The sequence below is a fragment of the Camelimonas fluminis genome (assembly GCF_014656355.1).
GTDB classification, from domain to species: domain Bacteria; phylum Pseudomonadota; class Alphaproteobacteria; order Rhizobiales; family Beijerinckiaceae; genus Camelimonas; species Camelimonas fluminis.
Window position 1 is genome coordinate 55,142 of sequence record NZ_BNCG01000001.1, and the last position, 57,099, is coordinate 112,240.

Annotated in this window: 47 protein-coding genes (2 of these 47 only partly in view); 23 read left to right on the forward strand and 24 right to left on the reverse strand. The window is 66.6% G+C overall.

Translation table 11 applies throughout. From position 1 onward, the window contains the following. The 6 genes from ubiE to cysK form a co-directional block, all read left to right on the forward strand. Positions 1-359: the end of a bifunctional demethylmenaquinone methyltransferase/2-methoxy-6-polyprenyl-1,4-benzoquinol methylase UbiE gene (ubiE, locus tag IE243_RS00300; RefSeq protein ID WP_191317364.1), read on the forward strand. It extends 424 nt beyond the left edge of the window; the window shows 359 of its 783 coding nt (coding positions 425-783); the start codon falls outside the window, past its left edge; it ends in the stop codon at positions 357-359. A 4-nt stretch (positions 360-363) separates the two neighbouring features. Next, on the forward strand, positions 364-1,989 hold the full coding sequence (ubiB, locus tag IE243_RS00305; RefSeq protein ID WP_191317365.1) for a 2-polyprenylphenol 6-hydroxylase: 1,626 nt from the start codon (positions 364-366) through the stop codon (positions 1,987-1,989). Between the two features lie 174 nt (positions 1,990-2,163). Then, entirely contained in the window at positions 2,164-3,528 is a 1,365-nt protein-coding gene (locus IE243_RS00310) for a phosphopantothenoylcysteine decarboxylase domain-containing protein (RefSeq protein ID WP_191317366.1), read from the forward strand. Beyond that, complete coding sequence (gene dut / locus IE243_RS00315; RefSeq protein WP_191317367.1) at positions 3,525-3,980, forward strand: dUTP diphosphatase; 456 nt, start codon at positions 3,525-3,527, stop codon at positions 3,978-3,980. Before IE243_RS00310 ends, dut begins: the two co-directional genes overlap by 4 nt. A 150-nt stretch (positions 3,981-4,130) precedes the next feature. Then, positions 4,131-4,583: an RrF2 family transcriptional regulator gene (locus IE243_RS00320; RefSeq protein WP_191317368.1), complete on the forward strand. Its 453-nt coding sequence runs from the start codon at positions 4,131-4,133 to the stop codon at positions 4,581-4,583. A 201-nt stretch (positions 4,584-4,784) separates the two neighbouring features. Continuing rightward, complete coding sequence (gene cysK, locus IE243_RS00325) at positions 4,785-5,765, forward strand: cysteine synthase A (RefSeq protein WP_191317369.1); 981 nt, start codon at positions 4,785-4,787, stop codon at positions 5,763-5,765. A 136-nt stretch (positions 5,766-5,901) separates the two neighbouring features. Here the strand turns inward: cysK and IE243_RS00330 are convergent, their stop codons facing one another. From IE243_RS00330 to IE243_RS00340, 3 genes are all read right to left on the reverse strand, one after another. Continuing rightward, positions 5,902-7,143 carry an ABC transporter substrate-binding protein gene (locus tag IE243_RS00330; RefSeq protein ID WP_244642547.1) on the reverse strand — a complete coding sequence of 414 codons (1,242 nt, stop codon included), beginning with the start codon at positions 7,141-7,143 and terminating at the stop codon, positions 5,902-5,904. A gap of 294 nt (positions 7,144-7,437) precedes the next feature. Beyond that, positions 7,438-9,255 carry a translational GTPase TypA gene (gene typA, locus IE243_RS00335; protein WP_191317370.1) on the reverse strand — a complete coding sequence of 606 codons (1,818 nt, stop codon included), beginning with the start codon at positions 9,253-9,255 and terminating at the stop codon, positions 7,438-7,440. A gap of 412 nt (positions 9,256-9,667) precedes the next feature. Beyond that, positions 9,668-10,900: an argininosuccinate synthase gene (locus IE243_RS00340; protein WP_191317371.1), complete on the reverse strand. Its 1,233-nt coding sequence runs from the start codon at positions 10,898-10,900 to the stop codon at positions 9,668-9,670. Between the two features lie 366 nt (positions 10,901-11,266). On the opposite strand from IE243_RS00340, the gene pncB reads away from it, so the two are divergent. The 5 genes from pncB (at position 11,267) to IE243_RS00365 (ending at position 17,625) form a co-directional block, all read left to right on the forward strand. Then, entirely contained in the window at positions 11,267-12,583 is a 1,317-nt protein-coding gene (gene pncB, locus IE243_RS00345) for a nicotinate phosphoribosyltransferase (RefSeq protein WP_191317372.1), read from the forward strand. A gap of 12 nt (positions 12,584-12,595) precedes the next feature. Next, entirely contained in the window at positions 12,596-13,291 is a 696-nt protein-coding gene (locus tag IE243_RS00350; protein WP_191317373.1) for a class I SAM-dependent methyltransferase, read from the forward strand. Between the two features lie 166 nt (positions 13,292-13,457). Continuing rightward, the gene (locus IE243_RS00355; protein ID WP_191317374.1) at positions 13,458-15,056 is read left to right on the forward strand and encodes a peptide chain release factor 3; all 1,599 of its coding nucleotides are present in this window, start codon (positions 13,458-13,460) and stop codon (positions 15,054-15,056) included. Positions 15,057-15,081: 25 nt separating this feature from the next. Continuing rightward, positions 15,082-16,914: an ABC-F family ATP-binding cassette domain-containing protein gene (locus IE243_RS00360; RefSeq protein WP_191317375.1), complete on the forward strand. Its 1,833-nt coding sequence runs from the start codon at positions 15,082-15,084 to the stop codon at positions 16,912-16,914. Between the two features lie 99 nt (positions 16,915-17,013). Beyond that, entirely contained in the window at positions 17,014-17,625 is a 612-nt protein-coding gene (locus IE243_RS00365; RefSeq protein ID WP_191317376.1) for a hypothetical protein, read from the forward strand. A 16-nt stretch (positions 17,626-17,641) separates the two neighbouring features. On the opposite strand, the gene IE243_RS00370 is transcribed toward IE243_RS00365, so the two are convergent. Both IE243_RS00370 and IE243_RS00375 read right to left on the reverse strand, forming a co-directional pair. Next, entirely contained in the window at positions 17,642-18,637 is a 996-nt protein-coding gene (locus IE243_RS00370) for a metal ABC transporter substrate-binding protein (protein WP_244642549.1), read from the reverse strand. Positions 18,638-18,975: 338 nt separating this feature from the next. Further along, entirely contained in the window at positions 18,976-19,440 is a 465-nt protein-coding gene (locus IE243_RS00375) for a MarR family winged helix-turn-helix transcriptional regulator (protein WP_191317377.1), read from the reverse strand. A 245-nt stretch (positions 19,441-19,685) separates the two neighbouring features. Here IE243_RS00375 and IE243_RS00380 point away from each other — a divergent pair, with 245 nt between their 5' ends. Then, positions 19,686-20,549: a universal stress protein gene (locus IE243_RS00380; protein WP_191317378.1), complete on the forward strand. Its 864-nt coding sequence runs from the start codon at positions 19,686-19,688 to the stop codon at positions 20,547-20,549. A gap of 154 nt (positions 20,550-20,703) precedes the next feature. On the opposite strand, the gene IE243_RS00385 is transcribed toward IE243_RS00380, so the two are convergent. The 6 genes from IE243_RS00385 to IE243_RS00410 form a co-directional block, all read right to left on the reverse strand. Continuing rightward, the gene (locus IE243_RS00385) at positions 20,704-21,681 is read right to left on the reverse strand and encodes an NADPH:quinone oxidoreductase family protein (RefSeq protein ID WP_191317379.1); all 978 of its coding nucleotides are present in this window, start codon (positions 21,679-21,681) and stop codon (positions 20,704-20,706) included. Positions 21,682-21,771: 90 nt separating this feature from the next. Next, complete coding sequence (locus IE243_RS00390) at positions 21,772-22,383, reverse strand: 2-hydroxychromene-2-carboxylate isomerase (RefSeq protein ID WP_191317380.1); 612 nt, start codon at positions 22,381-22,383, stop codon at positions 21,772-21,774. Between the two features lie 24 nt (positions 22,384-22,407). Continuing rightward, complete coding sequence (locus tag IE243_RS00395; RefSeq protein ID WP_191317381.1) at positions 22,408-23,112, reverse strand: glutathione S-transferase N-terminal domain-containing protein; 705 nt, start codon at positions 23,110-23,112, stop codon at positions 22,408-22,410. A 243-nt stretch (positions 23,113-23,355) separates the two neighbouring features. Next, complete coding sequence (locus IE243_RS00400) at positions 23,356-24,180, reverse strand: crotonase/enoyl-CoA hydratase family protein (RefSeq protein WP_191317382.1); 825 nt, start codon at positions 24,178-24,180, stop codon at positions 23,356-23,358. 154 nt (positions 24,181-24,334) lie between these two features. Beyond that, positions 24,335-25,309, reverse strand: coding sequence for an ROK family protein (locus IE243_RS00405; RefSeq protein ID WP_244642551.1), 975 nt, complete (start codon positions 25,307-25,309; stop codon positions 24,335-24,337). Between the two features lie 110 nt (positions 25,310-25,419). Continuing rightward, complete coding sequence (locus IE243_RS00410) at positions 25,420-25,968, reverse strand: NADPH-dependent FMN reductase (protein ID WP_191317383.1); 549 nt, start codon at positions 25,966-25,968, stop codon at positions 25,420-25,422. A gap of 150 nt (positions 25,969-26,118) precedes the next feature. Here IE243_RS00410 and IE243_RS00415 point away from each other — a divergent pair, with 150 nt between their 5' ends. Both IE243_RS00415 and IE243_RS00420 read left to right on the forward strand, forming a co-directional pair. Next, positions 26,119-27,702 carry an AMP-binding protein gene (locus IE243_RS00415; protein WP_191317384.1) on the forward strand — a complete coding sequence of 528 codons (1,584 nt, stop codon included), beginning with the start codon at positions 26,119-26,121 and terminating at the stop codon, positions 27,700-27,702. A gap of 351 nt (positions 27,703-28,053) precedes the next feature. Next, the gene (locus IE243_RS00420; protein WP_444542212.1) at positions 28,054-28,674 is read left to right on the forward strand and encodes a penicillin-binding transpeptidase domain-containing protein; all 621 of its coding nucleotides are present in this window, start codon (positions 28,054-28,056) and stop codon (positions 28,672-28,674) included. Between the two features lie 93 nt (positions 28,675-28,767). Here IE243_RS00420 and IE243_RS00425 read toward each other — a convergent pair whose 3' ends face one another. Then, a complete protein-coding gene (locus IE243_RS00425; protein ID WP_191317386.1) occupies positions 28,768-29,394 on the reverse strand; it encodes a TetR/AcrR family transcriptional regulator in 627 nt (208 codons plus the stop codon). Positions 29,395-29,735: 341 nt separating this feature from the next. On the opposite strand from IE243_RS00425, the gene IE243_RS00430 reads away from it, so the two are divergent. From IE243_RS00430 to IE243_RS00440, 3 genes are all read left to right on the forward strand, one after another. After that, the gene (locus tag IE243_RS00430) at positions 29,736-30,494 is read left to right on the forward strand and encodes an SDR family NAD(P)-dependent oxidoreductase (protein ID WP_191317387.1); all 759 of its coding nucleotides are present in this window, start codon (positions 29,736-29,738) and stop codon (positions 30,492-30,494) included. 206 nt (positions 30,495-30,700) lie between these two features. Then, entirely contained in the window at positions 30,701-31,495 is a 795-nt protein-coding gene (locus IE243_RS00435; protein WP_191317388.1) for an enoyl-CoA hydratase/isomerase, read from the forward strand. 245 nt (positions 31,496-31,740) lie between these two features. After that, positions 31,741-32,526: an enoyl-CoA hydratase/isomerase gene (locus IE243_RS00440; RefSeq protein ID WP_191317389.1), complete on the forward strand. Its 786-nt coding sequence runs from the start codon at positions 31,741-31,743 to the stop codon at positions 32,524-32,526. A gap of 91 nt (positions 32,527-32,617) precedes the next feature. Here IE243_RS00440 and IE243_RS00445 read toward each other — a convergent pair whose 3' ends face one another. The 6 genes from IE243_RS00445 to IE243_RS00470 form a co-directional block, all read right to left on the reverse strand. Then, positions 32,618-34,513, reverse strand: coding sequence for an AMP-binding protein (locus tag IE243_RS00445; protein WP_191317390.1), 1,896 nt, complete (start codon positions 34,511-34,513; stop codon positions 32,618-32,620). Between the two features lie 247 nt (positions 34,514-34,760). Further along, a complete protein-coding gene (locus IE243_RS00450; protein ID WP_191317391.1) occupies positions 34,761-36,317 on the reverse strand; it encodes an acyl-CoA synthetase in 1,557 nt (518 codons plus the stop codon). Positions 36,318-36,509: 192 nt separating this feature from the next. Further along, positions 36,510-37,724, reverse strand: coding sequence for an ABC transporter substrate-binding protein (locus IE243_RS00455; protein ID WP_191317392.1), 1,215 nt, complete (start codon positions 37,722-37,724; stop codon positions 36,510-36,512). Positions 37,725-38,072: 348 nt separating this feature from the next. Next, a complete protein-coding gene (locus tag IE243_RS00460) occupies positions 38,073-39,179 on the reverse strand; it encodes an acyl-CoA dehydrogenase family protein (RefSeq protein ID WP_191317871.1) in 1,107 nt (368 codons plus the stop codon). Between the two features lie 250 nt (positions 39,180-39,429). Continuing rightward, positions 39,430-40,200 carry a VOC family protein gene (locus IE243_RS00465; RefSeq protein ID WP_191317393.1) on the reverse strand — a complete coding sequence of 257 codons (771 nt, stop codon included), beginning with the start codon at positions 40,198-40,200 and terminating at the stop codon, positions 39,430-39,432. Beyond that, the gene (locus tag IE243_RS00470) at positions 40,197-40,376 is read right to left on the reverse strand and encodes a hypothetical protein (RefSeq protein ID WP_191317394.1); all 180 of its coding nucleotides are present in this window, start codon (positions 40,374-40,376) and stop codon (positions 40,197-40,199) included. The genes IE243_RS00465 and IE243_RS00470 overlap by 4 nt, the downstream gene beginning before the upstream one ends. On the opposite strand from IE243_RS00470, the gene IE243_RS00475 reads away from it, so the two are divergent. Both IE243_RS00475 and IE243_RS00480 read left to right on the forward strand, forming a co-directional pair. Then, on the forward strand, positions 40,375-41,934 hold the full coding sequence (locus IE243_RS00475) for an AMP-binding protein (protein ID WP_191317395.1): 1,560 nt from the start codon (positions 40,375-40,377) through the stop codon (positions 41,932-41,934). The two genes, IE243_RS00470 and IE243_RS00475, sit on opposite strands and share 2 nt — an antisense overlap. A gap of 4 nt (positions 41,935-41,938) precedes the next feature. Then, positions 41,939-42,901, forward strand: coding sequence for an NAD(P)H-dependent flavin oxidoreductase (locus IE243_RS00480; RefSeq protein ID WP_210319773.1), 963 nt, complete (start codon positions 41,939-41,941; stop codon positions 42,899-42,901). Positions 42,902-43,105: 204 nt separating this feature from the next. Here IE243_RS00480 and IE243_RS00485 read toward each other — a convergent pair whose 3' ends face one another. The 6 genes from IE243_RS00485 to IE243_RS00510 form a co-directional block, all read right to left on the reverse strand. Further along, entirely contained in the window at positions 43,106-43,879 is a 774-nt protein-coding gene (locus IE243_RS00485; RefSeq protein ID WP_191317396.1) for a ferredoxin--NADP reductase, read from the reverse strand. Between the two features lie 204 nt (positions 43,880-44,083). Continuing rightward, positions 44,084-46,081: an FUSC family protein gene (locus tag IE243_RS00490; protein ID WP_191317397.1), complete on the reverse strand. Its 1,998-nt coding sequence runs from the start codon at positions 46,079-46,081 to the stop codon at positions 44,084-44,086. Positions 46,082-46,460: 379 nt separating this feature from the next. After that, entirely contained in the window at positions 46,461-47,219 is a 759-nt protein-coding gene (locus IE243_RS00495; protein WP_191317398.1) for an ABC transporter ATP-binding protein, read from the reverse strand. A 99-nt stretch (positions 47,220-47,318) separates the two neighbouring features. After that, positions 47,319-48,116: an ABC transporter ATP-binding protein gene (locus tag IE243_RS00500; protein WP_191317399.1), complete on the reverse strand. Its 798-nt coding sequence runs from the start codon at positions 48,114-48,116 to the stop codon at positions 47,319-47,321. Continuing rightward, positions 48,113-49,981, reverse strand: a complete 1,869-nt coding sequence (locus tag IE243_RS00505) for an ABC transporter permease (RefSeq protein ID WP_191317400.1) — start codon at positions 49,979-49,981, stop codon at positions 48,113-48,115. The genes IE243_RS00500 and IE243_RS00505 overlap by 4 nt, the downstream gene beginning before the upstream one ends. A gap of 283 nt (positions 49,982-50,264) precedes the next feature. Continuing rightward, positions 50,265-51,482: an ABC transporter substrate-binding protein gene (locus IE243_RS00510; RefSeq protein WP_373301520.1), complete on the reverse strand. Its 1,218-nt coding sequence runs from the start codon at positions 51,480-51,482 to the stop codon at positions 50,265-50,267. A gap of 393 nt (positions 51,483-51,875) precedes the next feature. On the opposite strand from IE243_RS00510, the gene IE243_RS00515 reads away from it, so the two are divergent. The 4 genes from IE243_RS00515 to bcsA form a co-directional block, all read left to right on the forward strand. After that, the gene (locus IE243_RS00515) at positions 51,876-52,085 is read left to right on the forward strand and encodes a cold-shock protein (RefSeq protein WP_191317401.1); all 210 of its coding nucleotides are present in this window, start codon (positions 51,876-51,878) and stop codon (positions 52,083-52,085) included. A gap of 1,100 nt (positions 52,086-53,185) precedes the next feature. After that, complete coding sequence (gene infA / locus IE243_RS00520) at positions 53,186-53,464, forward strand: translation initiation factor IF-1 (RefSeq protein ID WP_132001785.1); 279 nt, start codon at positions 53,186-53,188, stop codon at positions 53,462-53,464. 532 nt (positions 53,465-53,996) lie between these two features. Then, positions 53,997-54,797 carry a cellulose biosynthesis protein BcsS gene (bcsS, locus tag IE243_RS00525; RefSeq protein ID WP_191317402.1) on the forward strand — a complete coding sequence of 267 codons (801 nt, stop codon included), beginning with the start codon at positions 53,997-53,999 and terminating at the stop codon, positions 54,795-54,797. Between the two features lie 166 nt (positions 54,798-54,963). Beyond that, positions 54,964-57,099, forward strand: partial view of a UDP-forming cellulose synthase catalytic subunit gene (gene bcsA, locus IE243_RS00530; protein ID WP_191317403.1) — the 5' portion only. Its footprint extends 132 nt past the window's final position; the window shows 2,136 of its 2,268 coding nt (coding positions 1-2,136); the start codon lies at positions 54,964-54,966; its stop codon lies beyond the right edge, outside the window.

A 57,099-nucleotide genomic window follows, 5' to 3' on the forward strand; every position in this document is an offset into this window, starting at 1 on the left:
CCTTCGACGCCTACACGATCGCCTTTGGCATCCGCAACGTGCCCCGCCTGGAGCAGGCGCTGGCGGAGGCGTATCGCGTGCTGCGGCGCGGCGGGCGCTTTCTGTGCCTGGAATTCTCCAATGTGGACATGCCGGGGCTGGACAAAATCTATGACGCCTATTCGTTCCACCTGATCCCGGCCATGGGCAAGCTGGTGACCGGCGACGGCGAACCTTACCGTTATCTGGTGGAATCCATTCGCAATTTCCCCAACGCCGCCCTGTTTTCAGCGCTGATCATGGACGCCGGTTTCGCCCGGGTGAAGGCGCGCCCCATGACCGGCGGCGTCGTGGCCCTCCATTCAGGATGGAAGCTCTGAGACCGTGTTCAGCACCCTGATTTATGGCGTCCGGCTTGCCGGGGTGGGCTTCGTGTTCGCGCGCGAGGGCGCGCTGGCGCTGGTTGACCCGACGGTTCTGCCGCCCGCCGGCCGTTTCGGCCTGCGCCTGGCGCGACTGGTTGAGCGGCGCGGCGCTGATGAAAGCCACGGCGAAGGGCGGCTGGCGGCGGCGCTGACCCGGCTCGGGCCGAACTGGGTCAAGCTTGGCCAGTTCATGGCGACGCGGCCGGACGTGGTCGGCGTGCGCATCGCCCGCGAGCTGGAGCGCCTGCAGGACCGGATGCCGCCGTTCCCGACCGCCGAGGCGCGGGCTATCGTCGCCCAGTCGCTCGGCCGGCCGTTCGGCGAGATGTTTGCGGAGTTCAGCGAGCCCGTCGGCGCGGCGTCGATCGCCCAGGTGCACATGGCGCGCCTCGCGCCCGACGCACGGCGGCAGGCCGGCGAAGCCGGGGATAATGCGCCTGGCGAAATGCCCGAGACGGCGCTGGTGGCGGTGAAGGTGCTGCGCCCGGGCGTGCGCGGCCGTTTCCAGCGCGATCTGGGCGCCATGCGTTTCGCCGCGCGCACGGCGGAAAAATTCGTGCCGGCGGCGCGGCGGTTGCGCCCGGTGGAAGTGGTGGAGACGCTGTCGCGGTCGGTCGCCATCGAGATGGATCTGCGCCTGGAGGCGGCGGCCCTGTCGGAAATGGCCGCCAACACCGTCGCAGACACGGGCTTCCGCACGCCGCGCGTGGAATGGTCGTTCACCGAGCGCGACGTGATGACCAGCGAATGGATCGATGGGGTCAAGCTCACCGATCTGGCCGCCGTAGACGCCGCGGGCTTTGACCGCAAGGCGGTGGCGGCGAACATCATCCAGTCGTTCCTGCGCCACGCGCTGCGCGACGGGTTCTTCCACGCCGACATGCACCCGGGCAATCTGTTCATCGACCCCCAGGGGCAACTGGTGGCGGTGGATTTCGGCATCATGGGCCGGCTGGGGCACAAGGAGCGCCGCTTCCTGGCGGAGATCCTCTACGGCTTCATCTCGCGGGACTATCGACGGGTCGCGGAAGTCCACTTTGAAGCCGGCTATGTTCCCGCCTCGCACAGCGTCGATGACTTCGCCCAGGCCATCCGCGCCATCGGCGAGCCGATCCATAACCGTCGCGCCGACGAGATTTCCATGGGCCGGCTGCTCACCCTGCTGTTTGAGGTGACGGGCCTGTTCGAAATGCAGACCCGGCCAGAGCTGGTCATGCTGCAAAAGACCATGGTGGTGGTGGAGGGCGTGGCCCGCAGCCTCGATCCGCATCTCGACATGTGGAAGACCGCCGACCCGGTGGTGCGGGCGTGGATCACGCGCAATCTGGGGCCGGCGGGCCGCGTCGAGGAAATCGGCCGCGGCGCCTCGGCGTTGATCTCGCGTCTTGGCAGCCTGCCGGAGACGCTGGAACGCGGTGAGCGCGTGCTGGCCCGACTGGAGAACGCCACCACCGGCACGGGCTTCGCCATCAACGCCGACAGCGCTGACCGCATCGGCCGCGCCGAAGGGCGGGGCATGCGCATGGCGACGCTGGCGCTGTGGGTGATCGCCGTGCTGCTGGCCGTGCTGGTCTGGCGCATGTGAGCCAGGCTTCGGCCGCCGGGCGCGCGCCTGGCCCCAATGCCCGCCGCAAGTGCTGCGGCAAGTCTTGAGGCGCATCTTGCCATTGGCGCGTGCTTGCGGCAGGCAATGGCGATAATGCCTGGGGCGCGCGCCCGCGCGGTCCCCGTCTGCGGAATAACTGCGAGGGAGACGTCCATGCTGTCAGGTCGCCGGGTCCTTCTGATCATTGGCGGCGGCGTCGCCGCCTACAAGGCGCTGGATCTGATCCGGCGGCTCAAGGAGCGGGGCGCCGTGGTGCGCTGCGTGATGACCGAAGGGGCGCAGCAGTTCGTGACGCCGCTGTCGGCGGCGGCGCTGTCGCAGGAGAAGGTGTTCACCAACCTGTTCTCCCTCACCGACGAGGCGGATATCGGCCACATCAGCCTGTCGCGCGAGGCGGATCTGATTGTCGTGGCGCCCGCGACCGCCGACCTGATGGCCAAGGCGGCCAACGGTCTGGCCAACGACCTGGCCACCAACATTCTGCTCGCCACCGACAAGCCGGTTCTGATGGCGCCGGCAATGAACCCGCGCATGTGGGCCCATCCGGCCACGCGCCGCAACGCGACGACGCTGGCGGAGGACGGGGTGCTGTTCGTCGGCCCCAATTCCGGAACCATGGCCGAGCGTGGCGAATCCGGCTTGGGGCGCATGGCGGAGCCGCTGGAGATCGTCGCCGCGGTGGAATCGGCCCTGGCGGGACCAGGCGCCGGACCGGCGGCGCGGGTGGGATATCAGGACGTCATCTATCAGGGGCAGGGGGGCGGCGTCGCGCCGGCGGCCGGCTTCAGCCGGTTGCAGCCGCAGGGGCCGCTCACCGGCCTGCGCCTGCTGGTTACCTCAGGCCCCACCCATGAGCCGATCGATCCGGTGCGCTACATCGCCAACCGCTCATCCGGCCGTCAGGGGCACGCCATCGCCCTGGCCGCAGCCCAGGCCGGCGCCCACGTCACTCTGGTCAGCGGCCCGGTGAACCTGCCGGATCCGCCTGGCGTGCATGTGGTGCATGTGGAGAGCGCCCGCGAGATGCTGGCGGCGGTTGAAGTCGCCCTGCCGGCTGACGCGGCGGTGTTCACCGCCGCTGTTGCCGACTGGCGCGTCGCCGGCGCGGCTGAGGAGAAGATCAAGAAGCAGGGCGGAGGCGGCGCGCCGTCGCTCAACCTGGTCGAAAACCCCGACATCCTGGCGACGGTGGCGAAGATGACCGCCGGCCGGCCGCATCTGGTGGTGGGCTTCGCCGCCGAAACCGAAAAGGTGCTGGCCCATGCCGAGGCCAAGCTGGCGCGCAAGGGCTGCGACTGGATTGTCGCCAATGACGTCTCGCCGGAAAGCGGCGTGATGGGCGGCGATCGCAACACCGTGCACCTGGTGACGTCGGAAGGCATCGAGGACTGGCCGACCATGGGCAAGGACGAGGTGGCGCGCCGCCTGGTCGCCCGCATGGCCGACGCGCTCGCCAGAAGCAACGTCAGGGACGGGGAAAAAGGCGCGGCCACGGGTCGTTCTGGCGCGGCGTCATGAGCAGCGCGCCTGAGATATTGTTGCGCCGGCTGCCGCATGCCGCCGACCTGCCGGCGCCGGCCTACGCCACGGCGGGCGCCGCCGGCTTCGACCTGCGCGCCGCCGTCGATGGCGAGATCGCGCTGGCGCCGGGGGCGCGGGTTTTGGCGCCGACCGGCTTCTGTTTCGCCGTGCCCGCTGGCTGGGAAATCCAGGTCCGGCCCCGGTCGGGACTGGCGGCCAAACATGGCGTGACGCTGCTCAATACGCCGGGCACCATCGACAGCGACTATCGTGGCGAAGTTTTTGTCTGCCTGGTCAATCTGGGGCAGGAGCCATTCATCGTCCGCCGCGGCGATCGCATCGCCCAGGCGGTGGCGGCTCCGGCGCCGCAACTTGCGCTGCGGGAGGTCGCCGCCCTGGACGACACCATGCGCGGCTCCGGTGGTTTCGGCTCGACCGGGGTGGCCTGAATCCGGGCGTTGCGGCATGCGATGGACGTGCGTAATTTACACTTTATGGAGTGAAAAGCTTTTGTTGCACGACGGAGGCTGTTAAAAACTGTCTCCATCGGAATGAAAGCGCGGCCCGCCACAAGGGCGCGCGGGTAGGGGGACCGGGCCATGATGCTGTTGTCGCGACGGAGCGTGCTTGCCATTGCAGCGGTAGTCGACGTCGCGCTTCACGCCCGCCCGTTGCCGGTGGCCGCCAAGCTGCTGGCGGCGCGGCACCGGCTGCCGCCGCGTCATCTGGAAACCGTCTTGCAGACCCTGGTGCGCGCCGGCGTCCTCAAGGGCGTGCGCGGCCCGCGCGGCGGCTACGAGCTGGCGCGGGAGCGGCGGCGCATCAGCGCCGGGCAGATCGTGCGCGCCGTCATGGCGGCGCAGGAGGACGACGGGCTGCCGCCGCTGCCGGAATCGAAACTGGTTGAGCAGGTGATCGAGCCGTCTGTGAAGGAGGCTGGCGAGGCGTTTCTCGCCCGGCTCGATTCCGTCACCATCGAGGATCTGTGCCGCGACGCTGAAATGAAGAGCGTGTTCGGCGACGTGGCGGTTCCAATGGATTTCACAATCTGATTTGTAGAAAATTTATTTGCACATTTTACTGCAGGTTATAACCTCGCTGCAGGCCATGCGCCGCGGCGCGGCGTTGCTGGCCGGTCAGGGGCCGGCAGGGACGTCCGGCGTGGCCGGCAAAACGGTGTCTTTCAACGAGTCGCATTTTCTTCATGCGAAGCGATGTCGTCTTCGCCCGGAAATGCCACAGGGGAGCAGGTCATGGCGGATAACTCGTCCAGCAACGCAGGCGGCAAGAAGCCCGGCCGCGGTCGCATTTACGATTCCATCACCGCCACCATTGGCGATACGCCGCTGGTGCGCCTGTCGCGCCTGGCGGCTGAAAAAGGCGTCAAGGCCAACCTCCTGGCCAAGCTCGAGTTCTTCAACCCGATCTCCAGCGTCAAGGACCGTATCGGCGTCAGCATGATCGACGCCCTGGAGGCGGAGGGACGCATCGCGCCCGGCGCGACGCTGATCGAGCCGACCTCGGGCAACACCGGCATTGCTCTGGCTTTCGTGGCGGCGGCGCGCGGTTATCGCCTGATCCTGGTGATGCCTGAGACCATGTCGATCGAGCGCCGCAAGATGCTGCAGCTGCTCGGCGCCCAGCTCGAACTGACGCCTGGCGCCCAGGGGATGCGCGGCGCCATCGCCCGCGCCCAGGAGTTGCATGCGCAGATCCCCGGCTCGATCATCCCGCAACAGTTCGCCAACCCCGCCAATCCGGCGATCCACCGCGCCACCACCGCGGAGGAGATCTGGAACGACACCAACGGCGAGGTGGACTATGTGGTGTCCGGCGTCGGCACCGGCGGCACCATCACCGGCGTGGGCCAGGTGCTGAAGCAGCGCCGCCCTGGCGTGAAAATGGTGGCCGTGGAGCCGGAGGACAGCCCGGTGTTGTCCGGCGGCCAGCCCGGCCCGCACAAGATCCAGGGCATCGGCGCCGGTTTCGTGCCGGAAGTGCTGGACCGCAGCCTCATTGATGAGGTGATCACGGTCGGCAACCAGACCGCTTTCGACACCGCCCGCCAGCTTGCCCGCGTCGAGGGCATTCCTGTCGGCATCTCCTCCGGCGCCGCCGTGGCGGCCGCGCTGGAGCTGGGCGCCCGCCCGGAGGCCGCCGGCAAGAACATCGTCATCATTATCCCGTCCTTCGCCGAGCGTTACCTGTCGACGCCGCTGTTCGAAGGGCTGTGAGGTCTGGCCGGCCCATTGGGGCCGGCTCGCGCATGCAGGCGGCGCCACGCCGCCGCGCGGGCAACAGGGGCCGGGACAACAAAAGGCGCGCCGTCATTGACGGCGCGCCTTGCGCGTTGCTGGCTCCGGAGCGACGTCAGTGAGCCGGCTTGTAGTCGTCGGTCACGATTGGTCCAAACAGCACCCAGCGCTTGCCGTCGAAGCGCATCATCTGGAACTGCTTGTTGATCTTGTAGTCGTCCGTGGTCTCGACGCTCATGCCCGGCAACGCAAGGTCCGGCGTGAAGTTCTTGATATTTGTGGCCTGTTTCATGAGGTTGGCGCGGGTGAGGTCATCGCCGGCCTGCTTCAGGATCTGCTCCAGGAACTGGGCGGTGGAGTAGCCATAGGTGGCGATGCCGCTGTCGCGATCCTCATTGGGGGCGTATTTGGCCATGAACTCCTTGTAGCGCTTCATGCCCGGATCGTTGGCCCACTGCGGATCCAGCGGATCCTTGCCGTAGTTGACCGAGATGATGTCCTTCGAGTTCTCCAGCCCGGCCGGCACCAGCGTCTGGCTCACCGGGGTGGCGTTGATGTCGAGGATGTGCACCGGCTTCCAGCCCATCTCGGCGGCCTTCTTGATGGCCTGGGCGCCGAAACGCGGGGTCGACATGTTGTAGAACAGGTCGGCGCCAGAGGCCTTCAGCTTGACCATCTGGGCGTCGATCGTCGGGTCGCTCAGCTCGTAGGACGCTTCGGCGACGATCATGGATTTCGCCTTGTCGCCCAAGGCGTCCTTCAGGCCCTTCACATAGTCTTTCCCAAGGTCGTCGTTCTGGTAGAGGATGCCAATCTTGGCGTTGGGGTGGTTCTTCAGGATGTACTTGGCGTAGATGTGGGCTTCCGACTGGTAGTTGGGATTGTAGGCCAGCGTCCACGGGAAGTTCTTCGGGTCGGTGAACCTCGTCGCGCCGGTCGACGCCAGCAGTTGCGGCACCTTCTTGTCGTTCAGATACTTCTGCACGGCGGCGTTCGACGGGGTGCCGATGATCTGGAAGGTGCTCAGAACGCCATCGCTCTCCACCAGCTTGCGCACCTGCTCCACCGCCTTGGGCGGGTTGTAGGCGTCATCGTACTGGATGAAGTTGATCTTGCGGCCGTTGATCCCGCCCTTCTCGTTCAGCATGCGGATGTAGGCGGCCTGGACGCGGCCAATGCCGCCATAAGCAGAGGCGGGACCGCTCAGCGGCGTGGTCTGCCCGATCTTGATTTCGGTGTCCGAGGCGCCCTGGTCGTATTTCTTCTCCGCCAGGGCGGGCGTAGCCAGAAGGGCTGGCGTGGCGAGCGTCGCGGCGAGCGCGAACGCGGCCCATGCCGGCATCCTTGATCTGCTCATGCGTCTTCCTCCAGAAGATGGCGCGTCCGTTGTCGCACCTGCGCTCACCACGTTAGTTTGACCTCACGCACAAGTGTACTCGCCTTCTGGCGAATGCCGGGAGGAAAAATTATCCAATCAAGTCAATAGGTTTACATAAAATCCGGGGCGCCCGGGCAGCATTCTGGCGAGTCCCCTGGGCAAATTCCAGGAACCCCCCCGGGGGCAAGACAGCGGCGGCGCTCATGGCGCAAAAATGAAAACGCCCGGCGCGGGGCCGGGCGTTTCCTGTTGCAGCTGCGTTGCTGGAGGGCCTCAGCCTTCCTTGGCGTTCTTCATGCGCTTGCGCTCGTTCGGGTCGAGGTAACGCTTGCGCAGGCGGATGGACTTCGGCGTCACTTCCATCAGTTCGTCGTCCTGGATCCAGGCCAGCGAACGCTCCAGCGTCATGCGGATCGGCGGCGTCAGCTTGACGGCCTCGTCCTTCGACGTGGTGCGGATGTTGGTGAGCTTCTTGCCCTTGAGAACATTGACCTCAAGATCGTTGTCGCGGTTGTGGATGCCCACGAGCATGCCCTGGTAGACCTTGACGCCGGCGTCGATGATCATCGGGCCGCGATCTTCCAGGTTCCAGAGGGCGTAAGCCACCGACTCGCCCTGCTCGTTGGCGATCAGCACGCCGTTGTTGCGGCCGGCCAGTTCGCCCTTGTAGGGCTCGTAGCCGTGGAACAGGCGGTTCATGATCGCCGTGCCGCGCGTGTCGGTCAGCAGTTCTGACTGGTAGCCGATGAGGCCGCGGGTCGGGGCGTGGAACACCAGACGCAGGCGGTTGCCGCCCGACGGCTTCATCTCGATCATGTCGGCCTTGCGCTCCGACATCTTCTGCACGACGGTGCCGGAATATTCCTCATCGACGTCGATGACGACCTCTTCCATCGGCTCCAGCGTGTTGCCGTCGTCGTCCTGCTTGAACACCACGCGCGGACGCGACACGGCCAGCTCGAAGCCCTCGCGACGCATGGTCTCGATCAGGATCGACAGCTGCAGTTCGCCGCGGCCCGAGACGAAGAAGCTGTCCTTGTCGGCGGATTCCTCGATCTTCAGCGTCACATTGCCCTCGGCCTCCTTGTACAGGCGGTCGCGGATCATGCGGCTGGTGACCTTGTCGCCTTCGGTGCCAGCCAGCGGGCTGTCGTTCACCAGGAACGACATGGTCACGGTCGGCGGATCAATCGGCTGGGCCTGGATGGCTTCCGTCACCGACGGGTCGCAGAAGGTGTCAGCCACCGAGCCCTTGACCAGGCCGGCGATGGAGACAATGTCGCCGGCCTCGCCAGCTTCAATCGGCTGGCGTTCGATGCCGCGGAAGGCCAGGATCTTCGACACGCGGCCATTCTCAACCAGATTGCCGTGACGGTCGATGACCTTGATGGTCTGGTTTGGCTTCACCGTGCCGGAGGCGATGCGTCCGGTGATGATGCGGCCGAGGAACGGGTTGGCTTCGAGCAGGGTGCCGAGCATGCGGAACGCGCCAGGCTCAACCTTCGCTTCAGGCACGTGCTTGAGCACCAGGTCGAACAGCGGCGCCAGCCCCTGGTCGCTCGGACCCTCAGGCGTCTCGGCCATCCAGCCGTCGCGGCCGGAGCCGTAAAGGATCGGGAAGTCGAGCTGCTCGTCGGTGGCGTCGAGCGCCGCGAACAGGTCGAACACTTCGTTGATGACCTCGTTGGCGCGGCCATCGGGACGGTCGATCTTGTTGATGGCGACGATGGGCTTCAGGCCGATCTTCAGGGCCTTGCCGACCACGAATTTGGTCTGCGGCATCGGGCCTTCAGCCGAGTCGACCAGCACGATCACGCCGTCGACCATCGACAGGATGCGCTCCACCTCGCCGCCGAAGTCGGCGTGGCCGGGGGTGTCGACGATGTTGATGCGGGTGTCCTTCCAGACGACCGACGTCGCCTTGGCCAGGATGGTGATGCCGCGTTCTTTCTCGATGTCGCCGGAATCCATGACGCGTTCGGCGACGCGCTGGTTCTCACGGAACGAGCCGGACTGCTGCAGCATCTTGTCGACCAGCGTGGTCTTGCCATGGTCGACGTGCGCGATAATCGCGATATTGCGAAGTGACATATATGGGCGCCTGACTGTGTTTCAGCGCAATCTCGGCTGGGAGCGAACGGACAACGCCTGTTCGACTGGCCGATTCATTCAGGCTGAACGCGACCATGCAACGGCAACCGCCGGGTCCCCGGTGGGACCTGCGCCAATTTTGCTGATGCCCCCATATGCAAGCCGGCGGCTCAGGATGCAACCCCGGAGCATGTTGTTTTTACACGCGATAGAGGCTTGGCTCCGCGTAAAAACCACGCGCTTCCGTCTTTTGGGGGCGACACGGGTCTGGCGTCCGGGCGGGATCGCTCATGTGATTCCGCCCGGCCGAAAATCGGCTCTGGCCGCCGGCAAGTCGTTGTCAGGTCGTCGCAAGGCGTCCGGATTTCGCGCCCGGACGCATCCTTGTCGACGCTGTCTGAAGCCGCCGGCCTCAGAGGCCGAGCTTCTTCCTGCGCTGGGCCAGGGTGCGCAGGCGCAGGGCGTTGAGCTTGATGAAGCCGGCGGCGTCGCGGTGGTCATAGGCCACGGCGCCTTCCTCGAAGGTCACCAGTTCCTGATCATAGAGCGTATAGGGGCTCTGGCGGCCGATGACGTGGACACCGCCCTTGTAGATCATCAGGCGGACGTCGCCGGTGACCAGCTCTTGGCTCTTGTCGATCATCGCCTGCAGCATCTCGCGCTCGGGCGAGAACCAGAAGCCGTTGTAGATCAGCTCGGCGTATTTCGGCATCAGCTCATCCTTCAGGTGAGCGGCGCCGCGGTCGAGGGTGATCGATTCGATGGCCCGGTGCGCATCGAGCAGGATCGTGCCGCCGGGGGTCTCGTACATGCCGCGGCTCTTCATGCCGACGAAGCGGTTTTCGACCAGGTCGAGGCGGCCGACGCCATTGTCGTGGCCGATCTTGTTGAGGTGGGCCAGCAGGGTGGCGGGGCTCATCTTCTGGCCGTCGACGGCGACGGCGTCGCCCTTCTCGAAGGCGATGGTGATGATCGTCGGCTGGTCAGGCGCCTGCAGCGGCGAGATGGTGCGCGAGAAGACGTAGTCCGGCACCTCGTCGTTCGGGTCTTCCAGCACCTTGCCCTCGGAAGACGAGTGCAGCAGGTTGGCGTCGACGGAGAACGGGGCCTCGCCGCGCTTGTCCTTGGCGATCGGGATCTGGTGCTTCTCGGCGAAGTCAAGCAAAGCGGTGCGGGAGGTCAGGTCCCACTCGCGCCATGGGGCGATGACGGTGACGTCGGGCTTCAGGGCGTAATAACCCAGCTCGAAGCGCACCTGGTCGTTGCCCTTGCCGGTGGCGCCGTGGCAGACGGCGTCGGCGCCGACCTTCTCGGCGATTTCGATCTGCTTCTTCGCGATCAGCGGGCGGGCGATGGAGGTGCCGAGCAGATAAACGCCTTCATACTGGGCGTTGGCGCGGAACATCGGGAAGACGTAGTCGCGCACGAATTCCTCGCGCAGGTCTTCAATGTAGATGTTCTCGGGCTTGATGCCGAGCAGCAGCGCCTTCTCGCGCGCCGGCTCCAGCTCCTCGCCCTGGCCGAGGTCAGCAGTGAAGGTGATGACCTCACAGCCATAGGTTGTCTGCAGCCACTTCAGGATGATCGAGGTGTCGAGCCCCCCCGAATAGGCCAGAACAACCTTGTTGACGCGCTTTGCCGTCATGATCTTTCCATCGCAAATGCCGGATGCGCGACGCCCTGACGGGGATAGCCCGGGCAGGGTTTGGGCTGACGCGATCCGCGGGTTAACCGGGAAACTGGGTGCGCCCGCCCGGAAGTTTTCCGGCCAGGCCATACGCGCGCGGACTATAGGGCGAAGCGCCGCGCGCGCAAGCCGCGCGCGGCCGTCGTCATCGCCAAAAACACGTCAGCGCCTTGACATTGTGGGCGCGACCCTGATGTTGCAGGGCGAAACCGGCGCGTCTTGCGCGGGCCGGTTCAGAAGGCCAGGCAGGAAGCAGGGCGTCCAGCTTTTGAACCTTTGGTCACATTGGCGCAGGGCCAGGAGCCCGGTCGCGGAGATCCCGTCATGGCGCATATCGATATCGCCCGACGTGTGTATGACCACAGCTGGAAGCTGGACCCGATCGTCCGCAGCCTGCTGGACACCGATTTCTACAAGCTGTTGATGCTCCAGATGATCTGGGGGTTGCGCCGCGAAGTGCGCGCCGATTTCACCCTGATCAACCGCTCGAAGGACATCCGCCTGGCGGATGACATCGACGAGCAGGAGCTGCGCGACCAGCTCGACCACGCCCGCACCTTGCGCTTCTCCAAAAAGGAGATGATCTGGCTCGCTGGCAACACCTTCTATGGCCGCAAGCAGATCTTCGAGCCGGACTTTCTGGCCTGGCTGGCGGATTTCCAGTTGCCTGAATATGAACTGCGCCGCGAGGACGGGCAGTTCGTGCTGAATTTCACCGGTCTTTGGACCCACACCAGCATGTGGGAAATCCCGGCCCTGGCCATCGTCAACGAACTGCGCTCCCGCGCCGCCATGCGCCGGATGGGGCGGTTCGATCTCGACGTGCTCTACGCCCGCGCCAAGGCGCGCCTGTGGGAGAAGGTGGAGCGCCTGCGGCAGTTGCCTGATCTGCGCATCTCCGATTTCGGCACCCGCCGGCGCCACGGCTTCCTGTGGCAGCGCTGGTGCGTTGAGGCGCTGAAGGAGGGGCTGGGCAAATCGCTGCTTGGCACCAGCAATGTGCTGCACGCCATGGAAACCGACCTGGAGGCCATCGGCACTAACGCCCATGAGCTGCCGATGGTGATGGCGGCGCTGGCCGAGAGCGACGAGGCGCGGCTGATGGCGCCTTATACGGTGCTGGAATCCTGGAAGAAGTATTACGGCGGCAATCTGCTGGTGGTGCTGCCGGACGCTTTTGGCACCACCAGTTTCCTGAAGCACGCCCCGGACTGGGTGGCCGACTGGACCGGTTTCCGCCCGGACTCCAAGCCGCCGATCGAGGGCGGCGAGGAGATCATCGCCTGGTGGCGCCTGAAGGGCCGCGACCCGCGCGAGAAGCTGCTGGTGTTCTCCGACGCCCTTGACGTCGATTCCATCGCGAAGACCTACCATCACTTCCATGGCCGCGTGCGCATGAGCTTCGGCTGGGGCACCAACCTCACCAATGATTTCGAGGGCTGCGCCACCCGGCCGGACCTCGATCTGCGCCCGGCTTCGCTGGTGTGCAAGGTGTCCTCGGCCAATGGCCGCCCGGCGGTGAAGCTGTCGGATAACCTGCAGAAAGCCACCGGAACGCCGGAGGCCATCGCCCACTACATGCAGGTGTTTGACTACGAGACGCCGTCGCGCCTGGAGCCGGTCGACGAGCAGGTCGCATAAGGCGGGAATCGCATGAGTGAAGGGTGGAGCGAATCGGCGCCGGCGTGGATCGCCGGGATCGACGACGATTTCTCGCGCCATGCCGTGCTGGATGCGCCGATGCTGGCCCGCGTCCGGGCGGGTGGCTACGACGATGCCCTCGACGTCGGCTGCGGCGAGGGGCGCTTCTGCCGGATGATGCGCGCCGCCGGGATCAGCGCCGTGGGCGTCGATCCGGTCCCGCTGATGGTGGAGACGGCGCGGGCGCGCGATCCGGGCGGCGACTATCGCGTCGGCCGGGCCGAACAGCTCGATTTCCCTGACGCCAGTTTCGACCTTGCGGTCAGCTACCTCAGCCTGATTGATATCGATGGCATGGAGCAGGCGGTCGCTGAAATGGCGCGGGTGCTGCGCCCCGGCGGCGCCCTGCTGATCGCCAATCTCAATTCGTTCTCGACGGCCGGCGGCTGGGAGGGCGAGGGCGCGGCCCAGCGCTATGCAATTGACGGCTACCTCGACAGCCGCGCCGAATGGGTGGCGTGGGCCGGCGTCCGCGTGCGCAACTGGCACCGGCCGCTGTCGCGCTACATGCAGACGCTGCTGGGGCAGGGGCTGACGCTCGCCTGCTTCGACGAGCCGGAGCCCGATCCCGCCTGGCCGGACGCCGCGCGCGTCGCCCGCTATCGCCGCGCTCCGTGGCTGCTGATGATGGAATGGCGCAAGCCATAGAGCGTTTTCCGGCGGCGCGCCTGTTCCGGGCGATCCGTCTTGTCCCGGCGGGCATGGGACGCGCGTTTGGCGGCGTCTCGCCCCCGGCGCGGAAACCTGCTAGAGCGCCCTCCAGATATCCAGCCGATAACCAACCGGCGGCCGCGCGCCGCCAGATCGCATTTTGATGAACGTCCAGACCTCGCCGGAAGCGCAGGCGGTCGAACGCCGCCGGACCTTCGCCATCATTTCCCACCCGGACGCGGGCAAGACCACGCTCACCGAGAAGCTGCTGCTGTTCGGCGGAGCGATTCAGCTCGCCGGGGCCGTGAAGGCCAAGCGCGGCGGCGCGGCGACGCGCTCGGACTGGATGGGCATCGAGAAGGAGCGCGGCATTTCCGTCGTCACCTCGGTGATGACCTTCGAATATGGCGATCACGTCTTCAACCTGCTCGATACGCCAGGCCACGAGGACTTCTCGGAAGACACCTACCGCACGCTGACGGCGGTGGACGCCGCGGTAATGGTGATCGACGCCGCCAAGGGCATCGAGGCGCGCACGCGCAAGCTGTTCGAGGTCTGCCGCCTGCGCGACATTCCGATCGTCACCTTCGTCAACAAGCTCGACCGCGAGGCCCGCGACCCGTTCGACCTGCTCGACGAGGTGGAGAAGACGCTGGCCCTCGACACCTCGCCGGTGACCTGGCCGATCGGCAGCGGCCGGTCCTTTGCCGGCACCTATGACCTGCGCAACCGCCGCGTGCGGCTGGTGGACAAGGACGACGCCGGCTTCACCGTCACGGGCGCCGACGATCCGAAGCTGCTTGGCCTGCTGCCGGAGCATGAGCGCGAGGCGTTCCACGAGGAGCTGTCGCTGGCCGAAGCCGCGCTGGAGCCGTTCGACCTGGACGCCTTCCGCCAGGGGCATTTGACGCCGGTGTTCTTTGGTTCGGCCCTGCGCAATTTCGGCGTGCGCGACCTGATCGACGCCATGGCCGCCTTCGCGCCGCCGCCACGCGGCCAGCAGGCGGCGACCCGCATGGTGGAGCCGACTGAAAAGCGCATGACCGGCTTCGTGTTCAAGATCCAGGCCAATATGGATCCCAACCACCGCGACCGCATCGCCTTCATGCGCGTTTGCTCCGGTCGGCTGACGCGCGGCATGAAGGCGCGGCTGGCCCGCACCGGCAAGCCGATGACCCTGTCGGCGCCGCAGTTCTTCTTCGCCCAGGACCGGTCGATCGCCGAGGAAGCCTTCGCTGGCGATGTGGTCGGCATTCCGAACCACGGCACCTTGCGCATCGGCGACACCCTGACTGAAGGCGAGGATCTGGTGTTCCGCGGCGTGCCGAGCTTCGCGCCGGAAATCATGCGCCGCATCAAGCTCACCGATCCGATGAAGGCCAAGAAGCTGAAGGAAGCCCTGCAGCAGATGGCCGAGGAAGGCGTCGTGCAGGTGTTCCAGCCGGTCGACGGCTCCGGCGCCATCGTCGGCGTGGTCGGGGCCCTGCAGCTCGACGTGCTGAAGGAGCGGCTGCAGGCGGAATATGGCCTGCCGATCGATTTTGAGCCGACGCGCTTCTCCATCTGCCGCTGGATTTCCAGCGACAAGGCGGGCGAGCTCGACAAATTCGTCAACGCCCATACCTCGTCGATCGCCCTGGATCTCGACCGTGAGCCGGTGTTCATGGCCACCACCGCCTTCTCGCTCAACTATGAGCAGGAGCGCTGGCCGGACATCCGCGTCTCCGACGTCAAGGATTATCAGGCCGGCGTCGCCGGTTGACCCGCAGATACGCAAGGTAGTTTCGATGGCCCTTCCTCCGCTGCTTTCCCTCGCCGGCGTGCGGCTGCGTCTGGGCACGCAGCAATTGCTGGACGGCGCCGGGCTGTCGGTGGCGCGCGGCGACCGGGTGGTGCTGGTGGGCCGCAACGGCTCCGGCAAGTCGACCATGCTCAAGGTGGCCGCCGGCCTGATCGAGCCCGACGCAGGCGAACGGTTCCTGCAGCCGGACGCCACCTTGCGTTATCTGCCGCAGGAGCCGGACCTCTCGGGCCATGACACGGTGATGTCGTGGGTGATGGAGGGGATGACCGAGGGCGACGACAGCTGGCGCGCCAGCATGTATCTGGAAAAGCTCGGCCTGACCGGTGAGGAGCACCCCTCCAGCCTGTCCGGCGGCGAGGCCCGCCGCGCCGCTCTGGCGCGCACCCTGGCGCCGGAGCCGGACATCCTGCTGCTCGATGAGCCGACGAACCACCTCGACCTGCCGAGCATCGAATGGCTGGAGCAGGAGCTGGCGGGCCTGCGCACGGCGCTGGTGCTGATCAGCCACGACCGGCGTTTTCTGGAAAAGCTCGGCAAGTCGATCGTCTGGCTCGATCGCGGCCAGACCCGCCGGGCCGATATCGGCTTCGACCGTTTTGAAGCCTGGCGCGACGAGGTGCTGGAGCAGGAAGAAGTCGCCGCCCAGAAGCTTGACCGCAAGATCGCCGCCGAGGAGCACTGGGTGCGCTACGGCGTCACCGCGCGCCGCAAGCGCAATGTGCGCCGCATGGGGGAACTGTCGGCGTTGCGCCAGCAACGTCGCGAGGCCCGCAGCGCCGTCAACCAGGCCTCCAGCCAGGTCAGCATGGCGGCCTCCGAGGCTGAACTGTCCGGCAAGCAGGTGATCGAGGCGAAGAACGTCAGCAAGAGCTTTGGCGAACGGATGATCGTGCGCGACCTGTCGCTGCGGCTGCTGCGCGGCGACAGGCTCGGAATCATCGGCCCCAATGGCGCCGGCAAGACCACGCTGATCAGCCTGCTCACCGGGGCGTTGGCGCCGGACGGCGGCGTGATCCGCCTCGGCGCCAATCTGGAGCTGGCGACCCTGGACCAGCGCCGGGCCCTGCTCGATCCCGACGCCACCCTGGCCGAAACGCTGACCGGCGGGCGCGGCGATAATGTCTTTGTCGGCGGCCAGCCCCGGCATGTCGTCTCTTACATGGCGGATTTCCTGTTTCCGCCGGAAATGGCGCGCACGCCCGTGAAGGTGCTCTCCGGCGGTGAGCGGGCGCGGCTGATGCTGGCCCTCGCCATGGCGCGGCCCTCGAACCTGCTGGTGCTGGACGAGCCGACCAATGATCTCGACCTGGAGACGCTGGACGTGCTGGAAGAGATGCTCGGCGCCTATTCCGGCACGGTGATCCTCATCAGCCACGACCGTGACTTCCTCGATCGCATCGTCGACGCCGTGCTGGTTCCGGAAGGCGATGGCCGCTGGCAGGAATATGCTGGCGGCTACAGCGACATGCTGCGTCAGCGCGGCGTCGATATCGCCAGCACCAAACCGGCGTCGAAGCCAGGCGTCGACAAGGCTGTCGTGAAGCCGGCGGAAAAGCCGGCTGAAAAGGCCGCTGCGAAGCGCATGAGCTTCAAGGACAAGCACGCCCTTGAGACGTTGCCCAAAACCATCGCCGAACTGGAAGCGAAACAGCAGGTGGTGCAGGGGAAGCTGGCCGACCCGGACCTCTATGCCAAGGACCGGGCGGCGTTCGAAAAGTTCACCGCCGCCGCCAGCCAGCTTCAGGAGCAGCTTGCCGCCGCCGAGGATCGCTGGCTGGAGCTGGAGATGCTGCGGGCGGAGATCGAGGGCGAATAACGCCATTCCTCTCTGGCGGACCGGTTCCGGACGCACGACCTTTGCTTTCGGTGGCGCGACCGGGCGTCGTCGCCAACACTGGCGTCGAGGGAGGCGCCAATGAGGGGCTACACAGGGAAGGCGACGTCCGGATCGGCGTCGCGTCGGCATGAATGGCGGACACTCCGGGCAGATGAAGCGGGGTTCCGGGAAGATGGCAGCGCGTACCTCATGGCCATCGATGCGCCCATGCTCGAAGGCCTGCGCAGGTGGGGCTTTCTCGACCCGGCCGACAGCGAGCGCGTTTACCAGTTTCTCGAGCCGCCGGTCCGGCCTCCCGACAGTCTGACAGCGTCTGGAAACCTGAAGACCCGACTGCCATTCGTCGTCAGTTGCGACGACTACGCCGCTTCCGGGCTGGTGCAGGCGCTACGCTTCGATTTCGATACGCGCGACGCGCCGGCGATATGGGTTGGTTTAAAACAGCCCCCGGAGGCGGTCTTTTCCGCTGGCGAAGTTCGTTTCACCCAAGCGCCGGTCCGGGGGCAGGATATCGTCAGGCTCTACATGGCGCCGGCTGACGCGCCTCATGTCGCCGGGATTCTGGAGGGTGATGAGAAGCTTCTGGACGCTGTCTGGCCCTTGCCAGGCAGTGCGCCAAAAGCTGGCCGCGCCGCCGACCGGGCAGCCCGGAAAGGCATTTCCGCCATTGTCGAGGAGGTCTTGCCTTGACAGCTCTGTCGCTCGCTCAGGGCGCCAGCGCCTTCTCCAGGGTTCCGACATTGCTGCGCATCATGTCGATATAGCTGGCGGCGGGGCCATCGGGGAGCGACAGGGAATCGGTGTAGAGCTGGCCGCCGGTTTTGACGCCGGTTTCCCGGGCGATGCGCGCCATCAGGCGCGGATCGGCGATGTTTTCCAGGAACACCGCCGGGGCTTTTTCGGCGCGGATCTGGCGGACCACGCGGGCGACGTCGGCGGCGGAGGCTTCGGTGTCGGTGGAAAGGCCCTGCGGCGCGATCAGGCCAAGACCATAAGCGCGGCCGAAATAGCCGAAGGCGTCATGGGTGGTGATGATGCGCCGGTGGTCGGCCGGGATCGCCGCCATGCGGCGACGGATGTCGGCGTCCAGCTCATCCAGGCGGGCCAGATAAGCGGCGGCGTTGTTTTCATAGGCGTCGCGGCCAGCCGGATCGGCGGCGATCAGTCCGTCGCGAATATTGCGCACGTAGATTTTGACATTGGCCACATCCTGCCAGGCGTGCGGATCGAGGCCGCCATGGTCGTGTCCATGGTTATGGTCTGGCGCGGCGTCATGGACGTGGCCGGGGGCCTTCTCGTCCAGGTGGGCGGCGTTGACGCCCTTGCTCGCGACAATGACTGGCGCCTTCGCGCCCGAGGCGCTGATGAGGCGCGGCAGCCAGCCTTCAAGGGCGAGGCCGTTGGTGATGATCAGCCGGGCGGCGGCGATGCGTTTCGCATCGGCCGGGGCCGGGGAAAAGACATGCACGTCGCCGCCAGGGCCGACCAGGGCGGTGACGTCCACCCGGTCGCCGCCAACCTGGTGGGCCAGATCGGCGAGTATGGAGAAGCTGGCGACGACGGGAACCTTGCCGGCGGCGCCAGCATCGGCGCGGGCGACCGATGCGCCGGTGACGGCGGGCGCGCCGCTGGCGAGCGCCAGCATCGCCGTCAGCACGGCTCTGCGGTTTAACCGGACAGCGCGGCCGGTATGCGTGGGCATGGACTGGCTCCCTCAATAAGCGCTCGCAAAAACGCCCGCAAAGATCCGTCAGAGTAGCGGCGATGGCTTGCGCCGCAGGCGCGGGTCAGCGCGTTTTTTAGCGGATGTCATTGTGCGTCAGGAAAACACGTCAACACAGATGGATGGGGCAACGTCTGGTTCAGGACGAACGGATTTTGCTCCGGATTGGCAGAACCCGGCGTTGCGTGGCCGGCAACGGATACGGGTCACGGTTGTTGTGTAATGAAATAACATTACGACATCAACTGCGATGTGATGACGTCAGACAGGCGCAGCGCTAATTTTCCAGGGACGGCGGCCGGGCCCGCTTCTGCGGATCAGGCGTCTGCGCGCTGGAAAATGATCTCCATGGTGCGCGTCATGGTCTCAAGGTCCTGGGGATCGATGCCGGCGACGATTTCGGCCTGGTAAGCATGAGCGAGGGGCACGATCTGCCGGTAAAGCTCCTGGCCATCGTCGCTCAGCCACAGGTTGATCTCGCGCCGGTCGTGCGGGCTGACCTCGCCGCGCACGAGGCCACGGGCCTCCAGCGCCGTCACCGCGCGCGACACCTTGGTCTTGTGCATGCGGCTGTGCTGGCCAATGGCCTTGGCGGTGAGCGGCGAGAAGGCGCCCAGCGTCGCCAGCACCCGCCATTCGGGAATGGCGAGGTTGAACCGGTCCAGGTGCTGCCTGGCCAGCCCCTGGGCGACGACCTCCGACAGCACGGCCATGCGGTAAGGCAGGTATGACTGAAGATTGAGCTCCGGCGCCTCGCCGTCAGCGACCCCATCAGTGGACATGATGCTCATCTGGAATGTTGCGGCCCCGATATTGCGGCAACGCCCGCATAGCACGGTTCTGCGGGAAGGCGTAAATGTTTTGAGAGAGGCGCTTCACGCGCGTCGCGCGGCGTGCTGTCCTGCACCGGAAACAGGGGAATGTCCGGAGCGAGCGGGCCGGGTCGGCGCCGCGTGGCGCCCGGTTCCGGGGGCGGGCGCCTGCTCCTGTGATGGTTGCCCGCGACAGGCTCTCAGGGAGATGTTCGATGATGGATCTGATGGTGCACCTTGATGGCTCGGCGGAGGATGAGGTCCGGCTCGCACATGCGCGGACCGTGATCGCCAGCATTGGCGCGCCCAGCGTGACGCGCCTGATCGGGCTGTTCACCAACGCGCTGCCCGAGTTCGCCACGGTGATGCCGATCGAGGCCGGCGCCGCGGCGGTCTCCGTGGTGGCCGACATCGAGGACCAGGTGCGGCGCGAAGGCGACAATATCGAAAAAGCGCTCAACGAACGGCTGGCCGGCTATGGCGTGCCCTATGAAGTGCGCCGCCTTGAAGCCCGGCCGGCCGGGCTCGCCCGGCTGGCGGCCCGCCAGGCGCGCTGGGCCGACCTGTTCATCGCCACCTGCCCCTATCGCGGCGACGCCGAGCAGGACTGGGGCGACCTGGTCGAGGCGGTGCTGACCGAGAGCGGACGCGGCGTGCTGCTGGCCCCGCCCGGCGCCCACGCGCCGGAGAAGTTCGACCGTGTCCTGATCGGCTGGCGCGACTGCCGGCAGGCGACCCGCGCCGTCGCCGAGGCCATGCCGCTGATCGCCAGCGCGCGCCAGACCGATATCGTCTACGCCTTCACCAAGGAGGATGAGGCGACGGACCGTTCGGCCGAGGATCTGGCCGCGCACCTGCGTCGTCAGGTGAGCCAAAGCGCCGGACAGGTCGCCATTCACCCGGTGAAGCTCGACGCCGGCGTCGCCACCGAGGCGCTGCTGGATGAAAGCGAGCGCCTGGGGTCCAACCTGATGGTCATGGGCGGCTATGGCCAGTCGCGCTGGCTGGAGTGGTTCATGGGCGGCACGACGCGCGACGTCATCACCCAGACCGACCGGGCTTTGCTGCTGGCGCACTGACGGCGCACTGGTGGGGCGCACCGACTGGCGGTTGGCGGTTGGCGGATTTGCGGGGCGTCGCGACGCCCATCTGGCCATCAATGACGTCCGTATCCCCGGCCGCGCCGGTGGCGGACGTCGGGCAAGACCCGCCGTCTGGCGCCCAAACAGGCCGTCAGCGCGTCTGGATCACCACGCGGCCGATGGCCTTGCGGTCGCGGATCAGTTCGAACGCTTCGCGCCAGCGATCCAGCGGCACGATGTGGGAGATGTGCGGCTTCAGCTTGCCGCTGGCGGCCAGTTCGGCGAGGGCGGCTTTCGAGCGCTGGCCGCTGGCCGGATCGTGCTTCGCCGATTCACCCGCGCGCACGCCGAGCACGCTGGCGCCCTTGATCAGCACCAGATTGGTCGCCGCCTTGCCGACGCCGCCGGTGAAGCCAATGATGAGCAGGCGGCAGCCCCAGTTCATGCAGCGCAGGCTCTGCTCGAAAATCTCGCCGCCGATCGGGTCGAACACCACGTCGGCTCCCTTGCCGCCGGTCAGGCGCTTGACCTCGTCCTTGAACGGGCCGGCGCCGTAGAGAATGGCGTGGTCGGCGCCGCTGGCGCGGATGACGTCGAGCTTCTCGGGCGATGAGGCGCAGCCGATCACCGTCGCTCCCATCATCTTGCCAATCTGCACGGCGGCGAGGCCAACGCCGCCGCCGGCGCCGTGCACCAGCAGAACTTCGCCGGCCTTGAGATGGGCGCGCTCGTTCAGCGCGTACCACGCGGTGAGGTAGGCGACGCGGAAGCAGGCGCCCTCAGCGAACGACAATGCGTCCGGCAGCGGCTCCAGCTGCGTTTCCGCCGCCACCGCCTCTTCGGCGAAAGCGCCGGTCTTGCCGCCCATCATCACCCGGTCGCCCACCTTGAACCGGGTGACGCCCGGCCCGATCTCGCTCACCACGCCCGCCGCCTCCATGCCGGGGACGTAGGGCGTTACGGGCTTGAACTGGTAGCCGCCGGTGGTCATCAGCAGATCGGGAAAATTGATGCCGGCGGCGTGGATCTCCACGCGGACCTGCCCTGGACCGACCGGCGCGCGCGGCGCCTCCTGCAACGACAGTCCGTCGAGACTTTCGAGGGCGTGACAGATGACGGCGCGGGGCATGGGCGTTTCCTCTATGTCGGATATTTGTTTTATTGTTGGGCGCGGGGGGAAAATCGCGGTCCCGGGGGGCAAGAATTTTCCCGCCCGCGATCAGGCGGCGCGGTCGCGCAGGATGGCGTCGCGGATCAGCGGCATGCGGTCGTTGCCGAAATACATGTCGCCGCCGTTGACGAAGATGGTCGGCGAGCCGAAACCGCCGCGCGCGATCACCTCGTCGGTGTTGGCGCGCAGGGCGTCCTTGACCTCCTGCTGGCCGATGGCGGCGAAGAAGGCGTCGCGATCGACGCCGAGCCTGTCGAGGATCGGGATCAGGTGCTCGTCCTGGGATATGTCGTTCTCGTCGCGCCAGTAGCTTTCGAACACGGCGCGGGCGAACGGAACCATCTTGCCCTGGGGCAGCAGCCAGACGCAGCCGCGCATGGCCTTGACGCTGTTCACCGGGAACACCTTCGGCCAGTTGATCTCAACGCCGCAATGGCGGGCCCAGTCCTGCAGGTCCTTGCGCATGTAGTTGGCCTTCTGCGGCACAGGCTGCTGGCGCGAGGCGTAGACCGTGGGATTGATGGTGTTGAAGATGCCGCCCACCATGATCGGCTTCCAGGTGACGGTCTCACCCAGTTCGTCGGCCAGCTTGATGAGTGAATCGAAGCCCAGATAAGTCCACGGGCTGGAGCAGTCGAAGAAACATTCAATCGTGGTCATTGGAAAGGCCCTGGATGCGGTGTGTCAGTTGCGGGCCGGCGCGGCGCCCGCGGCGGTCTGGCCGAACAGGACCTTCTTGGCCTCGTCGGTCATCGGCTTGCGCCAGTCCTTGCCCACGTCGAGGCCGGCCTGCAGCTTTGGTCGCTGGCGCAGCTCGGCGTACCAGCGCGCGATATGCGGGTAGGCGTCCAGGGAAATCTCCTGCGCCTTGTGGGTCATGATCCACGGGAAAATCGCCATGTCGGCGATGGAATAGTCGCCAGCGACGCAGGCGCCGGTCTGGCCGAGCTGGCGGTCGAGCACGCCGTAGAGGCGCCGGGCTTCGTCCCCGTAGCGCTTGACGCCGTAAGGCACCTGCTCCGGGGCGTAGAGCTTGAAATGGCCATGCTGGCCGAGCATCGGCCCGAGGCCGCCCATCTGCCACATCAGCCATTGCAGCACGCGGTAGCGCCCGCGCACGTCCGCCGGCAGGAACTTGCCGGACTTCTCCGCCAGATATTCGAGGATGGCGCCGGATTCGAAGATCGACACCGGCTCGCCGCCGTCGGCCGGAGCGGTATCGACGATGGCCGGCATGCGGCCATTGGGGCTGATGGCCTGAAATTCCGGTTTGAACTGGTCGCCCGAACCGATGTTCACGGGAACCAGCCGGTAAGGAATGCCGGCTTCCTCCAGCATGATGGTGATTTTCCAGCCGTTCGGGGTCGGCCAGTAGTGCAGGTCGATCATGGGACGTTTCCTCCTCGGCCGGCCTTGTCGCCTGGCCTGGCCCTGGGCAGGCGCCGCGCGCGGCGCCATGCCGGGATGTCTGGGCGCCGCTGGCGCTCGCCGCCCAGGCGGGGCAATCAGGGCGGGCCAAACCAGGCTGGCTGGTCAGGCTCCGCGCCCTCATGTCCGGTCAGGCAAGGACCAGAATCAGAATCTGGCGCGCGGCCCGGTCAGCCGCTGTGGCGACAACGCCGGAACGGGGCGTCAGATTTTCGCGTCAGCGTATTTCGCCGGGCGCTTTTCCAGGTTGGACATGATGGCCTCGACCTGGTTGGGGCTGCCGATCAGCACGCCCTGCTCGATCGATTCATCGATCAGGCCTTCCATCGGCGAGACGATGGCGGCGCGGTTGAGGATGCGCTTGCTGGCGCGGATGGCGTCAGGGCTCTTGTCGGCGATGAGGCGGGCGGTTTCCATGGCCTCGGCGTAAGGATCGGCGCAGACGCGGGTGGCGAAGCCGTAGTTCAGGGCTTCCTCGCCGTTGAAGATGCGGCCGGTGTAGGTCAGCTCGCGCACCACGTCCTCGCGGGCGAGGTGACGCATGATCTGGGTGCCGGCCATGTCCGGCACCAGGCCCCACTTGATCTCCATCACCGACATGCGGGTATCCGCCGTGACGTAACGCATGTCCGCGCCCAGGGCGAGCTGGAAGCCGCCGCCAAAGGCGACGCCATGCACGGCGGCGATCACCGGCACCGGCAGTTCGCGCCAGCCCCAGACGGCGTATTGCGGGCGGTTGGCGGCGCCATGGGTGCGCGGCTCCAGCTTGCGCGGCACGGCGGCCTTGCCATCGTCGCCGCCGCCATTGCCGGCCATCTTGCCGAAATTGCCCATGTCGAGACCGGCGCAGAAGGCGCGGCCTTCGCCGGACAGGACGACGACGCGCACTTCCGGGTTCTTGCCAAGGGTTTCGATCGCTTCGACCAGCGCGTCGAACATGGCGTGATCGAGCGCATTCATCTTGTCGGTGCGCACGAGCTTCACGTCGGCGACGCCGCCGGTGATGTTGATTGCGATGCGGCCCTGCATGGTCTTCCGTTCCTCTTGCCCTGTTCGCCTGGTTTGCCCGGCTCCCCGCGACCCGGTCCGTCGCGCGGCCTAACAAGCATTCGATTGAATTTGGCCGCTGATGGTCAGGAGCGCGCGGCAATTGTCAAGCGCCGTTGACGCAACTGCGCGTGGCTCAGGCCTGCTTCCAGAGCCACGCCGCCCCGCGCACGCCAGAGCTGTCGCCATGCGCCGCCTTGCGCACCGGCGTGTCGAATACGTCCGAGAAAATATGCGGCGTCATGGCGGCGGGCAGATCGGCGTACAGTTCGTCCACATTGGCCATGCCGCCGCCCAGCACGATGGCGTCCGGATCGAGCACGTTGACGACGGCCCCAAGGCCGCGCGCCAGCCGGTCGAGATAGCGATGGTATGACGCCTGGGCGAGGCGATCGCCGGCGCGCATGGCGGCGATGACCTGTTGTGCGGTCATGACGTCCGGCGCCGGCCGGCCGTCAGCCCGGAGCGACGCCACATGGTCACGTGCGAAAGCCGGGCCGCTGAGAAAGGTTTCGACGCAGCCGCTCCGCCCACAATAACAGGCATGGCCGGCGGCCTCGGCGTCGCTCATGCCGGGTAACGGCATGTGCCCCCATTCGCCGGCGATGGCGTTGCGCCCGGTCAGGGGACGGCGGTCGATGGCCAGCCCCGAGCCAACGCCAGTGCCGAGGATCACCGCCCACACCACCCGCGCGTCGGCCCCGGCGCCATCGGTGGCTTCGGAGGCGGCGAGGCAATTGGCGTCGTTGGCGATGAGCGCCGGGCGGCCCAGCGCCGCTTCGAGGTCGCGTTGTAGCGGCCGGCCGTTCAGCCAGGTGGAGTTGGCGTTGCGGATCAGGCCGCTGGCCGGGGAGGGCGAGCCGGGAATGCCGAACCCCACCGGCGTCGCCAGTGGCGGCGAGCCAGCGTCCGCCTCCACCTGCGCGACCAGCGCGGCAATGGCGGCGACGCCAGCCTCATAGTCGTGGCGCGGGGTGGCGACGCGGCGCCGCGCCAGCTCCCGGCCGTCGCCAGCCAGTGCGATCGCCTCGATCTTGGTGCCGCCGAGATCAACGCCAAGACGGATGCCATCAAGACGGACGCCATCAAGACGGACGTCATCGGGACGCACGCCGCCTGGACGGGCTCCATCAAACTGGACCCCATCAGGGCGCGGCTGGTCCGCATGACTGGCGCCCGCGGGCGCCGCGCCCGTTGCGGCGGGCGTCCGCGGGCAGGCGCTCACCGGACCAGACGGTCGATATGCGCCGCGAGAGCGTCGACGTAGCTCTGCAGGAACTTGCGCGTCCCGTCATCGGTGATCGCGTCGGAGGCGTCGATCAGACCGGGTTTGGCGCTGAAGTACAGCTCGGGCTGGGACATCAGCAGGGCGCCGGCGGCGCTGATGGTGGTGCGCACATGGGCCTGTGCCGTGGCCGTGCCAATGGCGCCTGGGCTGGCGCCCGCGATGGCGGTCGGCTTGTGCATCCAGCTGCTCTTGCCATAGGGGCGCGAACCCCAGTCGATGGCGTTCTTCAGCAGCGGCGAGGTGGAGCGGTTGTATTCCGGCGTCAGCAACAGGGCGGCGTTGGCGGCCTCAAGCTCCTGCTTGAAGCGGAGCACGGCCTCCGGCGGATTTTTCCACAGGTCGTCATTGTACATGGGAAGATCGTCGATCTTCAGGAAGCGGAACGCGAGGCTGCCTTCCGCCAGCCTGGCCAGGGCGCGGCCAAGCTGCTGGTTGAGCGAGCCTTCCCGCACGCTGCCAACGACAACTGCAACTGTCTTCATTTCGTCTACCTCGCTGTGGTGCGCCGCGCGCCCGTCTCCCCGGGAGCCTGCGCCGCAGCCATTGCCAATCCCGGGCGCATCCGGCGTAATGCGCGTCAAATTATGCATCGACCGGCCCGTCGGAAAGAGGCGCGCCGTGGGGAGGACACGATGGCGATCTTGCGACCCGGCCTGGGGCACCCTTTCGCGGGCCAGGACATCCGCACGCTGGTAGACTACCGCGCCCAGGCGAGCGCCAACAAACCGTTCATCATCTGGGAGCCATTCGCGGGGCCGGGCCTTACGTGGTCCTACGCCCAGTTCGCCAACCGCCTGGCCCGTTTCGCCGCTGGGCTGCAGGCGCGGGGCGTGCGGCCCGGCGACCGCGTGCTGGTGCATCTCGACAACTGCCCGGAATCGATCGTCTCCTGGCTGGGCTGCGCCTATGCCGGCGCCGTGGCGGTCACCACCAACGCCCGCTCCAGCGCCGATGAACTGACCTATTTTGCCGACCACAGCGGCGCCGTCGCCGGCATCACCCAGCCGAAGTTCGCCAATCTGGTCGCCGGGGCGTGCAAGGGGCTGCGCTGGCTCGCGGTGACCGAAACCGACAATGGCGAAGACGCCGGCGCCAATGCGCCCGCGCCGGCCGACGCCTTCAGCGCCATCGACGGCGATCCGGCCGCGCTGCTCGCCCGACCGCATGATCCGATGGCGCCGTTCTCGCTGCAGTTCACCTCCGGCACCACCTCACGGCCCAAGGCCGTGCTGTGGACCCACGCCAACGCCCTGTGGGGCGCCAAGGTGAATGCGGTGCATGAGGAGCTGCGCTCCAGCGACACGCACCTGATGACCATGCCGCTGTTCCACACCAACGCCCAGGCCTACACGTTGCTGGCGAGCCTGTGGGCCGGGGCGACCTGCGTGGTGCAGCCGCGTTTCTCGGCCTCGCGCTTCTGGCCCGTGTCCCTGAAGCATGGTTGCACCTGGGCGTCGATGATCCCGTTCTGCATCAAGGCGCTGATGGCGCACGACGTGCCGCCGCACAGCTACCGGGCGTGGGGCGTCGGCGTGTGCGACGCGCCGTGGGACGCGCACTTTGGCGTGCGCTCGCTCGGCTGGTGGGGCATGACCGAGACCATTACGCACGGCACCGTGGGCGAGTTGCACAGCTATAGCCGGCCGATGTCGATGGGGCGCTGTTCGCCGGAATACGCCGTGCGCATTGTCGACGACAATGGCGCCGAGCTGGGGGCCGGCGCGACCGGCGATTTCCAGATCAGGGGCATTCCGGGTCTGTCGCTGTTCGCCGCCTATGACGGCAACGAGCAGGCGACGCGCGATTCGTTCACCGACGACGGCTGGTTCATCACCGGCGACCGGGTGTCGCTGATGGAGGACGGCTTCTTCGTTTTCGCCGACCGCAGCAAGGACATGCTGAAGGTCGGCGGCGAGAACGTCGCGGCCTCGGAGATCGAGCGCGTGGCGCTGCTGGTGCCAGGCATCTCCGAAGTCGCGGTGGTGGCGAAAAAACACCCGATGCTGGATGAGGCGCCGGTGGCTTTCATCCTGCCGCTGGCCGGGCAGGCGCCGGCGCCCGATCTGGCCGACCAGGTGATGGCCGCCTGCCGGACGCAACTGGCCGGCTTCAAGGTGCCGCACGAGGTGCGGGTCGTCGCCGAGCTGCCGCGTTCGACGCTGGAGAAGATCAACAAGGCGACATTGCGCAAGATGCTGGCGGACGAGCAGGCCTGAGCATCGCGGGCCGGCGCCGCGTGTGGCGGCGCACGGGCGGATCACCGGGGGCGCGACAGGATGGGGCGGTTGTGACGCAATCCGTTTTTGACGACATCCCTGGAGCATCCAATGAGAAGAGTCTGGTCTGACGGCGTGGTCGCCGGTTCACGCGCCGCCGGTTTTCTGGCTGCGGTCCTGCTGGCGGCTGGCCCGGCCTGGGCGCAGCCAGCCGGCAAGACGTCCGCGCCGCAGATCGTCGATCGCTGCGTGCTGGTGGTGGATGTGGCCAGCGGGGCGCGCGTGCATCGTGACGGCGATTGCGGCGCGCGCCATGCGCCCGAATCGACCTTCAAGGTTCCGCTGGCCCTGATGGGCTTTGAGACGGGGCTGCTGACCGGTCTCCACGATCCGGTATGGCGTTACGACGGATCATTCCAGGCGCCGCAACGCGACCACAAAGACGTGGACCCGGTGATCTGGGAGCGTGATTCGGTGGTCTGGTTTTCGCGCGAGCTGGTGAAGCGGCTGGCGGCGCGCGATGGGGCCAGCGCTTTCGGCGCCTGGGTCGCCCGGCTGAACTATGGCAACCAGGATGTCTCCGGCGATCCGGGGAAGAACAACGGTCTGACCAACGCCTGGCTGTCATCGTCGCTGAGAATATCGCCGGAGGAGCAGACGACGTTTATCCGCCGCCTGTTGCGCGACGATTTGCCGGCTTCGGCCCGGGCCATGCAGCTGACCCGCGACGCTCTCCCCGAATTCGCCGCCAGCGACGGCTGGACCATCCACGGCAAGACCGGCAGCTCCGCCCTGGCAAAAACCGCGGGCGGGCGGCAGGGTCATGGCTGGTTCGTGGGTTGGGCGCGGAAAGACGGCCGGACGCTCGCCTTTGCCGTTCACGAGACGGCGCGGAACCTGTCTCAGGGGGAATACGTCGGCCCACGGCTGCGCGCGGAGACCGTGCGCGGCTTTTCCGGCTGGCTCGAATAGGGCTCGGGCCAGAATCACATCCGCGCCGTCAGGCGAGACGGGTGCAAATCCCGGTCCGGGCGACCGGTTGGGCGCCCGGGAAGAACGCGGGCTTCAGGTCGCCGGCGTGTTGCCCTTGCGGACATAGCGCAGCACGCCGATGACGTGGCGGGCGACGTCCGCCGGCGACATGTGCGATGACGGGCGATACCAGATGACCGCGCTGTTCAGCGCGCCGAGCACATGCAGGCGGAACAGGTTGCGGTTGATGTCGTCCGGCAGCTCCAGCGGCTCAATCAGGCTGTCGAACAGCCGGTCATGCTCGTCGCGCGACTGGATCAGGCGCGGGCGCACGCCCAGCAGGCTGGGCGGGAATTTCACGTCCAGCACCGCCGTCCGGTCTCCGGTCAGCAGGGTTTCACAGTGGGCGATGGCGGCGGCCTCCAGCCGGGCCCACGCCCCCTCGACGCCTTCAATAGCCCTGCGCACCGCTTCCGACACCATGCGGATGTTGGCGTCATAAACGGCGACGAACAGCTCTTCCTTCGAGGCGAAATGGTAGTACAGCGAGCCGGATAGCAGGCCGGTGGCGGCGGCGATCTCGCGCATGGAGGCGCCTTCGAAGCCACGGGCGGCGAACAGTTTGCCGGCTTCCGTCAGAATCTGCTTGCGGCGCTCCGCTGCGCCCGCGTCCGAGCCACGCTCACTGTCCTTGCGCATACGTCCCGTCGATCTGGCCATACAACCTCCACTACGCGCCACGCCGCGCCCGGGGAAAGGCGCGTCAGGACGAAGCCTGCCCTGAATAACAAGCCTGGGGCTCGTCCCGTCTTCCTGTCCTGACGCGATTTTCTGGCGGCGCCAGTGTTGCGGCGCGCCTGAAAATGCCCTGGCCAGCAGCACCCGGTCGCGGGGATGCGACGGAACTGTCACGTCAGTCTAACAAACGATAGGTTGACGGGCTAGCGGCATTGACCAATATCGTTTCGCCTCTTGGTCTTCCATCCCACATCGGTTACAGGCCAGTGGAACTGAACAACGCGAAAGGCCCGTTCGCCGATCGCGCGACGGAGAAGAGTGGCATGGATATCAACGGCGTTTCCGCGATCGTCACCGGCGGTGGTTCGGGCCTCGGCGAAGCGACGGCCCGGGCGCTGGCGGCGAAGGGCGCGAAGGTCGCCATCGTCGACCTGCAGGACGACAAGGCCGCCCAGGTCGCAGCCGACATTGGCGGCGTCGCCGTGCGCGCCGACGTGACCAGCGAAGCAGATATCCGCGCCGCGCTCGCAACCGCCGCCAGCGCCCATGGCGTGGTGCGCGTCGCCGTCAACTGCGCTGGCGTGGCGCCGGCCGCCCGCGTGGTCAGCAAGAAGGGCGTCCACGCGCTCGACATGTTCCAGAAGGTGGTCAACATCAATCTGATTGGCACCTTCAACGTCATCCGCCTCGTGGCCGAGGGGCTGATGGAGGCGGAACTGCGCGACGGCGAGCGCGGCGTGATCGTCAACACCGCCTCGGTGGCGGCGTTCGACGGCCAGATTGGCCAGGCCGCCTATGCCGCCTCGAAGGCTGGCGTCGCCGGCCTGACCCTGCCGGTCGCCCGTGACCTCGCCCAGTATGGCGTGCGCGTCTGCACCATCGCGCCGGGCCTGTTCCTGACGCCGATGCTGCTTGGTCTGCCGGAAGAGGCGCAGAAGAGCCTTGGCGAGCAGGCGCCGTTCCCGTCGCGTCTTGGCAACCCGTCTGAATACGCCAGCCTTGCGGTGCAGATCGTCGAGAATTCGATGCTGAACGGCGAGACCATCCGCCTCGACGCCGCCATCCGCATGGCGCCGCGCTGAGTATCTTCCGGCAGGGTGCGCGCTGCCCTGCATCGGAAAGAATGCATCAAAGCGACAGGGCAAAACCGGTTCCACGGGAACGGATTTTGCCCTGAGCAGGGTCTGCGCCCCCTGAGGCGCGCGTATCGGGCGGAGCGCTCCTGGCGGGGCTGCCCGCCATTGTGGAAGGCGCGGACCCATGCGGGCCGCGTCGCAGGGGAGGAAACATGACGCTCGAACGCATGAAGCTGACCATCGATGGCCCGGTCGCCATCCTGGCGTTCAATCATCAGGAAGTGCTGAACGCGCTGTCGCCCAAGCTGCTGCAGGATTTCAACACCGCGCTGGACGCCATCGAGGATCCGGCCAACGGCGTGCGCTGCCTGGTGCTCACCGGCGAGGGCCGCGCGTTCTGCGCCGGCGCCAACCTGCAGGGCGATATGGGCAAGCGCGAAGGCGGCAAGATCGACGCTGGCGCGGCGCTGGAAACTGTTTACCACCCGATCCTGCGCCGCCTGCGCAATCTGCCTTTCCCGATCATCACCGCAGTCAACGGCCCGGCCGCTGGCGCCGGCATGAGCTTCGCCGTCATGGGCGACCTGATTGTCGCCGCCCGCTCGGCCTATTTCATGCAGGCGTTCCGCCGCATCGGCCTGGTGCCGGACTGTGGCTCCACCTGGCTGCTGCCGCGCCTGATCGGCCGCGCCCGCTCGCTGGAGCTGTCGCTGCTTGGCGATCGTCTGCCGGCCGAGAAGGCGCTGGAATGGGGCCTGATCAACCGCGTCGTCGATGACGGCGAGGCGCTGAACGAGGCCCTGAAGCTGGCGACCGAGCTGGCCAATGGCCCGACCGTGGCCCTCGGCCTGATCCGCAAGCTGTACATCGAATCGACCGACAACAGCTTCGAGGAGCAACTGGATCTGGAGCGCCAGTCCCAGCGCACCGCTGGCCGCGCCCAGGACTTCGCGGAAGGCGTGCAGGCGTTCCTCGAAAAGCGCCCGGCCCAGTTCAAGGGCCGCTGACGGCATGAGGCCGCGTCTGCAGGTATGCAACGTTGCGGCGCCTGAATGATCTGAAAGCCCTGGCGGAAGCCGGGGCTTTTTGTTTGACTGGAGCCCGCAGAAACAGGCCGGGCCATCCCGCGCATGGCGCCTGTCCGGCGGACGTCGCACACGACGCGCAACGGCTGCGCGAAGAACGCCACAAAACAAAAACGGCAGAGCGGGAGCCCGGTCGGCGTGAACGGGTCCGCTCCCTGGGAGGACACATGAATTTCAAATACATGAAGCTGACCCTTGATGGTCCTGTCGCTGTGCTGGCGTACAACCGGCCAGAGGTGCTCAACGCCATGTCGCCGGAATCACTGGCCGAGTTCGGCGAGGCGCTCGACGTCATCGAGGATCCGGCCAGCGGCGTGCGTTGCGTGGTGCTCACCGGCGAGGGCCGCGCTTTCTGCGCCGGCGCCAATCTGCGCGAGCGCGCCTCCGGGGACGCGCCGGAGGCAGGGGCGGTGCTGGACACCTCCTACCACCCGATCCTGCGCCGGCTGCGCGACCTGCGCTGCCCGCTGATCACGGCGGTCAATGGGCCGGCGGCCGGCGGCGGCATGGCGTTCGCGCTGATGGGCGACCTGATCGTCGCTGTCCGTTCGGCCTATTTCATGCAGGCGTTCCGCCGCATCGGCCTGGTGCCGGACTGTGGCTCCAGCTGGCTGCTGCCGCGGCTGGTCGGGCGCGCCCGCTCTCTGGAGCTGTCGCTGCTGGGCGAGCGCCTGCCGGCCGAAAAGGCGCTGGAGTGGGGCTTGATCAACCGTGTCGTCGATGACGGCGAGGCGCTGAACGAGGCGATGAAGCTGGCGCGCGAGCTGGCCAATGGTCCGACCGTGGCGCTCGGCCTGATCCGCCGGCTCTATGCGGAATCGACCGAGAACAGCTTCGAGGAGCAACTCGACCTGGAGCGTCAGTTCCAGCGCGCCGCCGGCCGGGCCAGCGATTTCGCCGAGGGGGTGCAGGCGTTTCTGGAAAAGCGTCCGGCGCGGTTTACCGGACATTGAAGGGCGTCCTGGCCTGAAGGAACAGGTTTCGCGGGCATGAAAAAGGGCGCTCTCTGGAGCGCCCTTCGTTCGTTCAGGTCCCGGCCGCGGCTTACTCGGCGGCCTGACGCGCGCCTTCCGGCAGCGTGCGGGCGTCGAGCACGATCACATCCGCATCCGGCTGGCTGGCGAACAGGCGCTGCACCAGGTCGTTGCGGCGCTCCAGCGTGGCGCGCTGGTTGATGTAGCCCTTGTCGGTGATCTCATTGCCGTCGACGGAAGGCGGCTCGGCCATGAGCAGCGCGCGGGCGATGCGGGTGCTGGAGCCGGGGTTCTCCGCGTTGTAGGTCTTCAGGCCGTCGCGCACCGTGGCGATCACCGCCGGGTGACGGATCAGCTCTTCGGCGCCGGCTTCCGGCAGCCCGGCGATCTGCCGGCAGGCCATGACGTTGGGGAATACCAGCAGGGCGATGTAGTCCTTGTCCTGGCCCGCGACCACCGCGTCCTGCGCCGCCGGCGACATGGCCGCGACGGCGGCGACGCGCAGCGAACCGACATGGACGAAGGTGCCGGTCATCAGCTTGAAGTCCTCGACGACGCGGCCGGCGAAAACGAGGCCTTCCTCCGGACGGTTTTCGTCGACCATCACGCCGGCGTCGCCGATCTTGTAGAAGCCTTCCTCGTCGAACGCCTTCTCCGTCAGCTCCGGCTGGCGATAGTAGCCGGGGGTGACGGTGACGCCGCGCAGGCGCAGCTCATACTTGTCGCCGACCGGAACCATCTTCAGCTCCATGCCGGCGAAGGGCAGGCCGATCAGGCCGACGCGCTCGGTTTCCCAGTAGGTGTAGGTGGCGGTCGGCGCTGTCTCCGTGCAGCCCCAGCCGGTGGAGAACACATAGCGCTTGCCCGTGTACTTCACCGCCAGGTTCTGCATGCGGGTGTACAGGTCGTCCGGCAGGGTGGCGCCGCCATAACCGAGCTGGCGCAGGTCCTTGAAGAACGCCTCGCACAGTTCGGAATCGCGCTCCATGGCCGACACCAGCGCGGCGAAGCCGGCGGGCACGCTGCCGTAATAGGTCGGCGAGACTTCGCGCAGGTTGCGGATGGTTTCGTCAAACTGGCCAGGGAGTGGCCGGCCGTCGTCGATGTAGAACGAACCGCCGTCGGCCAGCACCGAGTGGAAGGTCGAGTTGCCGCCCATGGTGTGGTTCCAGGGCAGCCAGTCCAGCACCGTGCGCTTGGTCTCGGACGGGTCGCGCGGGCAGGCCTGCTGGCCCATGGCGACGTTGGCGGTCATCATCTGCTGGGTGTTGATGACGGCCTTCGGCATGCCGGTGGAGCCGGAGGTGAACAGCAGCTTGCCGATGGTCTGCGGGGTGATGGCGGCGATCGACTCCGTCACGGCGCCGGTCACCGGCGTCTTTTCCAGGTCGGCGTAAGCAAGGCTGTCGACGCCAGGAGCCGGGCGCTCCACGTGGACGACGGCGACGCCGGCCAGATCCAGGGTCTTCAGGGCGTTGGCGAAAGCCGGGCCATCCTGAACCATGATGACGCCGGGCGTCAGCAGCTCGAACACATGCTTCAGCTTGGTGAAGTCCTGGCTCATCAGCGAGTAGCCAGGCGACACCGGCGCAGCCGGCAGGCGCGCCTGCATCGCCGCCTGGGTCATCAGGGCGTGCTCGATCGAATTGCCGCTGAGGATCATCACCGGGCGGTCTTCGGCCAGCCCAAGGTTGAGCAACGCCTGGGTCAGGGCGTCGACGCGCTGTTTCGCTGCGCCGTAAGTCACCTTCTCCCAGTCGCGGTTGGGGCCGCGACGCTGGGCCAGCCACACGGCGTCGGGCGCCTCGACGGCCCATTTCGCCAGAAACGCCGGGATGTGCCGCTCATAAGCCTGAAGCGGAATGCGCTGCCGCATGACCATGGAGCCGTCGGCGCGACGCTCAAGGTCGATATCGCGCGGCATGAAGTTCAGTTTGTGGAACGGCGGCAACTGGCTTCCGGCCATGGCGTCTCTCCTGCAGACCTTTGCTGGACAAGCATCAACCGCCGCGCCGGATTGAAAGCGCGTCGCCGTGCCCAGTCATTCTGGTCGCAGACGATATATCTGAATGGCGGTACACGCCAGTACTTCGCTGGGAATGCTGGCGATAACGCCCATTCGCGGAGCGCGTGGCAGGGCGCGTTTTCCAGGTGGACAACAAAAAAACGCCCGGGTTGCCCCGGGCGTTTCCACATCGCGATATTTCGCCGGATCAGGCGACGGCGGCCGGGCCCTTGGCCTCCTTCGGCCAGTAGCGGTCACGCAGGATACGCTTCATCAGCTTGCCCGTCGGCGTGCGCGGCAGCTCCGGATCGAAGTCGATGCTCTTCGGGCACTTGATGGGCGACAGCTTCGTGCGGCAATACGCCATCAGCTCGGCCGCCAGCTCGGGGCCGGCTTCATAGCCGGCGGCCGGCTGCACGACGGCCTTCACTTCCTCGCCCATTTCGGCGTTCGGCACGCCGAACACGGCGGCGTCGGTGACGGCGGGATGGCCGATCAGCGCGTCCTCGGTTTCCTGCGGGTAGATGTTCACGCCGCCGGAAATGATCATGTAGGATTTGCGGTCGGTCAGGAACAGATAGCCGTCCTTGTCGAGGTAGCCGACGTCGCCGAGCGACGACCAGCCGTGCTCGTTGTAGGCGCCCTTCGTCTTCGCGGGGTCGTTGTGATAGCTGAACTCAGGCGCGCCGGCGAAGTAGATCTGGCCGATATCGCCCGGGCCTTCCAGCTGGCCGTCCTCACCGACGATCTTGATCTCGCCGACCAGGGCGCGACCGACCGAGCCGGGACGCTCCATCGCTTCCTTCGAGTTGATGATGGTGACGCCATTGCCCTCGGAGCCGGCGTAATACTCGAGGATGATCGGCCCCCACCATTCGATCATCGCCTTCTTGACCTCGGCCGGGCAGGGCGCGGCGGCGTGCACGGCGCTCTTCAGCGAGGAGATGTCGTACTTCGCGCGGATGTCATCGGGCAGCTTGAGCATGCGGATGAACATGGTGGGCACGAGCTGCGAGAAGGTGATCTTGTACTTCTCGACGAGGCGCAGGTACTCCTCGGCGTCGAACTTCTCCATGATAATTGAGGTGCCGCCATAGCACATGATCATCATGTTGAAGCGCATCGGAGCCGCGTGATAGAGCGGCGCCGGCGACAGATAGACGGTCTCGCTGTTGGCGCCGCACATCGTGCCGACGAGCGCGTTCAGGAACGGGTTCAGCTCGGTGATCGGCGTTCCCTCGAACGGCTTTTTCACGCCCTTCGGCCGGCCGGTGGTGCCGGAGGAGTAGAGCATGTCGGGACCAGTCACCTCATCGGCGATCGGCGTCTCAGGCATGGCCTTCACCGCTTCCTCGAAGGACTGGAAGCCGGGAGCGACGCCGCCAATCATCAGGCACACGGTGTCGGGGCTGAGCTGCTTGCGCAGTTCTTCCGCACGGTCGGCGAACTTGATGGAGGTGATGAAGACCTTCGCGCCGCAGTCGCCGACGATATAGGCGATTTCTTCTGGCTGCAGGTGGGTGGAGATGGCCGTGTAATACAGGCCGGCGCGCTGGGCGCCGAACGCCACCTCGTAGAAGCGCGCGCTGTTTTCCAGCACGAACGCCATGTGGTCCTGCGGCTTCAGGCCAAGGGACCGGAACAGCTGGGCGACCTGGTTGGAGCGGGCTTCAAGCTGGCCATAGGTCACGGTCTCGCCAGTGGCGGCCATGATGTAGGCGGGTTTGTCCGGATTGGTCCGGGCGTGAATGGATGGATGCGTCACTTGGGGCCCCTCACGGTCTTTGAAGGTCACTGAATTGTTGGCGCGGGTTGCGCGTAACGGACCAACAGGCTGAACCTTATGGCCGCCGTCCTTCCGCCTGCGCCCTGACAAGCACGAACGCCCGCGTTGCGCAAGGCGTCCGGCAGTCAGGCGGGCGATCCGGCCGGTTGGCGGATCGCCGGCTCCGTCGCCTTACTTGATGAGCGGGCAGCCGCCTTCATTCACCGGGCGGATCATTTCGTCGCCCGGAATGCTCCTGACAACTTTGGCCAGATCCCACTCGGATTTGACGTCGGCCGGCGCCTTCACTTCAAGCAGCAGCATGTCGCGGATCACGCGACCGTCCTCGCGCAGCTTGCCGTTCTTCGTCATGAAGTCGTTGATCGGCAGCTCGCGCATTTTCGCCATGACGGCCTTCGCCTCATCCGTGTTGCCGGCGTCGATCGCCTTCAGATAGTGCGACACGGCGCTGTAGACGGCAGCCTGGGTGTGCGCCGGCGGGCGCCCCATCTTCGCTTCAAACCGCTTCGCGAAGGCGCGGCTGGCGTCGTCGGCGTCCCAATAATAGCCGGCGAGGAACACGGCGCCCTGGGCCAGCTCGGAGCCGATGCCCTTGGCGTTGATGATGGTGAAAATCGGCACAGCCAGCTTGACGCCCTTGCGGGTGACGCCGAACTCGGCCGCCTGCTTGATCGAGTTGGTGGTGTCGGCGCCGGCGTTGAGCAGGGCCAGAACCTGGGCGTCGGCGCCCATGGCCTGCATCAGGAACGACGAGTAGTCGTTGGTGGCGAGCGGCGCGCGCACTGCGCCGACGACATTGCCGCCGTTCTGCTTCAGCGTGCGGGTCATGTCGTCCTGCATGGCGTGGCCGAACGCATAGTCGGCGGTGAGCAGGAACCAGTTCTTGTGCGTGTCGTCGAGCAGCGCCTTGGCCAGGCCCTTGGCCAGCGAATAGCTGTCGTACAGCCACAGGGCACCGTTCGGCGAGCAGGCCTTGCCGTAGAGATCGGCGTGGGCCGAGCCGACATGCAGGGCGACGCGGTTGGTGTCCTGGACGAGCTTCTGGATCGCCAGCGACACGGCGGAATTCGCCATGTCGACGAAGACGTCGACCTTGTCCTGGTCGATCAGCTTGCGGGCGTGGGCGAGAGCGACGTCAACCTTGAGCTGGTGATCAACGGAAACCAGCTCCACCGGCTTGCCAGCGGCCTTGCCGTTGTGATCGTCGATGGCCAGCTGCGCGGCGACCACGGAGCCCTTGCCCGAAGTGTCGGAATAGGCTGACGACTGGTCGTTCATGACGACGATGCGAACGACGTTATCGGAGATTTCAGCCTTCGCGCCGAGCGGGGCGGCGCAAGCCAGCACGGCGATGGCGCCCAGCAGGCGCTTCTTGAATTGGTTCATCAGTTCCCCCAGCGCGCCTTTTGCGGCGCGTATCATGACCTCTGGCTTCCGCGTCGCGAACACCGCATTTTCTTTGCGAAAAGTGGCGCCCACCTTTCTTGAAAATGCTCTGGCGCGCGGAATCGGGCAGCTTGCCGCCGGTCTCCGTGGAACTGTTTCTTCCCTGTGCGCCGTCCATTCCGTTGCGCCCTGGACCGGTAAAGCCGCCTCTCCTGACAGGTCGGAGGGCGCTGCCTGATCCAGTGCGGACGCTGGACGCGCTTGTCGCGTGGCTCCGCCGGAGCTTCACGAAAGTCCCGGCGGGTCTGGCCGGCGCGGCGACGTGCGTCGCGCCGGAAGATGCAGATGTCAGATATTGCGGCCGATCAGTTCTTTCATGATCTCGTTGGCGCCGCCGTAAATGCGCTGCACGCGGGCGTCGGTCCACATGCGGGAGATCGGATATTCACGCATGTAGCCGTAGCCGCCGAACAGCTGCAGGCACTCATCCATGACCTTGCCCTGGGTGTCGGTGGTCCACCACTTGGCCATGGCCACGGTCTCCACGTCGAGCTTCTTCTCCAGCACAAGCGCGGTGCAGTGCTCGACAAAGGCGCGGGCGACGCGTGCGTGGGTCTTCACTTCCGCCAGCTTGAAGCGGGTGTTCTGGAAGTCGGCGATGGTCTTGCCGAACGCCTTGCGGTCCTTGACGTACTGGGCGGTCAGTTCATAGGCGCGCTCCATGGCGGCCACGGCCTGCACGGCGATGATCAGGCGCTCCTGCGGCAACTGCTGCATCAGGTGGATGAAGCCCATGCCTTCACGTTCGCCGAGGCGGTTGGCGACGGGCACGCGCACGTCGTCGAAGAACAGCTCGGAGGTGTCAGCGGCGTGCTGGCCGATCTTGTCCAGGTTGCGGCCGCGACGGAAGCCCTGAACCTTGTCAACCTCGACCATGATCAGCGAGATGCCCTTGGCGCCCAGCGTCGGATCAGTCTTGGCGACGACGCAGATCAGATTGGCGGTCTGACCGTTGGTGATAAAGGTCTTCTGGCCATTGATGACGTACTCATCGCCCTCGCGGCGGGCGGTGGTCTTGACGCCCTGCAGGTCGGAGCCAGTGCCCGGCTCGGTCATGGCGATGGCGCCGACGAGCGCGCCGGAGGCCATGCCCGGCAGCCAGCGGTGGCGCTGCTCTTCGTTGCCATAACCATAAACGTAATGGGCCAGGATGCCGGAATGCACCGAGTTGCCCCAGCCTCCGACGCCGGCTTTCACCTGCTCTTCAACCAGCACCTTCTCGTGCAGGAAGTTGCCGCCGGCTCCGCCGTATTCCTCTGGAATCGAGGCGCAGAGCAGGCCGTACTCGCCCGCCTTGTTCCAGACATCGCGATCGACAACGCCCTGGTCTTCCCAGCGCTCCATATGCGGGACGCACTCGCGCTCGAAAAAGCGGCGGGCAGTCTCGCGGAACATCGCGACGTCTTCAGGCTCATTGGCAAGGGCGAACTGGCTCACGGCGGCTTCCTGTCTTGCAGTTCTCCCGCGCGTCCCCGCGCCTTGTTTCCGCTATTGGCGGACGACGCGACGGAATGCTGCGAGGAATAGGCGGATCTGGGCTGCTCTATATCTATCTAACACTTGCTTGGCAATCGCGGCGCTGGACCAAGTCTCGCCGCCGCCATGATCCGCCGGCGGCTGGGCGGCTGTGCCGTGATCAGACTGTTCAGCCCTGCTGATCCTGCGCGCCAATGGCGATGGTGGCCACGTCATGGGTGCGATTGCGAATGGTGAACACGGACGTGCCCGGCTCCAGGCCGCGACGCAGTTCCGACAGCTCGAAGCGGCCTGCGAGGCGGGCGTGCAGGCTGGCGATGTCGGCGGCGCGCCACGACACGCCCCACAACTCATCGTCGTCCGACGCCTTCTCCGGATCCTCGCGGCTCGCGACCTCGATTTTCATGTCGCCGCAGCGGAACAGGGTGACGCGCGCGCCCATCTGCCTGAACGTGCGGTCGAAGCGCAGGCTCAGGCCTATCTGCGCGCCCCAGAAGGCCATGGCGCGGGTGGGATTGGCCGATCGCAACACCAGATGGTCGACGCCGACGATGGCGCCAGCCCCGGCAAGGCCGGTCTCCGCTTCCCGTCGGGTGTCGCGCGCCGGCGCCGGCTCCAGCGTCACCGGAGCGCCATGGGTCGCCGTTTCGTCAAGGCGCAGGCGGGGGCCGTCCGGGCCATTCTCCTGGCTCCACGGCACGCCGCGGTTGTCGAGCAGTCTGGCGGCGCGGCCCAGGTCATCGACGCCAAAGGCCATGCCGCACAGGCCGTGGCAGGCCGCGCCAGTCGACTGCAGCAGCACGTCGGTGTTGGCGAGGCGGAAACGGGCGCTGTCGGCGCCGCGCGCGTGGGGCTGCACGCCGAACAGCTCGGCGTAATCGGCGCATGCGGTCGATGGATCGGCCACGGAAATATCGATGCGGTTGAGTTGCTTGATCATGGCGCTTCCTCTTTGCCAGACAAGGTCGTCGCTTCCGGGCCGGACGGCAAGTCGCCGGGGCGCGCAAAAATCACATTGCCCCGGACGCGCCGGCGGGCGAAAAAGAAACGCGCCGGCAGGCGAAAAGGCCTCAACTTCATCAACGATCCAAAAAACATTCCGGGAAGAAACGCCATGAGTTTTCTGAACGCGCAGCCCACCGCTGGCTCCCAGACCCTGCGCGCGCTGGCGCGCTATCCTGACCGGACCGCCTTCGTCACCGAAACCGGCAACATTTCTTACGCCCATGTCATCGACATGCTGGGCCGCATGCAGGCGGTGCTGGCCGGGCTGGGGCTGCCGCGCGGCGCCGGCGTCGCGGCGTTGACCTCCAACCGCTGGGAAACCTGGTGCCTCACCCAGGCGGCGCAGGCTTCCGCCCTGTGCACCACGCCGCTGCATCCGCTGGGTTCGCTGGAGGACCATCTGGACCAGCTCGCCGACGCTGAAATCCAGGTGCTGGTGGTGGATGCGGAGACCTATGCGGCGCGCGGCGCCGATCTGGCGCAGAAGGCCGGCGGCGTACGTCACGTGCTGACCATTGGCAAGGCGGATTACGGCATCGACCTGATGGCCGCCGCCGCGGCGATCGGCTCGACCACGCCGCGCGATCTGGCGCGGCCAGATGATTCCTGCGTCATCGGCTACACCGGGGGCACCACCGGCAAGTCCAAGGGCGTCTGGCGCGACCACCGCAGCGCCGCCGCCATCAGCCCGGCGATTCTCGCCGATTTCGAACTGCCGGACACCCCCCATTATCTGGCGGTCGCCCCCATCAGCCACGTGGCCGGCACCAAGGTCATGCCGACGCTGATGCGCGGCGGCTCGGTGACGCTGATGAAGAGCTTCGATCCGGAGCGGGTGTTGCAGACCATCGAGCGCCAGCGCATCAACTTCACCCTGCTGGTGCCGACGATGATCTATGTGCTGCTCGATCATCCGGCGCTCGCCAAAACCGACCTGTCGTCGCTGGAGCTGCTGCTTTACGGCGCCTCGCCCATGTCGCCGACGCGGCTGGTCGAAGGGCTGGAGCGCATCGGTCCGGTGTTCTCGCAGCTTTACGGCCAGTCCGAGTGCTACCCGGTGTCGGTGCTGCGCAAGGCCGATCACGACCCGGCGCGGCCGGAACTGTTCGCCTCCTGCGGCTTCCCGCTGTCCAATTGCGACGTGGCGCTGCTCAATGAGGACGGCGAGCCTGTGGCCCCGGGCGAGGCGGGCGAGATCTGCGTGCGCGCGCCCCAGGTCATGGGGCGTTACTGGAAGCGTCCGGAGCAGACGGAAGAGGTGTTCCGCCACGGCTGGCTGCACACGGGCGATGTCGCCCGGGCCGACGAGCGCGGCTATCTCTACATTGTCGACCGCATGAAGGACATGATCGTCACCGGCGGCTTCAACGTCTACCCGCGTGAGGTGGAGGACGCCCTCACCAGCCATCCCGCAGTCGCCATGGCGGCGGTGATCGGCGTGCCGGACGCCAAATGGGGCGAGGCGGTGAAGGCGCTGGTGGTGCGCAAGGCTGGCGGCGACGTGACCGATGAAGAGCTGATCGCCCTGGTGAAGCAGAAAAAGGGCTCGACCCAGGCGCCCAAGTCGGTGGAGTTCATCGACGAGCTGCCGGTGACCCCCGTGGGCAAGGTCGACAAGAAGGTGTTGCGCGCCCGCTACTGGGCCGGCCAGCAGCGCATGGTGGGGTGACGGCATGCTCGACAGCAGGATTCGTGACCGGCTGCGTCTGCCGGTCATCGCCGCGCCGATGTTGCGCGTTTCGGGGCCGGATCTGGTGGTCGCCGCCTGCCGTAGCGGCGTGGTGGGGTCGTTTCCCACCGCCAACGCCCGCACGGTGGAGGAACTGGACCAGTGGCTCCAGGATATCGCCGCGCGCTCCGCCGCGGGTGGGGCAGCTTACGCGCCCTGGTGTCCCAACCTGATTATCCGCCAGCCGCGCCTGCAGGACGATCTGGCCTGCCTGGTGCGCAACCGCGTGGAAATGGTCATCACCAGCGTCGGTTCGCCGGCGGCGGTGGTGCAGCCGCTGCACGACATCGGCGCGCTGGTGCTGGCCGACGTGGCGACGGTGAAACATGCGGAAAAGGCGCTGGAGGCGGGGGCTGACGGCCTGGTGCTGCTCACCGCTGGCGCCGGCGGGCAAACCGGCTGGATGAACGGCTTCGCCTTCGTGCGGGCGGTGCGGGCCATGTTCGACGGGCCGATCGTGCTGGCCGGCGGCGTCACCGACGGCGCCTCGCTGCTGGCGGCCGAGGCGTTGGGGTGCGATCTCGCCTATATGGGCACCCGCTTCATCGCCACGCACGAGAGCATGGCGGCGGATTCCTACAAGGAGATGCTGGTGTCGTCCTCCATGGACGACGTGGTGCTGACGAAGGCTTTCACGGGCCTGCAGACCAATATGCTGCGCCCGTCGATCGTGGCGGCCGGGCTCGATCCGGAGCGGCTCGACGAGCAGGTCAGCGCCCAGACAGCGAAAGAGATGTTTGGCGGCGGCTCACAGGCGCCGGGTCCGAAGCGCTGGGTGGACATCCGCAGCGCCGGCCATTCGGTTTCCGGCGTGCGCAGGGTGGAGACGGTGGCGACGCTGGTCGACGAAATGGCGGCGCAATACGAGGCCGCAAAAGTCGGCATGCGGGCGGCGCTGGCCTCCTGAGCAAGGCTTCCCGAGCAGGCCAGGAAACCAGAACGCCAGCCCAACGGGCTGGCGTTTTCCGTTCCCGGAGCATTTTCGGGGGCAAGGGGGCCCACTTCCCGTGAAGAAAATGCGTCAATCAAACAGATGGAGCATGTCGGGTGAACTGGCTTGCACCGGAAATGCTCCAGTCCGGCGGCCGCGTCACGGCGGCCGCCGGGTCGCTTACTTCTCCACGAAGGCCTTCTCGACCACGAACTGGCCAGCCTCGCCGTGGTTGCCCTCCACGAAGCCTGCCTCCAGCAGCATGGTCTTCAGGTCGGCGAGCATGTGCGGGCTGCCGCAGATCATGGCGCGGTCTTCCTCGGCCGAGAGCGGAGCCAGGCCAAGGTCCTCATAGATCTTGCCGCTCTGCATCAACTCGGTGAGGCGGCCGGTGTTGCGGAAGGCTTCCCGGGTCACCGTGGGGTAATACAGCAGCTTCTCGCGGGCGTCCTCGCCGAGGAATTCGTCCTCCAGCACGGATTTCACCAGCTTTTCGCCATAGGCCAGCTCGGAGACAAAGCGGCAGCCGTGGGTAAGAATTACCTTGTCGTAGCGGCCGTAAATTTCCGGATCGCGAATCAGGCCGGCGAACGGCGCGAGGCCGGTGCCGGTGCTGAGCAGGTACAGGTTGCGGCCGTTTTCGAGATTGTCGAGCACGAGGGTGCCCGTCGGCTTGCGGCCGACGATGATCTCGTCGCCTTCCTTCAGGTGCTGGAGGCGCGAGGTGAGCGGGCCATCCTGAACCTTGATGGAATAGAATTCGAGCTCGGGGTCATAATTGGCGCTGGCGATGGAATAGGCGCGCAGCAGCGGCTTTCCGTTCACCGGCAGGCCGATCATGATGAATTCGCCATTGCGGAACCGCAGGCCATCGTCGCGGGTGGTGCGGAAGCTGAACAGGGTGTCGTTCCAGTGGCGAACGGCAAGGACTTTTTCCGTATAGAAATTGCTCATCTCTCATCCACGAACTGGCGGACACGCGCCGCATCGCCGCGCTGGGAAGCCCCGGACGCCTGGCGGAGCAGGAGGGGTAACACAGGGTGGTCGCGCCGCTCAATAATTTCCCGATCACACGCGGGAAAAGATTTTAATTTGGCGCTTTGACCGTGAAATAGAATGACTCCATTCTGCGCCGGGGCGGCGCGGTGAAATATTTTTCTACCCTGCTTTGCGGGCTTCGGGAATCTCTGTCCCGGCTGGCGCAGGCGCATTTTTCACCTCCGTCAGCTGGTCCAGATGGGTCAGCTCGGCGGTGACGCTGGCGACCAGCGCCGCGACCGCAGGATTGGTTGAGGTCAGCCTCGCGGCTTCGGTTGCGTCAGCCGCGCCGTCGATGGCCTCGGCAAGGCGCGCGACCGTGCGGGCGTCGCCGTCATCCAGTGGTCGTGGCTCCTGGGTCGACCAGATGGTGATTCTGTCGCAGATCCGCTCTGCGCAGGCGACCAGGGGCAGCCACGCCGCCGCTTCACGGCCGGAGGGCGGCGGCTCGGCCATCGAGCGCTGCAGCCGCACCCGCAGATTGGAGAGCGCGCCGTAGGCGGCCCTGCGCCGGCGCGCCACGTCCGTCGGCTGGCGGTCCTGCGCCGGAAGGGTTGCGCGCAGGCAGTCGGCAATGCAGGCGCGCGCCGCCTGGAATGCATGGGCCACCTGCCGTTCCTGCCCCCTGCGCCACGGGAAGTAGCCGAAGACCAGCACGATGGCGGCGCCGATGACGGTGTCGATCAGGCGCTGGACGCCGTAGTCGATGTTTTTGACGCCGGGCGCGACAAGGTCGATCAGAATCAGGATGAGGGGCGTCAGGGCGATGGTCTGCATGGCGTAGGAACGTTGCTTCGCCCAGGGCAGCGTCGCGGCGAGGGCGATGGTGAGCAAGGCCAGCAGCATGCCTTTGGGGAGAAGAATCAGGGCCGCCGCGCCGATCAGCACGCCGCCGGCCGTGCCGATGCAGCGCAACACCGCGCGGGTGAACACGGAGCCGAAGTCGGGCTTCATGACAATGCCGACCGTCAACGGAACCCAGTACCAGTGGCTGGCGTCGTCAAGCCAGTGGGTTGCGTAGGCGAGGCCGAGGCAAAGCGCCAGGGCCAGGGCGGACATGACCGTTTCGCGGCCGCAGGCCAGCCGGTCGACAATCGCGCTGGGGCTGAGGCGTCGCGCGGGAGCGGCGCCGGTGGAGACGTTGTTCCGGCTTTGCGGGAGCTGGCTGGCGTCGCCCTCACAAGCCGCCCGCAGCGTCGCCACCGCCTGCAAAAGCGGATCAGCGGGCGCCTCCGGGAGGACGCGCCCGGGCGGCCCGCCGTGCGACAGGGCCGCCGCCATGTCGGCAAGCTGACTGCCGGCGGCCTCCAGCGCCTCCGGGCTGTCGCTCGACAGGGTGGCGGTGAACAGCCGGTCCACGGCCCGCAAGATCACGCCCTGGGCGGCAGGCGCGCCTGAGGCGCCCCGGGTCAGGCCGTTGCTGTCGATCAACGCTGCACAGGCGGCGCCCAGTTCGTCCGTGACGGCGCGTCGCGCCGCCTCGACCTGCGCCTCGGGCCTCCGGGAGGCGCGGGCGCGGGCCAGCTTGGCGATGGCGTTGATCAGGTCGGCGAGGATATGTCGCTGCCGCTGCCGCCGCGCCAGCAGCGCCTCTACGCCCAGCAGGGCGGCGTAGCCGGCGCCGCCGCCCAGGAACAGCAGGGAGCATCGCCAGTATGGATCGATGGCCGGAATGCCAAGCGCGATGCCCGCGGTGAGGAGCGCCTGAAGCGCGCCAGCGGAGAAAGCCTGGCCATAGCTGCTGATGATCCCGGCCAGAAAGCCGGCGATCATCATCGCGGCGACGACAGCGGCCCAGGGCAGCGCGCCGAGGTAACCGGCCAGAAAGCCGGCGGCTCCCATGGGCGCGGCGATCAGGATCTGCCTGAAGACAGTCCGGTAGGGACCGCGACGCTCGCCGGAGGCCAGCAGTAGCGCCCCCATGGCGATCCACATGCAATCGCTGGTGGAGCCGGTCGCCATGCCAACCATGAACGGCGCGCCCACCGTGATCGCGGCGCGGAGCGACAGCCCCACCGGCCACCGGGCGGGCTGCATGCGCGCCAGTTCGCGAAACCAGTTCGCCGGGGCGGCGTGGCCATCAGGCGCCAGCCGCGTGTCTGTCTGGTTACCCGTCAAAGCCCTCTCCAGCTGCCGGTGGCCAGGCGGCCTCCGCCGCCAGGTCGCAAAGACGCTGACGCACCGTGGCCAGCAAAGCTTAAATCAGTGTGACGCATTTCCTGCAGGAAATGCCGCGCGCCGCCCGGCTGCAACTGAACGGGCGCCGGAGAGCGGGCGCAAAAGGACAGAAATCCGGTCGGCCCCGGCGGCGTCCGGCGGTGCGTGGGGCGGAGGTTACCCTGATCGTCGCGAGGTTTAAAACCGGCTGGGAACTGGGAGCGATCGCCAGGCCCGGCATCTCCGCGTCAACAGGCCGCTCCAATGCCGGAACGGATTGTCGTTGCAGCATTCGGCTCTGCCGCAAGGCGATGGCGCCCTGCTGGAAAAGTCTTGCCGCTCACACCGCCAGCAACGCGTCGCGAGCGTCGGGGTCGGCGTCAAGCTCCGCCATGGTTCCGGAAAAACGGCTTTCGCCACCCGCCAGCACATGGGCGCGGTCCGCCAGCAGGCGGGCGAAATTCAGGTTCTGTTCGGCCACCAGCAGGCTGAGGCCTTCGCGCTTCAGCGCCAGCAGGGCCGCCGCCATGTCCTCGACAATGCGCGGTGCGAGGCCCTCCGCCGGCTCGTCCAGCAGCACCATGTGGGGGTTGCCCATCAGCGTGCGGGCGATGGCCAACATCTGCTGCTCGCCGCCGCTCATGGCGCCGCCGGGGCGATCGCGCATGCGGCCAAGGTTGGGGAACAGCTCAAACAACCGCTCCGGCGTCCATTGCGGCGCGCCCGGGCGGGGCGGTTGCCGGCCGGTTTCCAGGTTTTCGTCCACGGTCAGGTCCGTGAAGATGCGCCGGTCCTCCGGCACGTAGCCCAGACCACGCCGGGCGATGGCGAAGGGCGGCATCGGGCCGATGTCGGCGCCGCGAAAGCCCAACTGGCGGGCGCTGCGCCGGACCAGCCCCATGATGGCGCGCAGCGTGGTGGTCTTGCCGGCGCCGTTGCGGCCGAGCAACGCGACAATCTCCCCCGGCCCGACGTTGAGGCCGACGCCATGCAGGATCTGGGCCTGGCCATACCAGGCGTTGAGGCCATCGACGCATAGTCCATCCGCCGCCGGCTCGCTGGCGGTCGGGGGGCTGGACGGCAATTGCTGTGCGGCCATGCATGCTTCCTTGATAATCATCGAAGAGAAGCGGAGAGGGCTTCCCGGCAAATTGGGACGGTACGGTTATACTAAAAAACTACTGTCATGAAGACCGGGTTACTGCCGCCGGTCGTCGGCGGTCGCGGCGAACAGCACGCCGTCGCCCAGATAGGCGGCGCGCACCGCCGGGCTGTCGCGCACCTCCGCCGGCGCGCCGCTGGCGATCAGCCGGCCGCGATCCAGCACCAGTATCCGGTCGGCGTGGGCGAAAACCGCATCCATGTCATGCTCGGTGAACAAAACGCCAATGTTCTGCGCGCGGGCGACGGCGACCGCTATTCGCATCAGGGCGGCGCGGTCGGCCGGAGCCATGCCGGCGGTGGGCTCGTCCATCAGCAGCAGGCGCGGCGCGCCAGCCAGGGCGATGGCCAGCTCCAGCCGCTTCACGTCGCCATAGGCCAGCCCGGCCGCCGGCCGCTCCGTCATGCCGGCCATGCCGGCCAGCGCCAGCAGCCGCATGGCGTCGTCGCGGGCGATGTTCCGCCCGGCGCCCCACGGGCGCATGATCTGCCCGCGCGCCGCGGCCAGCGCCGTCTGCACGTTCTCGCGCACGGTCATGGAGGCGAAGGTGGCGGCGATCTGGAAGGTGCGGCCGACGCCGGCGCGAAAGGCGCGCGCCGGGCCGGCGCCGGTGATGTCGCGCCCAGATAGCAGCACGCGTCCGGCGTCCGGTCGCAACTGGCCGTTGATGAGATTGAAGCAGGTGCTCTTTCCCGCGCCATTGGGGCCGATCAGCGCGACGATCTCGCCGGCGGCGACCGAGAAGCTGACGTCGTCCACGGCCCGCACGCCGCCCCAGGCTTTGGCGAGGCCTGTCGCTGCGAGCAGGGGAGGCGCATTCATCGCCGCCGTCATGGAGGCTCTCCATGGCCGGGCCGCCGCTGCGTCAGCCAGCGGTCGCGCCACTGGTTGACGACGCCGACGAGGCCGCGCGGAAACGCCAGCACCACGGCGAGGATCACCAGACCAAGCGCCAGCTTCGACCATTGCGTCTGGCTGAGCAGCCAGATCGACAGCGCCTTGTAGGCCACGGCGCCAGCCAGAGGCCCCAGCGTGGTCTGAACGCCGCCGAGCAACACCATGACAAGGGAATCGACGGACACGGGAATGGCAAGCGTATCCGGGAATACGCTGCCTTTCAGGAAGGCGAACAGGGCGCCCGCCACAGCCGCGCCGGTTCCGGCGATGGCAAAGGCGCACCAGCGCATCAGCCCCGGACTGACGCCGATGCTGGCGGCGCGCCGGGCTTCATCGCGCGCGCCGCGCAGGCCATAGCCGAAGGGCGAGAACATGATCACCCGGCTGACGCCGATGACCAGGACGGCAAGCCCCAGGGTGAGCCAGTAGAAGCCCGCCGGCTGCGCTGCGAAGCCGGCCGGCCACAGGCCCAGCACGCCGTTGTCGCCGCCAGTGACCTCGACCCACTGGAAGGCGATGGACCAGAGAATCTGCGCGAAGGCCAGGGTGAGCATCGCCAGATAAACGCCGGAGAGGCGCGCCGCCGCCAGCGCGAACAGGCCGGCGCCAACGAGCCCCACCAGCGGCGCCAGGGCGAGAGCCGCGCCCATGCCGAGGCCAAGTCCCTTCACCGCCAGGGCCACGCCATAGGCGCCGAGGCCAAAGAACGCCGCATGGCCGAAGGAGGCGACGCCGGCTACCGACAGCAGGACATGCAGGCTGACCGCCAGAATGGCGAAAATCAGCGTCTCGGTGGCGGCGATGACCAGATAGTCGCCGCTGACGAAGGGCAACGCCGCAGCCGCGAGCACGAGCGCCGCCATGGCGAGGCGTCCCGCGCCGCCGAGCGGTCGCCACGGCCGCGCCGATGTGGCGGCGGGCGGGCGCTGGGCGACGTCGGGCCGGCCCAGCAAACCCCACGGGCGCACGGCCAGCACGGCGGCCATCACCAGGAAGATGATGACCAGGGAGATTTTCGGAAACAGCAGGATGCCGAAGGCGTTGAGCTGGGCGACGAGGAGAGCGGCGACAAACGCGCCGGTGATGCTGCCGAGACCGCCGATGACCACCACGACAAAGGCGTCGACGATGATGCGCAGGTCCATGTGGTGGTTGACGGATTCTCGCGGCAACTGCAGCGCGCCGGCCAATGCGGCGAGAAACACGCCAAGGGCGAAGACGCCGGTGAACAGCCACTTCTCGTTGACGCCGAGCGCCGCGGCCATCTCGCGGTCCTGGGTGGCGGCCCGGACCAGCACGCCAAACCGGGTGCGGTTGAACAGCAGCCACAACAGGCCGAGCGCCACGGGACCCAAGGCGATCAGGAACAGGTCCCACGCCGGGATCATCTGGTCGAACAGGGCGATGGAGCCGGTGAAGCCGGGGGCGCGGCGTCCTACCAGTTCGTCCGGCCCCCACAGCATCACCACCAGGTCGGCCGCGACCAGGGTCAGGCCGAAAGTGGCGAGCAGCTGGAACAGCTCCGGCGCCTGGTAGATGCGCCGGAGCACGAGAATCTCGGCGAGGGCCCCCAGCGCCGCCACCGCGGCGGCGGCGAGCAACACGCCGCCCCACCAGCCGAAAGCGCCGGACAGGCGCTCGGTCAGCGACCAGGCCACATAGGCGCCGACCATGTAAAAGGCGCCGTGGGCGAAGTTCACCACGCGGGTGACGCCGAAAATGATCGACAGGCCCGAGGCGACGAGAAACAGCGACGCGGCGCTGGCCAGGCCGGTCAGGAACTGGGCGATCCAGAAACTCATGTCCGCCAGACCACTGTCACGCTCCGATCCCCGGCGATGGCGCCGGGCAGGGTGAACGCCGCGCCGCGCCAGGGCAACGCGTCAAAGCCAGCCCCTGTTCACGCGGGACCAGGTTTCGGCTGTCATCTATCTTGCCATGACGCACGCGATGACGCGCGCCATGAGGCGTTTCCCGATGCGCGGCGCCATTCGCCCCGTCGGGAAGCACACTGTCCGCCCGGCAGACCGCTGGCCCGGAGCTGCGCCCATCAGGATCGGATGCGCGCCCTGGCTCCGGCGCGTCTCAGTTGCCCGCCGGACGCATTTTGGCGGCGTCGGCTTCGGACGGCAGGTAGTCCTCGCCCTTGCGATAGGCCGGGTTGATCATCACGCCCTTGCCGTCGCGCACGCCGGTGACGCCGACGAAGGCGCCCATGGTCGACTGGTGATCGGCGGGGCGGAAGGTGACCGGTCCGAACGGCGTGGTCAGCGACAGGCCGCGCCCGGCCTCAATCAGCTTGCTGGCGTCGGTCGAGCCGGCCTTGCGCAGCATGGCGGCGGCGGCGTGCATGGCGCTGTAGCCAATGATCGAGCCAAGGCGCGGATAATCGTTGAAGCGCTCCTGATAGGCTTTCAGGAACGCCGCGTGCTCCGGCGTCTTGATGTCATACCAGGGATAGCCGGTGACGATCCAGCCGACCGGCGCCTCATCCTTCAGCGGGTCGAGATACTCTGGCTCGCCGGTGAGGAAGCTGACCACGGCGCGGTCCTTGAACAGCCCGCGCGCATTGCCCTCGCGCACCAGCTTGACCAGATCGGGGCCGAACATGACGTTCAGGATCGCTTCCGGCTTCGCCGCGGCGATGGCCTGGGTCACCGGGCCGGCGTCGATCTTGCCCTGGGGCGGCCACTGTTCGGCGACCCATTCGATATCCGGGCGCTTTTCCGACAGAAGCTTCTTGAACACGGCGACGGCCGACTGGCCGTATTCGTAATTGGGGGCGATCACCGCCCAACGCTTCGCCGGCAGTTTCGCCGCTTCCTCGGCCAGCATGCGGGCCTGCATGTAGTTGGAGGCGCGCAGGCGGAAGGTATAGGGATTGCCCTGGGACCAGACCATGGCGTCGGTCAGCGGTTCAGCGGCGAGATAAACAATCTTCTTCTGTTTCGCGAAATCGCTGAGGGCGAGGCCAACATTGGAGAAGAAGGCGCCGACCAGCATGTCCGCCTTCTCACGCGAGAGCAGTTCGTTGGCGACGGTGAGCGCTTCGGCCGGTTTGCCGCCGTCGTCGCGGGAGATCACGGTCAACTTCTTGCCGTTGACGCCGCCAGTTGCGTTGACCTCTTCAACGGCCAGTTGCCAGCCCTTGCGGTAAGGCTCGGTGAAAGACGGCAGGGTTGAATAGGAATTCAGTTCGCCAACGCGAACCTCGCCGGAAAGCCCGGCTTCCCGCGCCGTAACCGCCGGCCCCGAAAGCGCAAGCGCGGCGAACGCCATCGCCATGGTCTTGCGAAACTTCATGCGTCTGCTCCCTGCGGCGGCAATGGGCCGGGGATCTTGCCTGCGCGCCCGGCCTTGGGTTCGCCGCCCGACAGCCTCTAGCAAGACGGGGCGCCGCCCGCAACAGGAGCAGCCCCATGTCCGGATTATGGTTTGGGCCATGGCGGACGCCAGGCCGTCAAGGGGGCGGCGCGCGCGGCGTGGCGATGTTGTTTTTCTGCTCCAAGTATAACTTAAGTTGTATTAGAAATAATTCTTGAGCCATGTGTTTTTAATTGATATTAAATTCGTGTCGTCAGCTGTGGCGGCGACGAAATGGCTACAAGATGCAGTGCGGGGCGATTTTCTTGGGTCGCGCTGGTGGCGACGCGATATGAAAGCTGTCGACTCGCATATGGATCGAAAGGACGATCAATGCAGACTGGCACCGTCAAGTGGTACAATGAGCAAAAGGGCTATGGCTTCATCCAGCCTGACGCGGGCGGAAAGGACGTGTTCGTGCATGCGACGGCGCTTGAGCGCGCGGGCATGCGCGGGTTGATGGAGGGGCAAAAGGTTGGTTTCGAGGTTGAGATCGATCGGCGCACGGGCAAGCAGGCCGCCGGAAGCCTCCAGCCCGCCTGAGCGTCTCCTGGCGGCGGTCGCGCCCACATTCATCATTGAGCGGCGCATTCCCTGATGCAGGTCTGCTGGTCGGTTTGAACGATTATTCAAATGTAGTGACCGTACATCTTGTTATTCGCGAGAATGCGGCTGACGCCAACACCCGATGGGCTTGCCTCATTGGGTTTTGGTGAGAGGGAACACAGTCGGCGCAATGTGTTTCCATTTTGGGAAATGCGTTGCGCTGATTGCGATTGCGACTTTGCAGGTCATGGATGCGTCAGCGTTTCGTGGTCCGGCATGAATAGGCTGAGCGGGCATGGGGCGAGCCCGGGTATGGCGGCGCGTCGCCGTCGTTGGGGCGTGGTCCGTCGCGCGGAGGCATGCGGGATCAGTGGGGCGTGGCTTGATGGCGTGTGTCTGGTCACAGGCGCGCTCCATTGGGCCGCCGCGTCCGTTCAATCGTCCGCGCCCGCCTGGTCGTAAATGTCAGTGACATTGCGCCTGCGCATGGCGAGCGGCGGGAACAGCTGGTTTCGCCGACGCAGTATTATTACCGCGACTTTCGCGTTGTTCTATCCGCGTTGTGCATCAAGGCCGCGTGGTTGCCGCTTCATGCGAAAAGGGGCGGCCCGACGGCCGGGCTTGCGATAGCGCGCGGCGGCTGGCGTATTCCGGAGCCGGGTCTGGCGGGGGCTGGGCCGTCGGCTCGTTCAGACGATGCGTGTTGGCGGACAGGTGCTGGCCCGAGATGGGTTTACAAGTAGCAAGGACATATGGAGCGGCGTTGCTGGCGCTGCTCGCTTCCGCTTGACGCTGCGTCCGGTCGCCGGCCGCCGTGCGTCACGCCGCCCCGCTGCGCCCGGTCGCTATTCTGCGCGCCTATCGTAAATATTTGATACTGCGGATTGCACAGGCACTTTATATTGTAGCCGATCTGCGCCATATAGGCGGGCAAGCAACCGGGCGTTTCTGTGCGCCCGCACCACGCGTCGGGCTGACGGCGCCGGGCTTTCGCCCGTCCCGCCGTCCATTGCGTTGACGCCTGCATGTGCTGTCAGGCTGTTTTCCGGGCGGATGCAGGGAGCGGGGATACCCCGTATGATGCGAGAAGAGACTGTATGGCCAAGGAAGAACTGATTGAATTTGATGGTCTCGTAACCGAGATCCTGCCGGACGCCCGTTTCCGCGTCCAGCTTGAGGGTGGTCATGAGGTGATCGCCTATACGGCGGGGCGCATGAAGCGCAACCGCATCAAGACGCTGGCTGGCGACCGGGTTACTGTTGAGATGTCGCCTTACGATCTGGACAAGGCCCGGCTGGTCTATCGCCACAAGGACGAGCGTCCTGGCGGCCCTGGCGGACGCCCTCCGCAGCGTGGCGGGTTCCGTCGCCGCTGATCATTCCGGGCGGGATTGCCGTCCGGACAGGACAAGATGCGCAGGCGATCCGTTCCGGGTCGCCTTTTTTGCTGTCCAGGCTTCGCCGCCGGGGACAGTCGGGGCTGCGGCGCCGTCCTTTCCCCAGCATGGGGCGCTTGCCGCCCTGTATTTGCGGTCCGAATGCGGGGAGGTTCGCCGGATCAGTGCGCGGCGGGAGATTTCTCTGGTCCGATCGCGGGGACTTTCCATCGGCCGTCCCGGGATGATTCGGGCAAACGGCTGCCCGGCGCGCGGTTCTGTGCGCGTCAGTTCTCCGGTCAATCCGGATTTTCGCAGTTTTGCCGAACGTCAGGCAGATCACGGGACTTCTGTCCTAGGGATAGTGATCGGCGTTTTTTGTTGAAACTGCTGACCTTTGGCTGAATGTCGATCACGAGACCGTGAAAATCCGCCTTAACCTTAACGGCCAGTTAACCAATCCCGGGCACCCATGGGGCGTGAGGATAGGTCTGGCGCGTTTCTGCCAGGCTCTCGGACGGGAAGCAGGCAGATGGCATCCGGCAAGGTCGATCACGCGCGTTGTCTTGTTCCTGCCGCCCGGCGCGCCATGCGCCTGGCCGGCGCGACGATTGCCCTGACGACCCTGGCGGGCGCCGCCGGGGCGGCGGACTGGACGTCCGGCTATGGCTCGGGCGCCAGCGCGCAACCGGCAGGCTCGATCATTGCCATCGACACCTCGGTCACAGCGACCACCAGCAATTCGATTTTCGCCAACACCTCGGTCACGGCCGCGTTGACAGGCGATCTGGACCAGACCTCCGGCTGGCGCGCCCGTGTGGAAGGGCAGGTCGGGTCGTTCGAGTATCGCAGCGGCGACGACGCAAAGATCATCGGCAACCAGCAGTCAGGCTCCGCCCTTGTTGGTTACGAATGGGCCGAGCCCGACGTTCACGTCGCCGCCTACATCGGTTTCAACTACCAGAACATCAAGCTGGATCCGGTCGATCCGAGCAATGGCACCCGTGGCCATGGCTATGGCCTTCGTGTGGTCGGCGAGCTGTACGCCAATCCGACGCCCTACACGATGGTGTCGGCATATGGTTCGTACTCGACCCACGCCAACGCCTATTACACCCGTTTCAAGGCGGGGTACGCCCTGTATGATCGCACGTTCATCGGCCCCGAGTTCTCGATGCTTGGCGACGACTTTTACAAGCAGTGGCGCATCGGCGCGCACCTGAGCGGCCTCACCTTTGGCCGTTTCCAGTTTGGCGTGTCGGGCGGATATGTCCGCGACAGCCGGCGCGGGCCTGGCGGTTATGTCCTTGTTGACTCGCGCGTGACCTTTTGACCGCGCTGACATGTCCTGATTGGCGCGACCGTTACGCCGTATGGACGGCAAGACGCAGACACCGCATTATGTCACTATCTACTGTTGCAATCTGCGGTAATCTGCTGCACTTCACATTTTCGTAATTCTCCGTGAGCCATCAATTGTGGCGGGAGGGGACAGGAAAATGGTTGCAGCGCTCAGATGGCTCGCCTGGATTGTTTTCGGCAGCGTCACCCTGGTCTTCCTGACCCTGCCCGTGGGCGTGCCGATCCAGCTCGTGCTGGGGCTCGCCGTCATCCTTGGCATGATCGCGGTCTGGCTGTTCATGACCGGGTTCCTGTCGCGTCAGATCTTTCTCGCCCTCGGCACGCTGCTGGTGATCCGCTATGCCTTCTGGCGCATCACGAACACGTTGCCGCCAGCTACGGATGCGCCGGGTTTCGCAGCGGGTCTGATCCTGCTGATGGGCGAGCTGTACTGCGTTTTCTTCCTCGCCATGACCCTGGTGATCAACGCAGATCCCCTGAAGCGCCCGCGCGCGCGCCGGCTCGCTGATAGCGAGGCGCCCAGCGTCGACGTTTTTGTGCCGTCCTATAACGAGGATCCGGCGATGCTGGCGCTGACCCTGTCGGCGGCGCGAGCCATGGATTACCCTGCCGACAAGCTCAACGTCTGGCTGCTGGATGACGGCGGCACCGACCAGAAGTGCGGCGACCGCGATCCGGAAAAGGCGCTGGCCGCCCGCCAGCGGCGCGCCACCCTGCAGACCCTGTGCGCCGAACTGGGCGTCCGCTATCTGACGCGTGAGCGCAACGAGCGCGCCAAGGCCGGCAACATGAACAACGGCCTGCAGCACTCGTCTGGCGATCTCATCCTTGTTCTCGACGCCGACCACGTGCCTTTCCGCGAGTTCCTGCAGGAAACAGTCGGCTATTTCGTCGAGGACCCCAAGCTGTTCCTGGTGCAGACGCCGCACGTGTTTCTCAACCCGGATCCGGTTGAGAAAAATTTGGGCACCTTCGGGCACATGCCGAGCGAGAACGAAATGTTCTACTCGGTCACCCAGCGCGGCCTCGACAAATGGAACGCCGCTTTTTTCTGCGGCTCGGCCGCCGTGCTGCGACGTGAGGCGCTGGAAACCGCCGGCGGCTTCCATGGCGTGACGATCACCGAGGATTGCGAGACGGCGTTCGAGTTGCATTCGCGCGGCTGGCATAGCGTCTACGTGGACAAGCCGATGGTGGCCGGCCTGCAGCCGGATACGTTCGTCTCGTTCGTCGGCCAGCGCACGCGCTGGTGCCAGGGCATGTTCCAGATCCTGATGCTGAAGAATCCGGCTTTCAAGCGCGGCCTGTCGTTCATGCAGCGGATTTCCTATCTGTCGAGCATGAGCTTCTGGTTCTTCCCGGTTCCACGCCTGATCTTCCTGTTCATCCCGCTGCTCTACATCTTCCTCGATCTGCGCATTTTCGTCGCCACGGTCGATGAGTCGATCGCCTTCACCTTCACCTACATGATCGCGTCGCTGATGCTGCAGAACTACCTGTATGGCCGGGTGCGCTGGCCATGGGTGTCGGAGATGTACGAGACGCTTCAGGGCATGTTCCTGGTGCGGGCGATTGGCGCGGTGCTGCTGAACCCGCGCAAGCCAAGCTTCAACGTGACAGCGAAGAACGACGTGTCCTTCGACGATCATCTCTCGGAGCTGGCGTGGCCGTTCTTTGTGCTGTTTGGCGTATTGTTGCTGGCCATGGCGGTCGTGACCTACCGCTTCTTCACCGAACCCGGCGTCTCGGCCGCGATGATCATCGTGGGACTGTGGAACGCACTGAATCTGATGATCGCCGGCGCCTGTCTGGGCGCGGTGGCCGAGCGTCGCACCGCGGCCCGCCAGCCGTCGCTGGATATCGAGCGGCGCGGCGTGCTGATGGTTGGCGGCCATAAAATCCCGGTGATGATCGACAATGTGTCGAGCGCCGATTGCGTGCTGCGCCTGATGGCGGAGGCGCCGCGCGATTTGCCGGCTGGCGATCTCCCCGGACGTCTGCTGATCCAGCCCGTGGGCGCCATGCCCGCCCGCGACAGCCTGCCGGTGATTTTCTCCCGGCAGAATCGCGAGGGCGAGCAGGGAGGATTGCTGACCCGGTTTGGCGCGCTGGAGCCGCGGCACTACGCCGTGCTGGCGGATCTGATGTACGGACAGCGCGAGGCCCTGTCGCGGTGGCTGGAAGGTCGCCGCAAGCATATGGACATTATCCGGGGCACCGCCCTGATGATGAAATGGGGCGTGACCGGTCCGTTTCGCGCCTTGAGCTATGCG

What these genes read in the sequence shown, in the direction of transcription:
- IE243_RS00485 (WP_191317396.1), bottom strand. Translation starts at nt 43,879, where the DNA reads ATGAGCAATTTCTATACGGAAAAAGTCCTTGCCGTTCGCCACTGGAAC.
- IE243_RS00395 (WP_191317381.1), bottom strand. Translation starts at nt 23,112, where the DNA reads ATGATCGACCTGCACTACTGGCCGACCCCGAACGGCTGGAAAATCACC.
- IE243_RS00480 (WP_210319773.1), top strand. Translation starts at nt 41,939, where the DNA reads ATGCTCGACAGCAGGATTCGTGACCGGCTGCGTCTGCCGGTCATCGCC.
- IE243_RS00430 (WP_191317387.1), top strand. Translation starts at nt 29,736, where the DNA reads ATGGATATCAACGGCGTTTCCGCGATCGTCACCGGCGGTGGTTCGGGC.
- IE243_RS00455 (WP_191317392.1), bottom strand. Translation starts at nt 37,724, where the DNA reads ATGAACCAATTCAAGAAGCGCCTGCTGGGCGCCATCGCCGTGCTGGCT.
- typA (WP_191317370.1), bottom strand. Translation starts at nt 9,255, where the DNA reads ATGTCACTTCGCAATATCGCGATTATCGCGCACGTCGACCATGGCAAG.
- IE243_RS00310 (WP_191317366.1), top strand. Translation starts at nt 2,164, where the DNA reads ATGCTGTCAGGTCGCCGGGTCCTTCTGATCATTGGCGGCGGCGTCGCC.
- IE243_RS00475 (WP_191317395.1), top strand. Translation starts at nt 40,375, where the DNA reads ATGAGTTTTCTGAACGCGCAGCCCACCGCTGGCTCCCAGACCCTGCGC.
- IE243_RS00385 (WP_191317379.1), bottom strand. Translation starts at nt 21,681, where the DNA reads ATGCCCCGCGCCGTCATCTGTCACGCCCTCGAAAGTCTCGACGGACTG.
- bcsS (WP_191317402.1), top strand. Translation starts at nt 53,997, where the DNA reads ATGGCATCCGGCAAGGTCGATCACGCGCGTTGTCTTGTTCCTGCCGCC.
- IE243_RS00420 (WP_444542212.1), top strand. Translation starts at nt 28,054, where the DNA reads ATGGGCTTTGAGACGGGGCTGCTGACCGGTCTCCACGATCCGGTATGG.
- pncB (WP_191317372.1), top strand. Translation starts at nt 11,267, where the DNA reads ATGGCGCATATCGATATCGCCCGACGTGTGTATGACCACAGCTGGAAG.
- IE243_RS00505 (WP_191317400.1), bottom strand. Translation starts at nt 49,981, where the DNA reads ATGAGTTTCTGGATCGCCCAGTTCCTGACCGGCCTGGCCAGCGCCGCG.
- IE243_RS00355 (WP_191317374.1), top strand. Translation starts at nt 13,458, where the DNA reads ATGAACGTCCAGACCTCGCCGGAAGCGCAGGCGGTCGAACGCCGCCGG.
- IE243_RS00365 (WP_191317376.1), top strand. Translation starts at nt 17,014, where the DNA reads ATGAGGGGCTACACAGGGAAGGCGACGTCCGGATCGGCGTCGCGTCGG.
- IE243_RS00320 (WP_191317368.1), top strand. Translation starts at nt 4,131, where the DNA reads ATGATGCTGTTGTCGCGACGGAGCGTGCTTGCCATTGCAGCGGTAGTC.
- IE243_RS00470 (WP_191317394.1), bottom strand. Translation starts at nt 40,376, where the DNA reads ATGGCGTTTCTTCCCGGAATGTTTTTTGGATCGTTGATGAAGTTGAGG.
- IE243_RS00415 (WP_191317384.1), top strand. Translation starts at nt 26,119, where the DNA reads ATGGCGATCTTGCGACCCGGCCTGGGGCACCCTTTCGCGGGCCAGGAC.
- IE243_RS00370 (WP_244642549.1), bottom strand. Translation starts at nt 18,637, where the DNA reads ATGCCCACGCATACCGGCCGCGCTGTCCGGTTAAACCGCAGAGCCGTG.
- IE243_RS00360 (WP_191317375.1), top strand. Translation starts at nt 15,082, where the DNA reads ATGGCCCTTCCTCCGCTGCTTTCCCTCGCCGGCGTGCGGCTGCGTCTG.
- dut (WP_191317367.1), top strand. Translation starts at nt 3,525, where the DNA reads ATGAGCAGCGCGCCTGAGATATTGTTGCGCCGGCTGCCGCATGCCGCC.
- IE243_RS00410 (WP_191317383.1), bottom strand. Translation starts at nt 25,968, where the DNA reads ATGAAGACAGTTGCAGTTGTCGTTGGCAGCGTGCGGGAAGGCTCGCTC.
- IE243_RS00340 (WP_191317371.1), bottom strand. Translation starts at nt 10,900, where the DNA reads ATGACGGCAAAGCGCGTCAACAAGGTTGTTCTGGCCTATTCGGGGGGG.
- IE243_RS00425 (WP_191317386.1), bottom strand. Translation starts at nt 29,394, where the DNA reads ATGGCCAGATCGACGGGACGTATGCGCAAGGACAGTGAGCGTGGCTCG.
- IE243_RS00375 (WP_191317377.1), bottom strand. Translation starts at nt 19,440, where the DNA reads ATGTCCACTGATGGGGTCGCTGACGGCGAGGCGCCGGAGCTCAATCTT.
- IE243_RS00380 (WP_191317378.1), top strand. Translation starts at nt 19,686, where the DNA reads ATGATGGATCTGATGGTGCACCTTGATGGCTCGGCGGAGGATGAGGTC.
- IE243_RS00435 (WP_191317388.1), top strand. Translation starts at nt 30,701, where the DNA reads ATGACGCTCGAACGCATGAAGCTGACCATCGATGGCCCGGTCGCCATC.
- cysK (WP_191317369.1), top strand. Translation starts at nt 4,785, where the DNA reads ATGGCGGATAACTCGTCCAGCAACGCAGGCGGCAAGAAGCCCGGCCGC.
- IE243_RS00465 (WP_191317393.1), bottom strand. Translation starts at nt 40,200, where the DNA reads ATGATCAAGCAACTCAACCGCATCGATATTTCCGTGGCCGATCCATCG.
- IE243_RS00445 (WP_191317390.1), bottom strand. Translation starts at nt 34,513, where the DNA reads ATGGCCGGAAGCCAGTTGCCGCCGTTCCACAAACTGAACTTCATGCCG.
- IE243_RS00440 (WP_191317389.1), top strand. Translation starts at nt 31,741, where the DNA reads ATGAATTTCAAATACATGAAGCTGACCCTTGATGGTCCTGTCGCTGTG.
- IE243_RS00495 (WP_191317398.1), bottom strand. Translation starts at nt 47,219, where the DNA reads ATGGCCGCACAGCAATTGCCGTCCAGCCCCCCGACCGCCAGCGAGCCG.
- IE243_RS00350 (WP_191317373.1), top strand. Translation starts at nt 12,596, where the DNA reads ATGAGTGAAGGGTGGAGCGAATCGGCGCCGGCGTGGATCGCCGGGATC.
- IE243_RS00515 (WP_191317401.1), top strand. Translation starts at nt 51,876, where the DNA reads ATGCAGACTGGCACCGTCAAGTGGTACAATGAGCAAAAGGGCTATGGC.
- IE243_RS00460 (WP_191317871.1), bottom strand. Translation starts at nt 39,179, where the DNA reads ATGTTCCGCGAGACTGCCCGCCGCTTTTTCGAGCGCGAGTGCGTCCCG.
- IE243_RS00400 (WP_191317382.1), bottom strand. Translation starts at nt 24,180, where the DNA reads ATGCAGGGCCGCATCGCAATCAACATCACCGGCGGCGTCGCCGACGTG.
- IE243_RS00330 (WP_244642547.1), bottom strand. Translation starts at nt 7,143, where the DNA reads ATGAGCAGATCAAGGATGCCGGCATGGGCCGCGTTCGCGCTCGCCGCG.
- IE243_RS00500 (WP_191317399.1), bottom strand. Translation starts at nt 48,116, where the DNA reads ATGACGGCGGCGATGAATGCGCCTCCCCTGCTCGCAGCGACAGGCCTC.
- IE243_RS00510 (WP_373301520.1), bottom strand. Translation starts at nt 51,482, where the DNA reads ATGAAGTTTCGCAAGACCATGGCGATGGCGTTCGCCGCGCTTGCGCTT.
- infA (WP_132001785.1), top strand. Translation starts at nt 53,186, where the DNA reads ATGGCCAAGGAAGAACTGATTGAATTTGATGGTCTCGTAACCGAGATC.
- IE243_RS00390 (WP_191317380.1), bottom strand. Translation starts at nt 22,383, where the DNA reads ATGACCACGATTGAATGTTTCTTCGACTGCTCCAGCCCGTGGACTTAT.